Raw genomic sequence first — 53,986 nt, forward strand, 5'->3', positions numbered from 1 at the left:
GTTCTACTTCCGGACCACAGACGTGACCGGTACTGTTGAACTGCCATCCGGCACAGAAATGGTGATGCCAGGCGATAACCTGAAGTTCAACGTTGAACTGATCGCCCCAATCGCTATGGAACAAGGTCTGCGTTTTGCGATCCGCGAAGGCGGCCGTACAGTCGGCTCCGGCGTTGTTTCCAAAATCAACGAGTAATACACCAACCGGTTCGACGAGGGCCGGGCAATAGTGCCCGGTCCTCCTCTCAATCTTGAAAGGCATGAATATGCAAAGCCAAAACATTCGCATTCGGCTGAAAGCGTTTGATTACCGTGTGCTGGACGCGTCCACACAGGAAATCGTAAATACAGCCAAGCGGACTGGTGCGCAGGTACGCGGTCCTATCCCGCTGCCTAACCACATCGAGAAATACACTGTTCTGCGTGGTCCACACGTAAACAAGAAATCTCGTGAGCAGTTTGAAATCCGTACACACAAGCGTTTGCTTGATATTGTTGACCCGACTCCACAAACAGTAGACGCGCTGATGAAGCTCGATCTTGCTGCTGGTGTGGACGTCGAGATCAAGCTTTAAGGGGGCATGAAGATTATGTTGCGCTCTGGAGTTATCGCAAAGAAGCTGGGCATGACCCGCTTGTTCATGGAAGACGGCAAACAGGTTCCTGTAACCGTTCTTCAAATGGAAAACCTGCAAGTTGTTGCACAACGCACCGGCGAAAAAGACGGCTACACCGCTGTTCAGCTGGGTGCCGGTGTTGCAAAGGCAAAACGCACATCCGCAGCGATGCGCGGTCACTTTGCTGCTGCTAAGGTTGAACCAAAACGGAAAATCGCGGAATTCCGCGTGTCCCCTGAAAACCTGATCGAAGTTGGCGAGGAAATCATCGCTGACCACTATTTCGAAGGTCAGTTCGTGGACGTCTCCGGTACATCTATCGGTAAAGGTTTTGCCGGTGCGATGAAACGCTGGAACTTTGGTGGTCTGCGGGCAACACACGGTGTGTCCATCTCCCACCGCTCCCACGGTTCTACAGGTCAGTGTCAGGATCCCGGTCGTGTTTTCAAAGGTAAGAAAATGGCCGGTCACATGGGTGCTGCCCGCGTGACGACCCAAAACCTGCAAGTGGTTAAAACAGACAGCGAACGCGGTCTGCTGATGATCAAGGGCGCCGTTCCCGGGTCCAAAGGCTGCTGGGTCACTGTTAAGGATGCGGTTAAGAAGCCGTTCCCTGAAAGTGCCATTCTGCCTGCCGCACTGCGCTCTGCCGCTGCTGCTGCTGCAAAAGCCGCCGAAGAAGCTGCTGCCGAAGCCGCTGCAGAAGAAGCCGCAGCAGCCGAAGCTGCCGCCGCCGAAGCTGCTGCTGCTGAAGAAGCTGCTCTGAAAGCTGCCGAAGCAGAAATTGCTGCTGAAGCTGAGAAGAAGGAAGGCGAAGAATGAAACTCGACGTGATCAAACTGGACGCTGGTAAAGCGGGCTCGGTCGACCTCGACGAGGCGATCTTTGGCCTGGAGCCACGTAAAGACATTCTGCACCGTGTTGTGCGTTACCAACTGGCGAAACGCCAGCAGGGGACACACAAAGTCAAGACACGGTCCGAAGTCAGCTACTCCACCAAGAAGATCTACCGCCAGAAAGGCACCGGTGGCGCACGCCACGGCGCCCGTTCGGCTCCGATCTTCCGCGGTGGTGGTGTTTACAAAGGCCCGACGCCCCGTAGCCACGCCCACGACCTGACCAAAAAGTTCCGCAAGCTGGGACTGCGTCACGCACTGTCTGCAAAGATGACAGCGGGCGAGCTGGTCATTCTGGACAACGCCGATATGGCAACTGCCAAAACCGGTGATCTGGCGAAGGCTGTAAAAAACCTCGGCTGGAAGCGCGCGCTGATCGTTGACGGTTCGGAAGTGAATGCAAACTTTGCATTGGCTGCCCGTAACATCGACGGTGTAAACGTTCTGCCAAGCCAGGGTGCCAACGTGTATGACATCTTGAAAAGCGACACTCTGGTCCTGACCAAAGCTGGCGTTGAAGCATTGGAGGCTCGTTTGAAATGAGCGATAAAGCTGAACTCTACGACGTGATCCGCAAGCCGATCATCACCGAAAAAGCAACAATGGCTTCCGAGCATAACGCTGTTGTTTTCGAAGTGGCAATCGACGCGAACAAACCGCAAATCAAAGAGGCTGTTGAAAGCCTGTTTAATGTCAAGGTGAAGGCTGTGAACACATCCATCACCAAAGGCAAGGTTAAGCGGTTCCGCGGTCGCCTGGGCCAACGCAAGGACGTTAAAAAAGCCTATGTGACGCTGGAAGAAGGTAACACCATCGACGTGTCTACCGGTCTTTGATCGGATCTTGCGTGTGTCGGGCTGAAGCCCGACCTACGGTTTGAAATTGAGAGAGCCCCTGCTGTAAAGCGGGGGCTTTTTTGTTGGTGGCAATATGAATTTACAATCGCCGAATTGAAAATTACTTTAGATGGCAATGCCAAATCCGTAACGAGACACGAGGTTAATCTTCTTCATGAAAACTGTGCGGGTTTTGTTGAATTCCGAAGATTTCAATTTGAATGTTTATGCACCAGCAGAAATTCTAGGCGATTTTTTGGACAGCTTAAAGGCAATCCAAAAGTACCAAGGCCGGGTTCCCAGAGTGTATCAAGAAATCGTCGCCCTGCTATATTATCACGGACAGGTTTTAAACGGTGGCCATAACCAGTGGGTCGGGAATTTGTGTAACTTGTTGGACGCACAAGCTGACTTAGAGGGGGAGGCATTGAACAGGTTATTGGGGCCTCAGGTCGACGGGTTAATGTATGCCGCTCGGGAGCTAGGTTTGGGTGAGCTACATGAACTCTTAGTTGACGTTCTAAGCTGGTTGGCGATGCCTGGTGACCAACGTGATTGGATGAAGTTAAACGGATTTGATTCTAGATTCTACGGTTTGAAAATGAACCAAGATGCAATGGAGGTATACTGTAAAGCTGGTCCAAGACCTTTTCAAAAATGGTTTGAATTGGTGGGCGGTAAAGCGCACGTTGATGGAGTCCATGTCTACTATTTGGCTGTTGCAAAGTTTTTGCTTTTGGACCCAAACACGGACATCCTCTCGTCAGAGCCTTGGAACAAAGAACGTAGTAAGATCTTCGATGATCCCGAAGCCGTGGTTGCCAAGAAATTGAGTGCTTACGAGCTGGCCAAAAAATATATTCCATCAGATACCTATATAGCCTTGGTCACGGCTTTTTCAAAAATCCAAGATTCTGAAGGTTCGAAAGTTCGTTTTGTGAAGAAAATTCATGCCCTTTCTAATGGTAAGAACGGGTCTACTCGCTTTGTTGCGCAAACAACCAAGAATGTAGTGATTGTTGAAACAGATGAAGATTGCGTGTGTATCTATCAACGTAAATTACCTTGGAGCCGATTATTCAAGTGCGCTTTGGTCGAAGCCGGATTTGCGCTGAGGCTTTCGAGCGTTCAAGCCGTTACCAACGCACGTTGGGTTCGTGGCGAAGCCAAAAGTGGAAAGCTTCTGGCTAAAGCACAAATAAATCCAAAATGGCGAAAAATGTTCTTCGAATTCAAAATTCCGGAAGGGCTCATGCTGTCTGATGGCGGTGTTGAAGCACACAGCGGCATTCGAAACGGAGATCTAATTGCACTGGAGATTTCGTCTGAACAGATTGGATGGCAATATAAAATGTGGAATTCAAATTTAACAATTCGTGCGGATTCGCATACCGTTACGATCGAGCATAAGGAGTTGGGACGGTGCGAGACATTTTCTATGGATCAGCTGGATGAGTTGAGAAATAGCTTGCTGCAAAAATACGGGTCTGCTCAGAGCTAGTTACGCTAAGGTTTTTCCCTTTAACGCTTGACCCAAAGCCGCCTCTTTCCTACAAGCCACCATCTGCACCGTCCCAGATTCGTCTGGGGCGTTGTTGTTTTTGGCGGACAGTTTTTCGCCGACCGCAATTCGGGCACCTTCGGGGGCCTATACCTTGGAACCTTCGGGGTCCTTAACCATAGCAGGCTCCTTTGCCTGCGCTATATACGGAAGACAGTAAGAATGGCACTTAAGTCGTATAAACCAACGACGCCGGGCCAGCGTGGACTGGTACTGATCGACCGTTCGGAATTGTACAAAGGCCGTCCGGTCAAAGCCCTGACACAGGGTTTGACCAAGAACGGCGGACGTAACAACACCGGGCGGATCACGATGCGTCGCAAGGGCGGTGGGGCGAAACGCCTGTACCGTATCGTTGATTTCAAACGCAACAAAATGGATGTACCGGCCACGGTAATTCGGATCGAATATGACCCGAACCGGACCGCGTTCATCGCACTTATCAAATATGAAGACGGCCAGCAGGCCTATATCATCGCACCACAGCGTCTGGCTATTGGTGATCAGGTGATCTCTTCGGCAAAGGCTGACGTGAAGCCGGGCAACACTATGCCGTTCACAGGTCTGCCAATTGGTACAATCATCCACAACATCGAGCTGAAGCCAGGTAAAGGCGGTCAAATCGCCCGTGCTGCCGGGACTTACGCCCAGTTTGTTGGTCGTGACGGTTCCTACGCACAGATCCGCCTGTCCTCGGGCGAGCTGCGTCTGGTACGTCAGGAATGTCTGGCCACTGTTGGCGCGGTTTCCAACCCCGACAACTCCAACCAGAACTTCGGTAAAGCCGGCCGCAACCGTCACAAGGGCATCCGCCCGAGCGTGCGCGGTGTGGTTATGAACCCTGTCGATCACCCGCATGGTGGTGGTGAAGGTCGTACATCCGGTGGTCGTCACCCTGTATCTCCTTGGGGTAAGCCTACAAAGGGTGCGCGCACCCGCAGCAACAAGACCACGGACAAATACATTGTCCGGTCCCGTCACGCCAAGAAGAAGGGTCGTTAACAGATGCCTCGTTCAGTATGGAAGGGCCCTTTTGTCGATGCTTATGTGCTTAAAAAAGCAGAAAAGTCTCGGGAATCCGGCCGCAAAGAAGTTATCAAAATCTGGTCTCGTCGTTCGACGATCCTGCCACAGTTCGTGGGTCTGACTTTTGGCGTTTACAACGGCAAAAAGCACATCCCTGTCAACGTGTCAGAAGACATGATCGGCCAGAAGTTCGGTGAATACTCCCCATCGCGCACCTATTACGGGCACGCTGCGGACAAAAAAGCGAAACGGAAGTAAGCCATGGGAAAGTCTAAGAACCCCCGTCGCGTAGCAGAGAACGAAGCGTTTGCCGTTTCTCGTATGCTGAAAACCAGCCCTCAAAAGCTGAATCTTGTGGCGCAATTGATCCGCAACAAACCAGTTGAAAAAGCTCTGGCCGATTTGACGTTCTCCAAGAAACGCATCGCCGCAGACGTTCGCAAGACGCTGCAATCCGCGATTGCCAACGCAGAGAACAACCACGGTCTGGATGTTGACGAACTGATCGTTGCAGAAGCCTACGTCGGCAAGAACCTTGTCATGAAGCGTGGACGTCCTCGGGCACGTGGTCGCTATGGCCGCATCCTGAAGCCTTTCGCACAAGTCACTATTCTGGTGCGTCAGCCAGCAGAGGAGCAAGCATAATGGGTCAGAAGATCAATCCAATTGGCTTCCGTCTGCAAGTCAACCGCACATGGGACAGCCGCTGGTATGCCAATAAGGCAGAATACGGCGATCTGTTGCACGAAGACCTGAAAATCCGCGAGTTCATTAAGAAAGAATGCGCGCAAGCAGGTATCGCACGTGTGATCATCGAACGTCCGCACAAGAAATGCCGCGTGACAATCCATTCGGCTCGTCCGGGTGTGATCATCGGCAAAAAAGGTGCTGACATCGAAACACTGCGCAAGAAGCTGTCGAACCTGACAGACTCCGAACTGCACCTCAACATTGTTGAAGTTCGCAAGCCGGAGCTGGACGCGCAGCTGGTTGCCGAAAGTGTTGCACAGCAACTGGAACGTCGTGTGTCTTTCCGTCGTGCCATGAAACGCGCTGTTCAAAACGCGATGCGTATGGGTGCCCTTGGTATCCGTATCAACTGTGCCGGCCGTCTGGGTGGTGCTGAAATCGCGCGGACCGAATGGTATCGTGAAGGTCGTGTTCCACTGCACACACTGCGTGCGGACATCGATTACGCACGGGCCGAAGGTCTGACAGCTTATGGTATCATTGGCATCAAAGTGATGATTTTCAAAGGCGAGATCATGGAGCACGATCCATCCGCACGCGAACGTCGTCAGGCTGAAATGCAAGAAGGCGGGCCTTCGCGTCCACCTCGTCGCTAAGGAGACAGAGAGATGCTTTCACCAAAGCGTACCAAATTCCGCAAGGCGTTTAAGGGCCGTATCCACGGTCAAGCCAAAGGCGGTTCCGATCTGAACTTCGGGTCTTATGGCCTGAAAACAATCGAGCCCGAGCGGATCACTGCACGTCAAATCGAAGCGGCTCGCCGCGCGATGACACGTCACATGAAACGTCAGGGCCGTGTTTGGATCCGGATTTTCCCTGATCTGCCAGTGACCAAAAAACCAACCGAAGTCCGGATGGGTAAAGGTAAAGGTTCCGTCGAATTTTGGGCAGCCAAAGTTAAGCCGGGCCGGATCATGTTTGAAATTGACGGTGTGTCCGACGCTGTTGCACGCGAAGCCCTGCGCCTTGCTGCAATGAAGCTGCCGGTTAAAACACGCGTCGTTCAACGCGAAGACTGGTAAGTGGTGTCGGGCTGAAGCCCGACCTACGCTGAGAATTGAAAACCCCTGATCGTATGGTCAGGGGTTTTTTGCGTTTTGGGTTGGCTAATGCAGACGGGCGTGTACCTCATAGCCTTCGATTGTGTCCTCCCCGAGCGCGCGTAGCGCTTCGAGCCGGTGGTATCCCTCAATCAGGACATAGCCGCCGGTTTTGCCCTCGCGCACGCGGATCGGGGTGGTTTGGCCGTTTTCCAGTATATCTTCCGCCAGCGCTTGGACCTTCGCGGGGTCCAGCGTCTTTTTGCGTTTCACCGGAACGCGGATTTCGACTATTGGAAAGGTTTCTTTTATCGGCATGACCGCACTCTGCGCCCGAATTTCCGGTTTGCCCAGCGGTGTTTGCGGCGGGGCTTCACCGTGACGTGACTGGAGCGTGATCAAACAGCCTGCTAGGCGCATAGAAGACCCTTCGGAGAGACCCATGCAGGCTTACACCATTACCGGAATTTTCATTCTGATCGTTATCGCCAGCCTGCTGGCAGCCCCCCGGCGTGTCACGGTCGCCAGCTTCTATGGCGGACAGACGGGCACGGGGGCGCAACCGGCGCTTTGGACGCTGGTGCTTAGTCAGGTCACGACGTGGATATTTGCGCGGTCGCTGATGAATGCGGCGATCCTTGGGTATTATTACGGGATTGCCGGCGTGCTGGCCTATACCGCCTATTACGGATCCTTTCTGACTGGCGCGTTTGTCGTTGGCCGCTTGCGGGAAAGCGGTGCCGGTTCTGTGCAGGACTGGCTGACAGAGGGTTTCGGTCCCACAGGCACGGCCTGTTATAATCTTGTGATCGCCTTGCGTCTGCTGTCCGAAGTTTTCGCCAACCTGCTGGTGGTGGGGCTGATTTTTTCTGCGGTTCTGCCCCATCTGGCAGGGTATCAGGATTATGCGGTGATCGGTGTCGGGTTCATGGCGCTGGCCTATTCCGCCTGGGGCGGGCTGAGCGCTGCTTTGCGCAGTGATGTGGTGCAGATGCTGGTGTTTCTGGTGGTTTTTGGCGCGGCGTTTATCTGTCTTGTCACCAGTGCGTTTTTTAATCCGCTGGCAACACTGACAGCGACAGGTGTTTCCGGCAGTTACAACGGTTGGGTGCTTCTTGCAGTTGCCGGTCTTCAGGTGTTTTCCTATCCCGTCCATGATCCGGTAATGATGGACCGTGGTTTTGTCAGCGATCCGGATACGACGCGCCGCAGTTTTCTCCATGCCTTCTGGATTTCCGCGCTCTGCATTCTGGCTTTCGGGTTGTTCGGTATTCAGGCGGCACTGGAGGGCGCGGCCTATGAGAACCAGTTGCTCGGGACGTGGGCACAGATGCTGCCGTCTTGGGTGTTCTCTGCATTGATGGTGTCGCTGCTGGTGTCGGCTCTCTCTACGCTGGATTCCGCGCTGTCCTCTGCGGCGCGGCTGGTGGTTGAGGAATTGAACCTCGCGCCGCGCACACTGATAAGCGGACGGGTTGCCATGCTGGTGTTTGCTGCACTTGGGGCGGCGCTGACGCTTTGGGGTAATCAAAGCCTGTTTGACGCGGTAGCGGTATCGGGCACGGCTTCTATGTTCCTGACGCCGGTGCTGCTGGTCGGGTTGGTGGGCGGACGCCGTATCGCGCATTGGGCCTATCTGAGCGCATTCGCCGCTGCAATGCTGGGTGCTGCGGCCTATTTCCTGCGGGACAATGATTTGGTGTCACAGGTGCTGGTTGAGGGGCATAAATACGAACAGCTCTTGCAGATTTGTCTGGTGGTGCTGCTGGTCGGCTTTGTGGCGGTTCTGGCGGGATCATCCCGGCAAACGGCGCTGCGCAGCCGATAAAGCGCGTTGGCCCGCGCTTGTCCCTGCGCTATGCACAGAGCATGAGCCAGATTGATTCCCTCTTTGTGACCCGCCTGTACCGCGCCCAACTGACCGAGCTGGGCGCCGCCATTAACCCTGATGAGCTGGAGGCGACCTGTCTGTCCATCGCAGACGACGACGAGGCCGGACAGGACTGGTGCGAGGAGAACGATTTCCCCGGTTACACCAGCTATGCGAGCCTTGACGATCTGCCGTGGCGCTTTCCGATCTTTAAGGATCTGGTCGCGTCACTGGATGCCCATGTGGCCGCTTTTGCCGAAGATCTGGCCTTTGATCTGGAGGGGCGCGCCCTGCGGCTCGACAGTTTGTGGATCAATATTCTGCCGACAGGGGGGATTCATACCTCTCATATCCATCCCCATTCCGCGATCAGTGGTACGACCTATGTGGCGATGCCGTCGGATGCCAGCGCAATCAAATTCGAAGACCCGCGCCTTGCCATGATGATGGCCGCGCCCACCCGTAAGAAAGACGCAGCGGGCGATTTAAAGCCGTTTCATTACGTGGCACCGAAGGTCGGGGATGTGTTGCTATGGGAAAGCTGGCTGCGCCATGAGGTGCCGATGAATATGTCCGACGAAGAGCGGATCTCGGTCAGTTTCAACTATGCGCTGGTAGAGGCAAAGTAACGCTGCCCATTGGCGTTTTTGTGATCTCTGCCGCCCTCGACAGGGGGGCAGTGGATTGCTAGCCTGCGCCGAAACTGATGAAGACCAAAAAGATCAAGACGTGGGGGCAGTTCCATTATTAGCCGTTTCTTTACCGCTTTCGCGCTGGTGTTAACCCTCTTTCTGGCAGCCTGCGGGACACCCCCGCCGGACCGTCTGCCCCCTGTGCAACAGTCTGAAGTTGCCGCGCTGGAGGCCAGTATCCTTGCGCTGGGACCGAATGTTGACCCCGCTGAAGCGGCCCGCGCGGCCTCTATCGCGTTTCACTATCCGCGCAAACTGGCGGTGGAATACGGCGTCACCGACCCACCGCTCATTCACAATACCAAGGTGAATGCGGGCACCCGTCCGCGCGGTCTGTGCTGGCATTGGGCGGAAGATATGGAAAACCGTCTGGCGGCAGAGAATTTTCAAACGCTGGAGCTGCACCGTGCCATTGCCAATTCCGATGTGGCCTTCCGGATTGATCATTCAACAGTTCTGATCGGGCGTGTCGGCAGCACGATGGAAGAATCGATCATCCTTGATCCGTGGCGCTATGGGGGGCCGTTGTATTGGGGGACCGTGGCTGGCGACAGGAAATACAAATGGCTGCGTCAGGAAGATGTGCTGGCCCGCCGCGCGGCTGAACGGGCGGCAGGTTAGGGCAGGGCGCTGCGCCCCGCCGCAGTTCAAAGGTTCACTGTGATGTCCGAAACCGCAGGGAAGGGGCCGCCCTCTAGTGCTACGATCACATCAAAAGGATCGCTACCAGCGTTAACGAAGTTCAGGATGACGGAAGCGGTCGGATCTTCTTCGGTGCCTGTTTCTTCTATCCGCAAGCCGGTGTAGGTGGTGTCCTTACGTTTCCGCGTGTAATCGCGGAGAGATTGGCCGCAAGAAATTCGTCTGTTACCGGCACCGGCGTTGCATTTCGCGGGTGCTGACAGCGGATTGCATAGTGCCGGCGTCTTTGCTAATCATGGGCGAAGGTCCGGTCTTGTGATAAAACCCCTTGCCAGCCTGCCCTATCCAACCTATAGAGCGCGTTCATCATCCACTCCATTGGAATCAGGGTGACGTATGTGCATGCGAAAGTATGCGTCTATGCGGCCTGCCAATGATGTTGAAAAAAGGAAATGGCTATGGATGCCAACGAACTTCGGGGCAAAACCCCGGATGAGCTTCGTACGGAGCTTGTCAATCTTAAGAAAGAAGCGTTCAACCTGCGTTTTCAAGCGGCCACAAGCCAGCTGGAAAACACTTCACGTGTACGCCAGGTTCGCCGCGATGTTGCGCGTGTGAACACAATCTTGAACCAAAAAGCTGCTGAAGCAGCGGCTGAATAAGGAAGTGTGAACAATGCCTAAGCGTATCCTCACCGGCACTGTGACCAGCGACCAGAATGCACAGACTGTAACAGTTTCTGTTGAACGTCGTTTCACACATCCGGTTCTGAAAAAGACCATCCGTAAGTCCAAAAAATACCGGGCTCACGATGCGAACGAGCAATTCAAAGTTGGTGACAAAGTCCGCATTCAGGAATGTGCGCCAGTTTCGAAGACCAAACGCTGGGAAGTTCTGACAGACGCCTCCTGAGGCCCTGCCGAAACCATCAGTTAATCGAAACCCTGGGGCCTAGACTGCATTTAGGTCCTCAAAGGTCGGAGTATCTACCATGATCCAGATGCAGACCAATCTTGACGTAGCTGACAACAGCGGCGCACGCCGTGTTCAGTGCATTAAGGTTCTGGGCGGTTCCAAGCGGAAGTACGCTTCCGTGGGCGACATTATTGTTGTCTCTGTGAAAGAAGCCATTCCACGCGGTCGCGTGAAAAAAGGTGAAGTTCGCAAGGCAGTTGTTGTGCGCACCGCCAAAGAAGTCCGTCGTGAAGACGGCACAGCGATCCGTTTCGACGGAAATGCTGCCGTTCTCTTGAACAACGCTGGTGAGCCTGTTGGCACACGTATTTTCGGGCCGGTGGTTCGTGAGCTGCGTTCCAAGAACTTCATGAAGATCATTTCTCTTGCGCCGGAGGTGCTGTAATGGCTGCTAAACTGCGTAAAGGTGACAAGGTCATCGTGCTGGCCGGTAAGGACAAAGGGAAAGAGGGCGAGATTTCGTCTGTAAACCCGTCCACTGGCAAAGCTATCGTTTCTGGCGTTAACGTGGCGATCCGCCATCAGGCCCAGACACAGAACTCTCAGGGTGGTCGTGTACCAACCGAGATGCCGATCCAACTGAGCAACCTTGCTTTGGTCGATCCTAAAGACGGCGGCCCGACACGGGTTGGTTTCAAAATGGACGGCGACAAGAAAGTCCGTTTTGCCAAGAAATCGGGAGAAGTGATCAATGGCTGATTATACTCCACGCCTGAAGGCTGCGTATAAGGACACGATCCGCGCTGCCATGAAAGAAGAGTTCGGTTACAAGAACGACATGCAAATCCCCAAGCTCGAAAAAATCGTGCTGAACATGGGTGTTGGCGAAGCCGTAAACGACTCTAAGAAAATCCGCTCTGCTGTATCCGATATGGCCGCTATTGCCGGTCAGCAGCCTGTGATTACCAAAGCGAAGAAATCCATCGCTGGTTTCCGCGTTCGTGAAGACATGCCTTTGGGTGTGAAAGTCACGCTGCGTGGCGATCAGATGTATGAATTCCTTGATCGTCTGATCACAGTTGCAATGCCTCGTATCCGCGACTTCCGCGGTGTATCGGGCAAGAGCTTTGACGGCCGTGGCAACTATGCCATGGGTCTGAAAGAGCACATCGTGTTCCCGGAAATCGACTACGATAAAGTTGATGTCATGTGGGGCATGGATATCGCCTTCAACACGAACGCGAACACAGATGCGGAAGCGAAAAGTCTGTTGAAGCACTTTAACGTGCCTTTCACAAACTGATCGCGGACAGGAGAAAACATCATGGCTAAAGCTGCAATGATCCAACGCGAACTGAAGCGTCAACGTCTGGTAGAGAAATATGCTGCCAAACGTGCCGCGCTGAAGGAAATCGCGACAAACATGGATCTTCCTATGGAGGAGCGTTTCAAGGCGCGCCTGAAACTTGCGGAACTTCCCCGCAATTCCTCTGCCACCCGTCTTCACAACCGTTGCCAGGTCTCCGGTCGTCCAAAGGCGTATTATCGTAAACTGAAAATGTCCCGGATCGCGTTGCGCCAATTGGCGTCTGACGGCCAGATCCCTGGCATGGTCAAATCGAGCTGGTAAGGAGAAGTACATATGAACGATCCTATCGGTGATATGCTCACACGTATTCGCAACGCTCAGATGCGCGGCAAATCCACAGTGAAAACACCTGCTTCCAAACTGCGTGGCTGGGTTCTGGACGTGCTCCAGAGCGAAGGTTACATCCGCGGCTATGAGGCTGGTACAGGCGCTAACGGTCACCCCGAGCTGGAGATTTCTCTGAAATACTTCGATGGTGTGCCCGTGATCAAAGAACTGAAGCGGGTATCCACACCTGGCCGTCGCGTTTATGCGAACGTCAAGGATATGCCATCGGTTCGCCAAGGTCTCGGCGTTTCCATCGTATCGACATCCAAGGGTGTCATGTCAGACGCACAAGCACGCGCAGCCAATGTCGGCGGCGAAGTGTTGTGCACAATCTTCTAAGGGGTGACAGATGTCTCGTATTGGTAAAAAACCGGTCGAGCTGCCCAGCGGCGTAACTGCCTCTGTGTCTGGCCAGACCGTAGAAGTAAAAGGCCCAAAGGGTGTGCGCACCTTCAAGGCAACTGACGATGTAACGCTTACCGTTGAAGACAACGGTGTGCTGGTTACTCCTCGTGGCAAGTCCAAACGGGCACGCCAGCAATGGGGTATGAGCCGCACACAGATCGCCAACCTGGTAACAGGCGTGACTGAAGGCTTCAAAAAAGAGCTGGAAATCAACGGTGTTGGTTATCGTGCACAGATGCAGGGCAACACCCTGAAGCTGGCGCTCGGTCTGTCCCACGACGTTGAGTACCAAGTGCCCGATGGCATCACGGTAACAGCGCCCAAGCCGACCGAAATCATTGTTGAAGGTATCGACCAGCAAGTTGTTGGTCAGGTTGCAGCAAACATTCGTCAATACCGGAAACCGGAGCCCTACAAAGGTAAAGGTATCAAGTACAAAGACGAATATATCTTCCGCAAAGAAGGTAAGAAGAAGTAAGGAACGCATAACATGGCTATTAGCAAGAGAACTCTGTTCCTCAAGCGCCGTATGCGCAACCGGAGCAAAATGCGGAAGGTGGCTGCTGGCCGCCCCCGTCTGAGCGTACACCGCTCTTCCAAGAACATCAGCGTCCAGCTGATCGACGATGTGAATGGCGTAACACTGGCGTCTGCTTCCACTATGGAAAAAGATCTCGGTGTTGTGGGTAAGAACAACGTCGAAGCCTCTGCCAAAGTTGGCGCAGCAATCGCAGAACGTGCGAAAAAAGCCGGTGTTGACACCTGCTATTTCGACCGTGGCGGTTTCCTGTTCCACGGCAAGGTAAAAGCGCTCGCAGATGCAGCCCGTGAAGGCGGTCTGAAATTCTAAAGTCTGCAGGTGGGCCTTTCGGCCCACCTCGATGATCCGGGGGACGGTTTCGTCCCACCAGGATTGGAACATTTGGGGGAGACCCCACACTATCCAGGAGGCCAATGATGGCTAGAGATGACAACCGTCGGGGTCGCGATCGCGACGAGAACCCCGAATTTCAAGATCGCCTTGTAGCGATCAACCGCGTATCCAAAACAGTAAAAGGCGGTAAGCGCTTTGGTTTTGCTGCGCTGGTCGTTGTTGGCGACCAAAAAGGCCGCGTCGGCTTTGGCAAAGGTAAAGCCAAAGAGGTGCCCGAAGCAATTCGCAAGGCAACCGAAGCTGCAAAACGCAAAATGATCCGCGTTCCACTGCGTGAGGGTCGTACCCTGCACCACGACATGGAAGGCCGTCACGGCGCTGGTAAAGTTGTGATGCGGACAGCCCCGCAAGGTACTGGTATCATCGCCGGTGGTCCGATGCGTGCTGTGTTCGAAATGTTGGGTGTTCAGGACGTTGTGTCCAAATCCATCGGTTCGGCCAACCCGTACAACATGATCCGCGCAACTATGGACGGTCTGACCAAAGAAACCAGCCCGCGCAATGTTGCACAACGTCGTGGCAAGAAAGTTTCCGACATTCTGCCAAAAACAGACGCCCCTGCCGAAGCACCTGCTGGCGATGTGGCTGAAGAGTTGAAGGTATAAGATCATGGCTAAAACCATTGTTGTAAAACAGATCGGCTCTCCGATCCGTCGCCCTGAAAAACAGCGTCAAACGCTGATCGGTCTGGGCTTGAACAAAATGCACAAAACACGCGAGCTGGAAGACACTCCTGCTGTGCGCGGCATGATCGCCAAGATCCCTCACATGGTCGAGATCATCGAAGAAAAAGGTTAAGCGTTGTGTCGGGCTGAAGCCCGACCTACGGACCAATTGGAACGCCCCTGCATTTGTGGGGGCGTTTTTCGTTTCGGGGTGATGGAACATGGTAAATGGAATTCCAGCCTTGCTTTGTGCGCCTTGCCCCTCTATACGCCACCAATCTGGGAACCTTTCCAGAATCACATCGTAACGCCGTGTTTGCCCCTTTGTCGCTCATCGGGGGTAGTTCCGGCAAAAGGAGATAGCGACAATGAAACTGAATCAGCTTTCAGACAATCCAGGTGCAACTAAAAAGCGCAAGCGCATTGGCCGTGGTCCGGGTTCCGGCACAGGTAAAATGGGTGGCCGTGGTATCAAGGGTCAAAAGTCCCGTTCGGGTGTATCCATCGGCGGTTACGAAGGCGGTCAGATGCCATTGTACCAACGTCTGCCTAAGCGCGGCTTTAACAACATCAACGCAAAAACACATGCTGTTGTGAACCTTGGTCTGCTGCAAAAATTCATCGACGAGAAGAAAATCGACGCTGGCAAGCCGATCACAGAAGAAGTTCTGGTTGAATCCGGTCTGGTGCGTCGCGTGAAGGACGGTGTTCGTATCCTGAACAAGGGCGAAATCACCTCCAAAATCGACCTGACAGTCACTGGCGCGTCCCGCACTGCTGTTGCGGCTGTTGAAGCGGCTGGCGGCAAGCTGACCGTTGCGCAGGCTGCGAAAGCCGACGCTGACGCCTAAAGTGTTCTGGCTGTAATTTGGAAGGCCGGCCCGGTCTGGCGTTTCAAATAAAAGTCAAAACCCTTGAATTGGGCTTGTGAGCGGTGGACCTGCCGCTTACATAACTCACGATCAAGTTTTTCGGCGCCGCGCGACCCAGTTGATTGGTCCCGCGGCGTTTTGTTTTTGACGCATCACCCGGGACGCCGCGTGTGCGACTATATGAAAGGGACGTTCATGGCTTCTGCTGCTGAACAAATGGCCTCCAACCTAAGCTGGGGTGCCTTCGGTAAAGCGAAAGAACTGCAATCTCGTATCCTCTTTGCATTGGGTTTGTTGATTGTATACCGGATCGGGACGTTTATCCCCGTGCCCGGCATCGACGCCGGTGCGCTGCGGGAATTTGTCGAGGGGGCCCAGACTGGTGTGGGCGGTATCCTCAACATGTTCTCGGGCGGTGCGATTGGCCGGATGGCGATCTTTGCGCTGGGGATCATGCCCTATATTTCTGCCTCCATTATCGTCCAGCTTCTGACAGCGATGGTTCCGTCTCTGGAACAGCTGAAGAAAGAGGGCGAGGCCGGACGCAAGAAGATCAACCAATACACCCGCTACGGCACTGTCGCGCTGGCGTTCTTTCAGGCTTACGGCATGTCCCGCGGGCTAGAGGCTGGCGATCTTGCAACCAACCCTGGTTTCCTCAGCTTCCAACTGCCTGCGATTATCACGCTGGTCGGGGGCACCATGTTCCTGATGTGGCTGGGTGAACAGATCACGGCACGGGGCATCGGTAACGGTATCTCCCTGATCATCTTCGTTGGGATTATCGCGGAATTGCCTGCTGCACTGGCACAGTTCTTTGCGTCGGGTCGCTCCGGTGCGCTGTCCCCTGCGGTTATCGTTGGTGTGATGGTCATGGTTGTGGTTGTGATCGCGTTTATCGTGTTCATGGAACGCGCCCTGCGCAAGATCCACATCCAATACCCCAAACGTCAGGTTGGCATGAAGGTTTACGGGGGTGAGTCCTCTCACCTGCCGATCAAGATCAACCCTGCCGGTGTTATCCCGCCGATCTTTGCCTCTGCGCTGTTGTTGTTGCCAACAACGATTTCCACGTTCTCCGGCACGCAAACCAGCCCGTTCATGAACACGCTGCTGGCCTATTTCGGGCCGGGGCAGCCGCTCTATCTGCTGTTCTTCGTCGGCATGATCGTGTTCTTCAGCTATTTCTACACCGCCAATGTGTCGTTCAAGACAGATGACGTTGCAGACAATCTGAAAAAGCAGAACGGTTTTGTTCCGGGTATCCGTCCGGGCAAAAAGACAGAAGAGTATCTTGATTACGTGGTCGCGCGTATCCTTGTGCTTGGCTCGGCCTATCTGGCGGCGATCTGTCTGTTCCCGGAAATCCTGCGCTCGCAACTGGCGATTCCCTTCTACTTTGGCGGGACATCCCTGTTGATTGTTGTGTCGGTGACGATGGACACAATCACGCAAGTGCAGTCCCATCTGCTGGCCCACCAGTATGAAAGTCTGATTGAGAAATCCAAGCTGCGTGGCAAGAACCGCAGCAAAGCACGGGGCGGACGTCGGGGCCGCTAGACCCTCTGGACGTAACGTTTCAGTGACCTTTAGAAAGGCCGTATCGATCCCGACGCGGCCTTTTTTCTTGGTGTGAGGGGGCAGGGTGCCCAGCGGCTGCCTGCGACGTGTATGCGCAAGTATACGTTTCTTGTTTTCGCCCGGCATAAAATGAGGCTATAGCTGTGCGCGTGCTGCGATATGAAGGGAATCTACATGAATATTATTTTGCTTGGCCCACCGGGTGCCGGTAAAGGAACACAGGCTGCAATGCTGGTGGAAGAGCGGAATATGGTGCAGCTCAGCACGGGCGACATGCTGCGTGCGGCACGGACTTCCGGAACTGAAATGGGGAAAACGGTTGCCGGTGTGATGGACCGCGGTGAGCTGGTGACGGATGAGATCGTGATCGGTCTGATCCGCGAGCAGTTGGAAACAGCCAAAGCCGATGGCGGCTTTATCTTTGACGGTTTCCCGCGCACACTGGCACAGGCGGATGCTCTGGGAGAGCTTCTGGACAGTGTTGGCCAGTCTCTGGACACCGTGATCGAAATGCGCGTCGATGACGAAGCGCTCGTCTCCCGCATCACCGGCCGCTACACCTGCGCGAATTGCGGGGCGGGTTATCATGATACAGCCAAGAAACCGGCGAAAGAAGGTGTTTGCGACAAATGCGGCGGCACCGAGTTCAAACGCCGCGCAGACGACAACGAGGAAAGCCTCAAAACCCGTCTGATGGCCTATTACAAAGACACCTCACCGCTGATCGGCTATTACTACGCCAAAGGCCAGTTACAGACCATCGACGGCCTTGCTGCCATTGATGATGTTAAGGCGTCTATCGACGGGGCGCTGTCGAACAGCTGATCCGCGCAGCACATCGGATTTGAATGAACCGCTTGCCCTTGCGAGCGGTTTTTTCTTGGGGCACAGTTGGTCAGGGCACCGGCAGCGCGGGCAGTTTGACGGGCGTGAAAAGACGCTCTGGCAAGGCTCTGCTGTGTCAGAGGGGTTGACCTTATCCGGTACGGCGTGTATCGCACAGCTTCCTTAAGGAATCGGCCCGTTTCTGCTTATGCCAGTGATTCGTCTGATCCTTGTTCGGGAATGGCCCGATGCCGTGGTGGTGTTGGGCTTTTGTTGTGAAAAAAGGTTCTGGAAACACGGAGCCGCAACCATAAGGAAGAGCCCTTGGCACGTATCGCCGGCGTTAACTTGCCGACCCATAAACGGGTCCCAATCGCCCTTACATATATTCACGGCATCGGTAACACGACCGCTGCTAAAATTTGCGAAGAAACCGGTCTGGATGTAACCCGCCGGATCAACGAACTTTCCGATGCGGAAATTCTGAAAATTCGCGAATACATCGACGCTAATCTGGACGTAGAAGGTGATCTGCGTCGTGAAGTTTCCATGAACATCAAACGCCTGATGGATCTGGGTTGCTACCGCGGCCTGCGTCACCGTCGTGGCCTGCCTGTTCGCGGTCAGCGTACACACACAAACGCACGTACTCGCAAGGGTCCAGCCCGCGCGATTGCCGGCAAAAAGAAATAAGGAGGGCTTGAATCATGGCACGTGAAAAACTTCGCGCAAAGAAGAAGGTCCGTAAGAACATCACCACTGGTGTTGCTCACGTTAACTCCTCTTTCAACAACACAAAGATCCTGATTGCAGACGCCCAAGGCAACGCAATTGCATGGTCTTCCGCTGGTACAATGGGCTTCAAAGGCTCGCGCAAATCCACACCTTACGCGGCACAGATGGCTGCGGAAGATGCTGGCAAAAAAGCGCAAGAGCATGGCGTGAAAACGCTGGAAGTCGAAGTGCAGGGTCCGGGTTCGGGCCGTGAAAGCGCATTGCGCGCACTGGCTGCTGTAGGCTTCAACATCACATCCATCCGCGATGTGACACCGATTGCCCACAACGGCTGTCGCCCTCCCAAGCGCCGCCGGGTATAAGCCTAGCGTCAAGGATTATCGGGCCGGTTCAAAGGATCGGCCCGCGTTATTGTTAATACCCTCGGGCGTTCCCGATCAATCGGATCCGATCGGCGAACAGGAATGGAGGACTTATGATCCACAAGAATTGGCAAGAGCTTATCCGCCCAACTCAGTTGGAAATCAAACCGGGTGGCGACCCTCTGCGTCAGGCAACCTGTATTGCCGAACCGCTGGAGCGTGGCTTTGGTTTGACTTTGGGCAACGCGCTGCGGCGTGTCCTGCTGTCGTCCCTGCAAGGTGCTGCGATCACTTCCGTACAGATCGACAACGTTCTGCACGAGTTCTCCAGCGTTGCCGGCGTCCGTGAAGACGTAACCGACATCGTGCTGAACCTCAAAGGTGTGGCCGTTGGCATGGAAGCAGAAGGCACAAAACGTGTGTCGATTGCAGCCAAAGGTCCAGGGGTTGTGACTGCGGGTGACATCTCTGAAACCGCTGACATCCAGATCCTGAACAAAGATCACGTGATCTGTCACCTTGATGACGGCGCGTCCCTGTTCATGGAAATGACCGTTGAAACAGGTAAAGGCTATGTTGCAGCCGACAAGAACCGTCCGGAAGATGCGCCGATTGGCCTGATCCCGATCGACGCGTTGTTCTCGCCTGTGGTGAAAGTGTCTTACGACGTTCAACCGACCCGTGAAGGTCAGGTTCTGGACTATGACAAACTGACACTGAAGCTGGAAACAGACGGTTCGATCACGCCGGAAGACGCTGTGGCCTATGCTGCCCGTATCCTGCAAGACCAACTGTCCGTGTTTGTGAACTTCGACGAACCGGAATCCGCTTCCCGTCAGGAAGAGGAAGACGATCTGGAATTCAACCCGCTGCTGCTCAAGAAAGTGGACGAGTTGGAACTGTCGGTCCGTTCTGCAAACTGCCTGAAGAACGACAATATCGTTTACATTGGCGATCTGATCCAGAAAACCGAAGCAGAAATGCTGCGCACTCCGAACTTCGGCCGGAAATCCTTGAACGAGATCAAGGAAGTTCTGACCGGAATGGGTCTGCACCTTGGTATGGACATCGTGGATTGGCCACCGGACAATATCGAAGATCTGGCCAAGAAGTACGAAGACCAGTTTTAAGAATAACGTGGGTCGGGCGTAAGTCCGACCTACGCAAAATGCCCGCAGATGGCGGGGAATATATCGGGTAATTCTGCCCCAAGGAGTGCGAGACCCACGCAGGCTCGCCGGACAAAGCATAGAGAAGGAAAACTGAAATGCGTCACGCACGTGGTTACCGTCGCCTGAACCGGACTCATGAACACCGCAAAGCGCTGTTCTCGAACATGACAGGCTCGCTCATCGAACATGAGCAAATCAAAACAACTTTGCCAAAAGCAAAAGAACTGCGCCCGATCATGGAAAAACTGATCACATTGGCGAAACGTGGCGATCTGCACGCCCGTCGTCAGGCCGCTTCCAAGCTGAAAGAAGACCAGTACGTTTCCAAACTGTTTGACGTACTTGGCCCGCGCTACAAAGACCGTCAGGGCGGTTACGTGCGCATCATTAAAGCCGGCTTCCGTTACGGCGACATGGCACCTATGGCGATCATCGAATTTGTTGATCGTGACGTAGACGCCAAAGGCGCGGCTGACAAAGCCCGCGTTGCTGCTGAAATGGATGCAGCGGACGAATAAAAACCGATAAAATTCGGGACAGTAGGAACCCCGTCAGACCGTCCCGGTCTGGCGGGGTTTTTCTTTGAGTATTTGGCGAACATTGAAGCGGCGCTACATTGCGTCCGCAGGGTTTGCAGGCCAAACTGGGCATGGATTTACGTGGGGCAGGTGACGCGATGGCGGATCTTTTTGATGCACTGGATGACGGGACGAAGGGGCGGGCGGATGCCCCTGCGAAGAACGCGCCGCTGGCGGACCGACTGCGACCCCGTCGCTTTGTCGATGTGATCGGGCAGCAGCATCTGTTGGGCGAAGATGGCGCGTTGCGGGTGATGCTGGAAAGCGGGCGCCTGTCGTCAATCATTTTCTGGGGCCCGCCGGGAGTGGGGAAAACCACGCTGGCCAAGTTGCTGGCAGATGAAACCGAGATGGAGTTCGTGCAAATCAGCGCGATTTTTTCCGGCGTGGCTGATTTGAAGAAAGTGTTCGAGGCGGCCAAGCTGCGACAGCAGACGGGTCGCGGGACGGTGCTGTTTGTGGACGAGATCCACCGGTTCAACAAGGCGCAGCAGGACGGGTTTCTGCCCCATATGGAAGACGGGACCATCGTGTTGGTTGGTGCGACGACGGAAAACCCGTCGTTTGAGTTGAACGCCGCTGTGATGAGCCGCAGTCAGGTGATGGTGCTGGAGCGGTTGACGCTCGCGGATCTGGAACTGATGGCGCAGCGGGCCGAGCAACTGGTGCAGCGGGCTTTGCCCCTGACAGCGGATGCCCGCGAAGCCGTGCTGGAAATGGCAGACGGGGACGGGCGCGCCCTGATCAATATTCTGGAGCAGTGTTTTGCTTGGGACACCAAAGAGAAAGTCGGTCGTGACGAATTGTCAAAGCGGTTGTCCCGCCGTGCGCCCAAATACGACAAATCCGGTGAAGAACATTATAACCTGATCTCTGCGCTGCATAAATCCGTGCGCGGGTCCGATCCGGATGCTGCGGTTTACTGGTTGTGCCGGATGCTGGAGGGGGGGGAAGATCCGCGTTTTCTCGCCCGTAGAATCACCCGCATGGCGGTGGAGGACATCGGTCTGGCCGATCCGCAGGCGCAGGCTGTGTGTTTGCAATCCTGGCAAACCTATGAACGTCTTGGCAGTCCCGAAGGCGAGCTGGCGCTGGCGCAGGCGGTGATTTACCTCGCGCTCGCGCCGAAATCGAACGGCGCTTACAAAGCCTATAAAGAGGCTCGCAGAGCCGCACGGAAGACCGGATCAGAGTCACCGCCCAAACATATTCGCAACGCGCCGACCAAGCTGATGAAGGACGAAGGCTACGGGGTTGGCTATGAATATGATCACGATGCCGAGGATGGGTTTTCGGGGCAGAATTACTTTCCGGACGGGATGAAGCACGGGGTGTATTACGTCCCTGTGGATCGCGGATTTGAGCGGGAGTTGAAGAAGCGGAGCGAGTATTTCGCCAAGCTGCGCACGAGCCGGAACAGGGACGGCTAGGGGACTCTCTGTAGGGTTTAGTTGGCCTTCAGCGGCGATACAACTCTGGGTAAAAATTGCGTTCCGGTTTGCAGATGTCTCTACCCTATGGTTGAATGAGTGCAGGTAGCGTGTATTCCGAGGGGGCTCGATTCGTTTATGTATTGCCCGTTAGAGATTTGACTTTACAGGTTCTTTTTACTTGCAGATTGCATGCCGGGTTGTCACCCGAACAGGTGGAGCCGCTTCAAAAGGACATATGGAGCCGTTGCGCAGACCGCCGGATCGGGGGCTTTTTCCTGCGGTCCGACAGGCATCTTGTCGGTCTGTTCGAAGGGCCGGAATCCGTCGTTATCGGACAGGTGGACCATCTGATCCGCAAGCATAAGGTCGCATCGGTCTTTGTTGTACGCGAGGCTGTGCTGGATGACCGCGAGTGGACCAAGTGGATCGGGGATGTTTTCTGCCTGAATGACCTGCCCGACAGTGATCGCGACAGGTTCGAAGGCCTTGCGCAGATTGTCGAGATTGCTGTAGAGGCGGACCAGAGAAGCGGTCTGGACGCCTGATCGTCTGATGTGCCGCTTGCGGAATGGACCTGTGGTATACAGGTGCAAAAGCGCAGAGGTCTGGATGAATACTATTCTACAAATCGCTATCGGGGGCGGCCTTGGGGCCGTTATGCGATATGCCACGGTACAGGGCGCGGTGCGCCTGATCGGGTCAGGCTCTCCGGTTGGTGTCTTCGTTGCCAACCTTGTCGGGTCTTTCCTGATGGGGGCAGTAGCCGTGTGGTTTTTACACCGCGCCGGAGATGCGCGGATTGCTCCTTTTGTGATGACAGGGCTTCTGGGCGGATTTACCACATTCTCTTCCTTCTCTCTGGATGCGATACAGCTGTGGGAGCAGGGGCGGGGCAGTTTGGCTGCCCTTTATGTTTTTGGATCGGTGTCGGGCGGCCTTGCTGCCCTTCTGGCCGGAATGGGTTTAATGCGGGCGGTGCTGACATGAGTGGTGTGCAACATATAGCTGTGGCGGAAGATGCTGCGGATCAGAGACTGGACCGCTGGCTGCGCCGGATGTTCCCCCATGTCAGTCAGGGGCGTGTGGAAAAGATGTGCCGCAAGGGCGATCTGCGGGTGGACAAGGGGCGGGTCAAGGCCAACACCCGTCTGCAACCGGGGCAGGTGGTGCGGATACCGCCGCTGCCCGATCCCGGCACCGTTGCAGCCAAACCCGAGCCGGTGATTTCAGAGGCGGATGCGCGTATGTTGCAGGACGCCGTCATCTACCGCGACGATGATATTATCGTGCTGAACAAGCCCGCCGGACTCGCCGTGCAGGGTGGATCTGGGCAGACCCGCCATATTGACGGGCTTGCGGATGCCTTGCGCTTTGGGATGGATACCAAACCAAAGCTGGTGCACCGGCTGGACAAGGACACCAGCGGTGTCTTCGTGATGGCGCGGACAGGTCGTGCGGCCGCCGGACTCGCCAAAAGCTTTCACCTGCGCACGACGCGCAAGATTTACTGGGCGATGGTGGCTGGCAGTCCGTTTCCAAAAATGGGCACTGTGCGCTATGGTCTGGTCAAGGCTGCCGGTCACGGACCCCACGGCGCGGGGGAGCGGATGCACTGTATTCATCCCGACGAGGTGGAACGCACCGAAGGCGCAAAGCGGGCAACCACCGATTACGCGGTGATTGAGGCTGTCGGCCAGCGGGCGGCGTGGGTCGGTCTGGTGCCAATCACCGGACGCACCCATCAGTTGCGCGCCCATATGGCGGAAATCGGGCATCCGATTATCGGAGACGGTAAATACGGCACCAACAGTCAGGTGAACGAAGGCGATGGTTGGGGGGCGCAGCTGGGCGGCTCTGTCAGCCGTAAACTGCATCTGCACGCCCGTTCGCTGGCGCTGCCCCATCCGGTGACAGGGGCCAAGATGAGCTTTACCGCGCCATTGCCCGATCACATGGCGCAGACCTGGGCGTTTTTCGGGTTTGATCCGGCAGAAGCCCCGTCAGACCCTTTTGAAGAACAAGAGTAATTTGCGATGACTTTGGCTAGGAAGAAACGGTTCTGGAACACGGTTGATGTGGCGCAGACGGAGGCAGGATTTGTGATCCAGCTTGACGGGCGCACGGTCAAGACACCGGAAAGGCGCGATCTGCTGTTGCCCACACAACGGGCAGCGGAACTGGTGGCGCGGGAATGGGATGATGCCAGCGGAGAACTCGATCCCGCGCAGATGCCTGCGACCCGCTGGGCGAATGTCTCGGTGGACCGGATGGGCGACCAGATGGCGGCTGTGGTCGACATGCTTGCCGCCTATGGCGAGAACGATCTGCTGTGTTACAGATCCAGCCACCCCCAAGAGCTGATCGCCCGTCAGGCGGCGCTTTGGGATGCCCCTTTGGAATGGGCAAGCCGGACGTTTGACGCGCCGCTTCTGGTCACATCGGGGGTTATTCCGGTGGCGCAGCCGAATCAATCGGTGGCCAATCTGCGGCAGGCGGTTGCGAAGTTGGACCGGTTTGAACTGGCCGCGTTTCACGATCTTGTGCAAATTTCGGGTTCTCTGGTGCTGGCCCTTGCAGTTTCGCACCAACACATGGCGGCAGAGCAGGCTTGGGAGGTCGCGCGGGTTGATGAAATCTGGCAGGTGGACCAATGGGGCGTCGATGACGAAGCGGCCGAGGCTGGCGAAATCAAGCGTCAGGCCTTCCTTCTTGCCGAAGAGTTACTGTTGTCCGTGCGTAAAACGCTGCACTAAGGAAATTTTTAGTCAGCACTGCTGACGTATGGCTCAGCGGGAACTTGAAAGCATACCCTCGTGTTTGCAATATTGTTGGAAAATCAGGGAAATTCCAGTGGTTAAAATGGTCACATATCCTGACCCAATAACTTACCGAGGGTAAACTTTCGCTGCTTTTTCACTGAGATAAATACCTTGACCTGACAGACTCCAACTCACAGTATGGGGGCTACTTTTCCGGCTATGCTGGATCAGTAAGACAAGCTGGGTAAACTCCTAGCAAGCCGCCTTAACTTGGGCGGTTCATCAGGAAGAGGTAAAAATGAAAAAAACAACATTCTTCGGCGCTGTTGCCGCGGCCACAATGACTGCTGGCTTCGCCGCTGCCGGAACGCTCGACGACGTGAAAGCAAAAGGCTTTTTGCAATGTGGTGTTTCCACCGGTCTTGCAGGCTTTTCTGCGGCTGACGCGAATGGCAACTGGGACGGTTTCGACGTTGCCGTATGCCGCGCTGTTGCTGCCGCCGTTCTGGGCGACCCGCAAGCCGTTAAATTCACTCCGACCACCGGCAAAACACGCTTCACTGCGCTGGCCTCCGGCGAGATCGACATTCTGGCCCGTAACACGACTTGGACATTCTCCCGTGACGTTGACCTGAAGTTCACCTTTGTTGGTGTAAACTACTATGACGGTCAGGGCTTCATCGTGCCAAAAGAACTTGGCGTGTCCTCTGCCAAAGATCTGGACGGTGCAACGGTTTGTATCCAGACCGGCACAACAACAGAGCTGAATCTGGCGGATTTCTTCCGCACGAACAACATCTCTTACGAGCCTGTTCCAATCGAAACCAACGCCGAAGCGCTGCAACAGTATCTTGCCGGTGCGTGTGACACATACACAACCGACGCATCCGGTCTGGCTGCATCGCGTGCGACGTTTGAAAATCCCGAAGCACACACGATCCTTCCGGAAATCATCTCCAAAGAGCCTCTCGGCCCGCTTGTCCGTCACGGCGACGACCAATGGGCGGACATTGTGCGCTGGTCCTTGAACGCGCTGATCGCAGCCGAAGAGCTGGGTGTGACATCTGCGAATGTTAAAGAATCCGCGATGCAAGCTGGCAACAACCCAGAGATCAACCGTCTGCTGGGCACCGAGGGCAACCTTGGCGAGCAACTGGGTCTGTCCGCAGACTTCGCCAAAAACGCGATTGCTGCCGGTGGTAACTACGGCGAGATTTTCGCCAAGAACATTGGTGAGTCCACACCAATCGGTCTGGCCCGTGGCCTGAACGCACAGTGGACCGATGGCGGCCTGATCTACTCGCCTCCTTTCCGCTAAGATTTAGGAACGGGCGCGGCACAGGCTGCGCCCGTTTCCCTTCGGTGAGAACCGCAAACACTCCGAACTATACAAAAACAAGGTGCAACCAGTTCGCCACGCGTTTCGTGGAATTGGAAGTTGCTACCTCAATGACAGAACAAGGGAGCGTGGACACATGTCTGCAACCACCGATCCTCCAAAGGACGGCTTCCAACTCAGCCAATTGATATATGACACCCGCTATCGCTCTATGACGATTCAAATCGTGGCGCTGGTGTTGTTTCTTTTGGGCGTTGGATGGCTTTTGAACAATGCTGCGCAGAACCTCGCAGCTTTGGGGAAACCGTTGAGCTTTGGCTTTCTCGGGGAAGCCGCCGGATATGATATTAACCAGAAACTGATCGAATATAACAACCAGATGTCCCACGGTCGCGCGGCGCTGGTCGGGGTATTGAACACACTGCTGGTCGCGGTGCTGGGCTGCATCCTTGCGACGGTGCTGGGTGTGATCATCGGCGTTTTGCGCCTGTCCAGCAACTGGGTTGTTGCACGGCTGATGACGGTCTACATCGAAGCCTTCCGCAATGTTCCGGTGCTGCTGTGGATCGTTCTGACCATGGCAATCTTTATCGAATCCTTTCCCGCACCACGGGCGTTTCGCGGCGACAATGCCTCCGCTTCCATGAGCCTTTGGGATTCGGTCGCGCTGACGAACCGAGGGGTTTATATACCAAAACCGGAAATGTACGCCGGTTCCATGATCGTGGTTGTGGTTTTCCTGCTGTCCATCATCGGCATATTTGTGTTCGGGGCCTGGTCGCGCAAGCGGCAAGAGGAAACCGGACAGATACTGCCGAATTTCTGGATCAAGCTGGCGATCTTCTTTGTACCCGCACTGCTGGCCTATTTCGTTCTGGGCCGCCCCATCGGGTTGGAACTGCCAGAGCTGAAAGGCTTTAACTTTCAGGGCGGCATTTACATGCGCAACTCCCTGATTGCGCTGACCCTTGCGCTTGGGCTGTATACGGCGGCTTTTGTGGCCGAAAACGTCCGCGCGGGGATTATGGCGGTCAGCAAAGGCCAGTCCGAAGCGGCGTTTGCCCTTGGTCTTAGCCCGGGGCGCACCATGAACCTGATCATCCTGCCACAAGCGCTGCGGGTTATTATTCCGCCGCTGATTTCCCAGTATCTGAACCTGACCAAGAACTCCTCACTGGCGATCGCTGTGGGATATATGGACATCACAGGGACGCTGGGCGGCATCACATTGAACCAGACGGGTAAGGAGATGGAATGTCTTTTGATCCTGATGGGGATCTATCTGACGATCAGCCTGATCATCTCTTCCGTGATGAACTGGTACAATGAATCCGTTAAGTTGAGAGAGCGTTGATATGAGCGATACGCATGCACAAACCGTCGCTTATGTGCGCGACACAATGCTGCCCGAACAAGCGCCTCCGTCAACTGCGGCAGGACCGATCAAATGGATGCGGGATAACCTGTTTTCCAGTGTTCTGAACACGGTGCTGACCCTGTTGTCAGTTTACTTCCTCTGGCTTGTTCTGTCCCTTGTCCTGCCTTGGGTCTGGTACGGTTCATGGACCGCGACCTCTCTGAAAGAGTGTCGCGAGGTTGTTGCCGATTTGGGTCTGGCCCACGGCGCGGCCTGCTGGTCCGTCATCGGGGAACGTTATTTGCAGCTGATTTACGGGTTCTATCCGGCAGAGCTGTACTGGCGTGCTAATCTGGCTTTTGTCCTGATGATCGTGGCGCTGGCCCCTGTTCTTTATCCCAACCTGCCGCGCAAGATTCTGTGGTTTTCCGCACTTTATCCCTTTATCGCCTTCTGGCTGCTTTGGGGTGGGACGCTCTGGACTCCTGTCGTGGCGGTTGCCGGTTTCGTGCTTGGCTACTTTGCATTTGAGGCGCTTTACCGCTTGGCCGGTTCGCTGGTCGGCGTGATTGCCGCCATTCTTGTGCCTGTCATCTGGTGGCTGTTGCTGGCCGGACCTGTGGCAAACGGCTTGGCTTCGGTTCTGCCTCTGACCATCGAGACGGTTGAATCCGCGAAATTCGGTGGCTTTATGCTGTCGATCATCATCGGTGTGACCGGCATTGCCTTGTCGCTGCCGCTGGGCATTCTTCTGGCGCTCGGGCGTCAGTCGGACCTGATGATCGTCAAGGCGATCTGCGTCGGCTTTATCGAGTTCATTCGCGGTGTGCCGCTGATCACGCTGTTGTTTGTGGCCTCCACGCTGTTGAACTACTTCCTGCCTCCGGGCACGACGTTCGACATCATCTTGCGGGTGATCATCATGGTGACACTGTTCGCCTCTGCCTATATGGCCGAGGTGGTGCGCGGCGGTCTGGCAGCCTTGCCAACCGGCCAGTACGAAGCGGCAGATGCGCTGGGATTGGACTATTGGAAGGCGACGCGGCTGATCACCATGCCGCAGGCGCTGAAGATTTCCATTCCCGGAATCGTGTCCACCTTTATCGGATTGTTCAAAGATACCACGCTGGTGTCGATCATCGGTCTGCTGGACCCGATCGGACTCACCAATACCATCCGCGCGGATTCAAACTGGAACGGCATCGTATGGGAGCTGTACGGCTTCATTGCGCTGATGTTCTTTATCTTCTGTTTCGGCATGTCCCGTTATTCCATGTATCTGGAGCGCAAGCTCAAGACCGGCCACTAGTTAGGAGCCTTCAATATGTCTCAATTAGCAACTGATCGTGAAATTGATCGTAGCAAGATGGCGGTCTCTGACGAGGTCGCGATCCAGATCAACAAGATGAACAAATGGTACGGTGCGTTCCACGTTCTGCGTGACATCGACATGACCGTGCAACGGGGGGAGCGGATCGTTATTGCCGGTCCGTCCGGCTCGGGGAAATCGACCCTGATCCGCTGTATCAACCGTCTGGAGGAACACCAGAAGGGCGATATTATCGTGGACGGGATCGAACTGACCTCGGATCTCAAGAACATCGACAAGATCCGGCGCGAGGTTGGCATGTGCTTTCAGCACTTCAACCTGTTCCCGCATCTGTCGATCCTTGAGAACTGCACATTGGCGCCGATGTGGGTGCGCAAAACACCCAAGAAGGAAGCCGAGGAAATTGCCATGCATTTCCTTGAAAAGGTCAAAATCCCCGAGCAGGCCGACAAATACCCCGGCCAGCTTTCGGGGGGGCAGCAGCAGCGGGTGGCGATTGCGCGGTCCTTGTGCATGAAACCCCGCATCATGCTGTTCGACGAACCGACCTCCGCGCTTGATCCCGAGATGATCAAAGAGGTGCTGGATACGATGGTGGAACTGGCCGAAGAAGGTATGACCATGCTGTGTGTGACCCACGAAATGGGATTCGCCAAACAGGTCGCTAACCGCGTGATCTTTATGGATGCGGGCCAGATTGTGGAACAGAACGAACCGGAAGAGTTCTTCAACAACCCCAAATCCGAACGCACCAAATTGTTCCTGAGCCAAATTCTGGGCCACTAATCCGAACCTGCCTCAGCGAAAAACAAAACCCCGGCCGATGGTCGGGGTTTTTACGTTTCACGAGGGCTGTATGATCGGGGGGTGTGCGTCCTCGGGGATCGGGCATTCATAGGGGGTTCTGGACAGATGGGCGGCTTGCGCCGCTTTTGCACGGGCCAGCAGATCGGGGTTTTCGATCAGCATCCGTGCGGTGCCTGCCATCACCTTGGCCGCGTGGATCATCCCCTTATGGGCCAGCGGAGTCTTGCCGTGGGCCACCACCTGCCACGTGTGAAACGGTGTGCCGATGGCCCATGTCGCCCCCCAAAGCTGTACGGTCGGAACGGCCCAGCTGACATCTCCGACATCAGTTGAACCGGCGCGAACCTCGCCGTTGCGGTCCAATGGCAGGATGAAGTCGCACAGGGATGTGTCCTGATCGTCAGAGGGGGTGTAATCCATTGAGGCAAGCGTGCTCTCGACCGCGCCTTTGGGCAGGGTTGCCTGAATTTCAGCAGCGAAAGCGCGGTCGTCCGCATTAAACGGGGCCGGCCCGAGCCGTTCCAGAACGGTTTGCATCGCCTCTTCCAGCGGGCGGTTTGGCAGCAGGTTCGATACGCCGGAATAGACCTTCTTTTCCATCCGCGTTTCCGTCATCAGCGCCGCACCTTCTGCGATCTTGTCGACACGGGCGATCAGGTCTTTCAGGCCGGGCAAGTTGGGGTGCCGGATCAACTGGCGCACCCTTGCGCGGGCCTGAACCACATTTGCGGCCTCGCCGCCTGCATCCATATAGGCATAATGTACCCGCGCCGCATCGGGCATGTGTTCGCGCAGGTAGTTCACACCCACATTCATCAGTTCCACCGCATCCAGCGCAGAGCGTCCCATGTCCGGCTCGAAGGCGGCATGGGCGGCGGTTCCGTAAAAGGTGTAATCTATGCGAGCGTTGGCGAGGCTTGGCTCCTGATTGACCGCGAGATAGGGGGCAGGGTGCCAGCTTATCGCGGCATCCACATCGTCAAACAGCCCGTCCCGCACCATATAGGTCTTGGCCGCGCCCCCTTCTTCCGCAGGACACCCGTAGTAGCGCACCCGCGCCTTGATGTTATTCGCCGCAATCCAGTCCTTCAGCGCGGTCGCCGCCAGCAACGCGCCCGCGCCAAAAATATTGTGGCCGCAGCCGTGGCCGTGGGCCCCGTCCACTATCGGGCGCGGTTCGGTTTCACCGGAGTGTTGCGACAGGCCGGGCAGGGCGTCAAATTCCCCGAGGATAGCGATGACCGGACCTTCTTCTCCGGCCTCCCCGATGATGGCTGTCGGCAGGCCGCCAGCGTTATCGGTTATGCGAAAGCCTTGTTCTGCCAGTGCTTTGCGGTGGGCGGCGACGGATTTGAACTCGGTGTAGAGCGTTTCGGGCGTGTCAAAAACAGCGTCGGAGAGTTCGATAAACCGCCCGCTGTGTGCGTCAGCGCGATCCCAGATGTCATCGGTGTTTTTCATGACTGTGCTTCCTTCATCTTCGTCTGCGTTCAGGCGTCAAGCTCTCGGGGGACAACAAAATCGACGACCTGCCCGCTCCCCATAAAGGGCGTGGACCAGTCGGGAATGTCAAAGGACACCACCAGCGTGGCAGCCGTCGGATAAAGCCCGAATTTCGGGTGGTCCGGTATCGCGTTCGGGGCCAGCAGGTCATGGGCGAATTGCGCGATGCCCGGATTATGCCCCAGCATCATGACCCTATCGCCTTTCGCCTGTTTTAGCGCTTCGTATTGCGTGACAGGCGCGGCAAGATAGAGCCTGCGGTGAAAGGAGGGTTCCGGCGTTTCCGGCAGTTCGGCGGATAACAGCGCCCATGTCTCCTTGCAGCGCTGCGCATCAGAGCTGATGATCTGGTCCGGTACATGCCCTTGCTGCGTCAGCCAGCGCCCGATGGTGCCCGCCGCCTGCTGCCCGCGGGTATTGAGTTTACGCTCGTGATCCAGAAGGTTCAAATCGTCCCAACTGGACTTGGCGTGGCGGGTGAGGATAAGGGTTTTCATTAAAATGCTCTTGGTTTGTGAAAATACGTCATGTGATGGGCGGATTGCTCCGGATCGCGGTTGGCCCCCTTGCTGACCGGACAGGCACGGCGCGCGATGCAGCCCTGCGTCAGACAGGTTTCACCGGCGTCGCTGTCCAGATAGCTATGGCATGCGGCGGTATCATAGCCCTTCGCCGCACTTAATGCATCCACCGGACAGGCGGACAGGCAGGGTTTCGCCGTGCATTTGTCACAAGGACGCATTCCGGTCGGCGGCAGCTCCAGTCTTTGACGGAAAGCCAGTGCCCCGCGAAAAGACACCATCAGCCCGGCCGTGTCATGCACCAGCATCCCGACAGGGGAACTCCACGCCCGACCGGACTTGATGGCCCAGCTTAGAAACGGCGCATAGGGTGGCCCGCCAAAGGGCAGAAGATGCACTGCGGAAAGGTCGACTGCAAGCTGCGGAATAATGCGCGCAGACCAACGATCAATCGGATCGGGCATGGCATCGCGAAATTCGGCAGACTGGCGGAAAACGGGCCAGAAATCCGGTGCCGGACCCAATAACAGCAGGCTCTGGCAATCCGGTGGCAGGCCGTCCTCTGTGCCGCCGTGGAATCCGCCCAAAACAGCCAGCCCCTGTGCGGCGGCGGCAGAACAGGCGGCTGTATAGCTCATGTTTTGGTGAACGGCAGTTTCAGGGACCAGCCAAGGCGGTTCGGACGGTCGTCCTGCCACTGCAACCCGATGGTCATTTCGTCATGCCCCGCCTCGGGCTGTGCGATGTAGGTGCGAAACAAACGGTCCCACAACGAGATGGAAAACCCGTAGTTGCTGTCATGCTCAAAGCGCTTGTCGGAATGGTGCACGCGGTGCATGTCCGGTGTGACCAGAAACAGGCGCAGCACTGCGTCCACGCGGCGGGGCAGCTTCAGGTTGGAATGGTTGAACATCGCACAGCCGTTGAGCAGGATTTCAAAGACGATGACCGTCACTGCCGCAGGGCCGAACAGGTAGACCGCGCCGATTTTCAGCAGCATCGACAGGGCGATTTCGACAGGATGAAAGCGGATCGCCGTGGTGACGTCAAAATCCCTGTCCGCGTGGTGGACACGGTGCAGCCGCCACAACAACGGCACTTTGTGGGTGATCAGATGCTGCGCCCAGATCAGAAAGTCGAGGATCAGCAGACCCGCAAGAAACTCTACCCACAAGGGCCAGTCCGTCTGGTTGAACAGCCCGTAGCCCCGCTGCGCAGCGTCAAAGGCGGCGCCCACCGCAAGGGCAGGCACCGCAAAGGCAAGCAGGCGCAGGGTGGCCGTGTCAATCAGAACAATCGCCCAGTTTGTCACCCAGCGCCGTGATTTGCGCACCCGCAACTTGCGACGCGGCAGCAGATGTTCGGCCAGCGCCAGAAGCACGAACAGTCCGATAAATATCGAAAGACGTATGCCGGCCTCATTCTCCATTCAGGCGCGGATCATAGAGCCGGCACCATAGGTGGTGAACAGCTCCAGCAGGCAGGCGTTTTCCTGCTGCCCGTTCATGATGACAACCGCCTTCACACCGCCACGCACTGCATCAAGTGCGGTTTGGGTTTTCGGGATCATGCCCCCGGCGATGACCCCTTCGCGGGTCAGTTTCTCCACATGCTCGGCGCTCAGGCTGGTGATCACATCGCCGTCAGCGTCTTTTACGCCTTCAACATCAGTCAGCAGCAACAGACGGTCCGCTTTCAGTCCAGCCGCAATGGCACCGGCGGCGGTGTCGCCATTCACGTTAAAAGTCTCGCCGTTGGCGCCCGCACCAAGGGGGGCGATGACCGGAATCATGCCGTCATTGATCAGCGAACGCACAACCCGCGCATCCACGGTTTGCGGATCGCCAACCAGACCCAGATCGCCCTCGGCCTGTGTGCAGACCATCAGGTTGGCATCCTTGCCGGAAATCCCGACAGCACGCCCGCCCTGACCATTGATCGCCTGAACGATAGATTTGTTGACCTTGCCCGACAGCACCATTTCGACAACGTCCACCGTGGCCGCATCACTGACCCGCTTGCCGTTGACGAATTCCGACGGGATGTCGAGCTTCATCAGCATCTCGTTAATCATCGGCCCGCCGCCATGCACTATCACCGGATTAACGTTGCACTGGCGCATCAGCACCACGTCACGGGCAAAAGAGGCCATCGCCTCGGGCGAGGACATCGCATGGCCGCCCAGTTTGATCACAATAATAGAGCCGTCATGGCGCTGCATATGGGGCAGGGCGTCGGACAGGATTTTTGCGGTGGTAATACTGTCTCTTTTCACGGCTTTTGATTTCTCCATGGGGGCCTCTAAGTAGTGTCTGATCTGATTTAACCCTTTGCGCCCCGAGCGCCAAGGGGATACCGTCGCGGCAAAGTCACAAGGATGTGGAAATGGAACGCAAAAACCTGTTGTTGACCGGTGCAAGTCGCGGAATAGGCCATGCAACGGTAAAGAAATTCAGCGCCGAAGGGTGGCGGGTGCTGACCTGTTCGCGCCAGCCGTTTTCCGAACATTGCCCTTGGCCCGGTGGAGAGGAAAACCACATTCAGGTGGATCTTTCCAATCCCGAAAGCACGATTGAGGCCGTGGAACGTGTGCGCAAACGTCTGCCATCGGGGAAACTTGATGCGCTGGTGAATAACGCGGGGATTTCTCCGAAGGGACCGGAGGGCGAGCGGCTGAACACCATCGACACCGACCTGCGCACTTGGGGTCACGTGTTTCACGTGAATTTCTTCGCGCCGGTGGTGCTGGCACGCGGGTTGCAGCAGGAACTGGCCGCAGCGAAAGGCTCGGTGGTGAATGTGACTTCTATCGCAGGGTCGCGGGTGCATCCTTTTGCGGGGGCCGCCTATGCGACATCCAAGGCAGCGCTGGCGGCGTTGACGCGGGAGATGGCCCATGATTTCGGACCGCTTGGCGTGCGGGTCAATGCAATCGCACCGGGCGAGGTGGAAACAAGCATCCTGTCACCCGGCACGGAGAAAATCGTTGAGAAACTGCCCATGCGCCGGCTCGGTCAACCGGCAGAAGTGGCGGATGTGATCTATTTCCTCTGCACCGCGCCAAGCGCCTATGTCTCGGGGACAGAGATAGAAGTGAACGGCGGTCAACACGTCTGACCGCTGCGCGGGGGCGCAGGCCAAGGTTCTTGGATATTTTCCCAAAAAGAGCCTGAAGCGCAGGGCAAACTGGCTCTTTTTGGTTCAAATATCCAAATCCCGCGCTTGGCGTTATTCCGGTTGCCAGTTGTCCGGGTGGGCCGCTTGCACCGCATCCAGTTTTTCCAGCGCGGCAAAGGCGGCGCGGGTTTTGGGGAAGGGCGACAGGTCCACACCCCAGCGGTTCGCGTTGTAGATTTGCGGCACGAGGCAGAGATCAGCAAGCGTCACGCGGTCGCCAAAACAATATGTGCCGTCACCCTGCAACATGCCTTCAAAGCCTTTTAGCCCTTTGGGGATGAACTGGCGCATCCAGCTTTCCATCGTGATTTCGCCCCCCGAATGGGTCGCGGCGAATTTGGCGACCGACAGGTTGCAAACCGGATGGATTTCCATTGCGATTGCATAGGACAATGCGCGGACGCGGGCCTTGTCGAGCGCGTCTTCGGGCAGGAAGCTGTAATGTCCTGCATCCCCGAGATATTCGATCACCGCCAGCGACTGGGTTAGTGTATGACCGTCGATTTCAACCGTTGGCACCAGTCCTTGCGGATTGCGGGCGAGATTCTCGGCGCTTTGATGGGCGCCGGTCAGCAGGTCCACCGGCACAGCGTCATAGTCGATACCGGCAATGCCAAACGCGATGCGCAGGCGGTAGGCGGCAGAGGACCGCCAGTAATCGTAAAGAGTCGTGGTCATGAGTCTTCTTTCAGAAGTTTGAGAAGGGTGTCGCGGAAAGCGTCGGTGTCCGCGCCCATCCGCTTGAGCAAGCGCTGTTCAAATTCATCGGCCAGCGGTATGATCTGTTCCATCCGTGCATAGCCCTGTTCGGTCAGCCCCAGCTTGAGAAGGCGGCGGTCCTCGGCGTTGGTCTCTTTGGTCAGAAACCCTGCTTTTTCCAGACGGGAGGCCGCGCGGGAGACTTTGGATTTATCCATATCCACGCGGGCCTGAATTTCACGAATAGAGACCGGGCCGGCATTGTGCAGATGCACCAGCACCCGCCACTCCGGTACGGTCATATCAAAATGTTCCGCATAGATTTGCGAGAACTCGCGGCTGACCCGCGCAGAAACCACGGCGAGTTGGTAGGGCAGAAAATCGTCGAGTGAGAATTGGGACAAATCCGGTCGCCTGATATCGTTGCAAGTGATATGAGTATGCGACGGCGAAGGTTCGGGATCAAGGGGGGGATCGGTTTGGCCGCAGAAGATCGTGGCGGGGGTTCATGGGGCTGGCTGGTTCTGGAGGCGCAACAGGAAGGGGAGAGGAAATCACAACTCGGGAATTGACATCGTTGCATTTGCAACGATACAATAGCCTCAATCGAATCCGCCCATGGGAGAGTTGATATGAACAAGCAGACACAGCCGAAGGGTTTTGTTCAGGCCGCATCCAATATCGGTGTGACCGAAGGGTACATGCCCGGCTTTGGCAATGATTTTGAAACCGAGGCTCTGCCAGGCGCTCTGCCTGTCGGACGCAACAGCCCGCAGCGGGTGGAATACGGTCTTTATGCAGAGCAGTTGAGCGGCTCGCCTTTCACCGCGCCTCACGCCACGCTGGAACGGTCTTGGATGTATCGCATCCGTCCGAGCGTAAAGCACGTCAGCCGGTTCAAAAAAGTAGATATGTCCTACTGGAAGACCGCGCCTCATGTGATCGACGATGTGATCTCTCTGGGTCAGTACCGCTGGGATCCGGTGCCGTTCAACGATGAGAAACTGACCTTTGTCACCGGTATGCGGACCATGACTACCGCAGGGGATGTGGGCACGCAGGTCGGCATGGCAAGCCATGTTTATCTGGCCAATACGGATATGGAAGATGACTATTTCTATTCCGCTGATTCCGAGCTTCTGGTGGTGCCACAAGACGGTCGCCTGAAGATTTTCACCGAGTTTGGCATCATTGATCTGGAGCCGCTGGAAATCTGTGTGCTGCCGCGCGGGATGGTGTTCAAGGTGACGCTGCCGGACGGACAGGCACGGGGGTTTGTCTGTGAAAACTACGGTGCGAAATTCACCCTGCCGCACCGGGGGCCGATCGGGGCGAACTGTCTGGCGAATCCGCGCGACTTCAAAACGCCTGTCGCGGCCTTTGAGGAAAAAGAAACGCCCTGCCGCGTGACCGTGAAATGGTGCGGCCAGTTCCACACCTGCGAAATCGGTCACTCACCGCTGGATGTGGTGGCATGGCACGGTAACTACGCGCCTTACAAATACGATCTGCGCACCTATGCGACTATCGGTTCGATCAGCTTTGATCACCCTGATCCGTCGATCTTTACCGTGTTGACCGCGCCGACCGCCGAAGAAGGCACTGCGAATATCGACTTCGTGATCTTCCCCGAACGCTGGCTGGCCAATGAGAACACCTTCCGTCCGCCGTGGTATCACAAGAACATCATGTCCGAGTTGATGGGCAATGTGTACGGTGTCTATGATGCGAAACCCAAAGGGTTTATCCCGGGCGGGATCAGTCTACATAACTGCATGCTGCCTCACGGGCCGGACAACAACGCGTTTGAACATGCCACCAAGGAAAGCTGGGATCCAGTCAAGCTGACAAATACAATGTCCTTCATGTTTGAAACCCGCTTCCCGCAACAACTGACCCGCTTTGCCGCAGATGAAGCGCCGTTGCAGGATGATTACGTAGACTGTTGGGACGGGCTGGAGAAAAAATTTGACGGCACGCCCGGTCTGAAGGATTGAGCCTGCACCTACAGGGTCTGATCGGTGCTGCCGGTCTGTTGTGCCTTGTGGCAGGCGTCGTCTGGTGTATCGGCTGGATGCAGCAGCGATCAAGAAACGATGCGAAGGGCGGCTCTGACACGGATGCCGCCTCGCAAGACTGAACAAGCGGCCCTCTCAGGCTGCAAAATGGAAGGAAGAGAACCTTGGGTTTGAAGAAAAGTTGGGTAGAGTCTGCGAACTCTGCCGAGAGCCAGTTTCCCCTGAACAACCTGCCTTATGGCGTTTATCTGGATGAGGACGGTGTCGGCAGCCCCTGTGTGGCTATTGGCGACATGATTGTTGATCTGGGCGTTCTGGAAGACGAAGGCGTGATTAATGCAGGTGGTGAAGACCCTGTGTTTGACGTGCCGTTCCTGAATGAATTCATGGATCTTGGCTCTGACGCGTGGAAATCCGTGCGGGCGCGCCTGACGGATCTGCTGGCTGAAGGCGGTGACGATGCGCTGTCGGGCAACGAAGACCTGCGCAACGCGGCCATGATCGCCCAAAGCGATGTGGAAATGGGCATGCCCTTTGTTGTTGGCGAATACACAGACTTTTATGCAGGCCGCAATCACGCCCAGAACGTGGGCGAGATGTTCCGTGGCAAGGAAAATGCCCTGCCGCCGAACTGGTTGCACATCCCGATCGGCTATAACGGTCGCGCCAGCACAGTGGTTGTGTCAGGCACCGATTTTCACCGTCCGAACGGCCAGTTGAAAGGCCCGAATGACACGGTTCCTTCCTTTGGTCCGTGCAAGCGGCTTGATATTGAACTGGAAATGGGCGCGGTTGTGGGATCCGGCAACAAGATGGGCCAGCCTGTCAGCGTGGCCGAAGCCGACGAGATGATCTTTGGCTATGTATTGTTGAACGACTGGTCCGCACGGGACATTCAGGCGTGGGAATACCAGCCGCTCGGCCCGTTTCAGGCCAAGGTTTTCGCCACCACGATCAGCCCTTGGGTTGTGACCAAAGAAGCGCTGGAACCGTTCCGCTGCAACACGCCAGAGCGTGAATTCGAGCTGCTGCCTTACCTGCAAGAGCCCGGCCCGATGCTGTACAACATTGACCTGGAAGTGGCCCTTGCCCCTGAGAACAAGGACGAGACTGTCATTTCGCGCACCAATTACAACGAGATGTATTACTCCTCGGCGCAGCAACTGGCACACCATGCCAGCGGCGGCTGTGAGATGGGTGCAGGTGACTTGCTGGGGTCCGGTACGATTTCAGGTGTGGAAAAGCACCAGCGCGGCGCGTTGCTGGAAATCACTTGGGCGGGCGCTGATCCGATCACGCTCGACAGTGGCGAGACCCGCACCTTCCTTGAGGACGGCGACACAGTGACCCTGCGCGGTGCGGCCAAGGGTGACGGTTTCACCATCGGCTTTGGCGACTGCGCCGGCACCATCCTGCCAGCGGTGAAATTCCCGTAAGGCAGTGCGGCGCCCTGAAAGGGCGCCGTTTTGAGTATTTCAGGAACATTGAAGCCATCAGGCTTCGCGACAGTACACGTAAGGACATAACAATGGCTAAGGCATTCGCATCGCAAGGCGATACGGCAGAAAAGAAGATCAGCTTCACCGAAGTAGGTAAGGATCTTTGGGCGTTCACCGCCGAGGGCGATCCGAACTCCGGTGTGATTATCGGCGACGACTCGGTCATGATCGTAGAGGCGCAGGCCACACCCCGTCTGGCCAATATGGTCATCGACAAGGTGCGTGAGATCACCGACAAGCCGATCTCTCATGTTGTTCTGACCCACTATCACGCGGTACGCGTATTGGGTGCTTCCGCATTTAACGCGGATCAGATCATTATGTCTGACGTGGCCCGTGGTATGGTTATGGAGCGGGGTCAGGAAGACTGGGATTCCGAATTCCAACGTTTCCCGCGCCTGTTTGAAGGCCATGAAAGCATTCCGGGTCTGACCTATCCGACCACGACTTTCAGCGATTCCATGACCGTTTACCTTGGTAACCGTAAGGTAGAGATCAAACAGATCGGCCGTGCGCATACCGCAGGCGACAGCGTTATCTGGGTGCCGGACGAGCAGGTTATGTTCACCGGTGACATCGTGGAAAAACACTCTGCCTGTTATTGTGGCGACGGCTATTTTGGCGACTGGGGCAACACGCTCGACAACGTCAAAGCCTATGATCCGCAGTCTATTGCACCGGGGCGCGGGGACGCGCTGGTTGGCCGTGAAGCCGTGGATGAAGCCATCGAGCTGACCCGCGATTTCGTCAACAGCACCTATAAGCCGGTTGCACAGGTTGCCGCGCGGAACGGTACGCTCAAAGATGCTTGGGATGCCTGCCGCGAGGTTTGCGACCCGAAATTCAAGGACTATGCCATTTACGAGCATTGCCTGCCCTTCAACGTTGCCCGCGCCTATGACGAAGCGCGCGGCATCGCGCATCCGCGCATCTGGACCGCACAACGCGATCTGGAGATGTGGGAGGCGCTGCAAGGCTAATCACAGGAGGACGATATGCCACCACTCAACACTGCAATACTGACCTTGATGGGCATCGTTTTTGCCGTTTGGGTATTCCTGATGTTCCGGATGCTCGGGCGGCTGACACGCCAGTCCGTGCGGGAGCATGATCGCACAGGTGGTGGCTTTTCCGTCTGGATGGGCCATATCTTTCGCGCATTCGGCGGGTTCTTCAGTGACCCGTCGGTCGCAACAGAACGGCGCCAGTTGATCTGGGTGACAATCCTTTTGATGCTGGTGGTTCTGGCCCAACCCTTTGTATTGGTGCCGCGCGGGTGACAGAACATTTCGTAAAGATGGCCCAGAACAACGCATGGGCGAACGGGGTGCTTTACGATGCCTGTTCTGCCCTGTCGGAACCTGCGCTTTGGGCGGCGCGTCCGGGGTTTTTCGGCTCTGTCGGGCGCACGCTCAACCATATTTACGAGGTAGATCTCTATTACCTTGATGCTTTGGAGCAGGGGGGCAAGGGGCGTGCTGTTTATGACCGCGAGGATTTCGTCACCCTGCCACCACTGCAACAGGCGCAGGCCGGCGTGGACGCGCGGTTCATTGCATTTGCGCAAGGGCTTGCATCCGAAGACCTGCTCAGTACGCGGATGACGGAACGCCCCGACGGACCGCAGGAGGAGCGGGTGGACTGGCTGTTCCTGCATCTGGTGCAACATCAGCTGCACCACCGAGGGCAGGTGCATTGCATGCTTAGCGCGGCGGGGATTGCTCCGCCGCAATTGGACGATTTTTATCTGGAGTTTGGTCGCGTGCAGAGTGCCGCGCCCTATTGGGAGTGACCCATGGTTGATGTAAGATATGAAACAGCGTTCACGCTGTACCCTTATGCACGGTCTGCGGATCAGGATGCTGAAAACCCCGCACGCCACCCTGTGGTGATTGTCGGCGGTGGCCCTGTCGGAATGGGAATGGCGCTGGAACTGGGACTGAAAGACGTGCCTTGCGTGGTTCTGGATGACCACGACGGGGTCGGTGTCGGCAGCCGTGCCATCTGCTTTGCCAAACGCACGCTGGAAATTTGTGACCGTATGGGTGCCGCCGATCCGATGGTGGATTTGGGCGTCGTGTGGAACGTGGGCCGTGTCTTTCGTGACGAACGGCAGATTTACGATTTTAACCTGCTGCCCGAAGAAGGCCACAAGCGCCCCGCTTTCATCAACCTGCAACAGCCCTATTTCGAGAAGTTTCTGGTCGAACGCATCCGCGCGGTACAGGCCGAAGGCGCGCCGATCGAAATTCGTGGCAAGAACCGTGTGCTCTCGGTCGAATCCCACGAGGATCATGTGGTGCTGGAGGTGGACACACCGGAAGGCCCGTACCGTATGGAAGCGGACTATATGGTGGCTTGTGACGGTGCGCGTTCCCCCGTGCGCACCATGCTGGGGCATGATTTCACAGGGCGCGTGTTTGAAGACAACTTCCTGATTTGCGATGTGAAAATGACTGCGGATTTCCCCACCGAGCGCTGGTTCTGGTTCGATCCGCCCTTTAACCGCGGCCAGTCTGTGCTGCTGCACAAACAGCCCGACGACATCTGGCGCATCGACTTCCAGCTTGGCTGGGACATTGACCGCAAGGCGGTGGTGCAGCCGGAATATTACATGCCAAAGGTGCAGGCGATGTTGGGCGAGGGTGTAGAGTTTGAACCGGAATGGGTCAGCGTCTACACCTTCCAGTGCATGAGCATGGACGAGTACCGCCACGGCCGCGTCTTCTTTGCCGGAGACAGCGCCCATCAGGTGTCCCCCTTCGGTGCACGGGGCTGTAACGGCGGCATTCAGGACGTGGACAATCTGGGCTGGAAACTGGCCGCAGTGATCAAGGGCGAGGCAGGGGAACGCCTGCTCGACACCTATCAGGAAGAGCGAAAGCACGGGGCGGATGAGAACATCCTGAACTCCAGCCGCACGACTGATTTCATGACGCCCAAGACGGAGATCGCGAAACTGTTCCGCGAAAGCGTGCTGGATCTGGTGGAGCACACCGATGCCATGCGCCCGCTGGTGAATTCCGGTCGTCTGTCGATGCCCTGTGTCTATGACGGATCGTCCCTGAACGGGGCCGATGACGCAAGCCTGCCACAACGGACCCGTGTGGGGGCAACACTGGCGGATGCGCCGACGGATCAGGGCTGGCTGATTGACCGGATTGGCGGACGGTTCCAACTGTTCACCGTAAATTCGGATTTCAAACCCGACGGGCTCGACCTTGATCTAGTGGATGTGATTGTGGCGCCGGACGATTTGATTGCCGAACGTTATCTCGGCAGGGCTGAACAGGCGGTCTATCTGGTCCGGCCCGATCAGGTGATTGCGGCCCGTTGGGTCAATCCGACAACCGCCGATGTATCTGCTGCTTTGAACACCGCAATGGGAGGGTAAACCCGTGGACAAACTCTTTACGCCGAATATCGAAGATGCAGACGGGTTTTACGCCGAACTGCTGGCGGCCCACGAAGGGCTGAGCGAGGCCGAGAGCCATGCGCTGAACGCCCGCCTTGTGCTGCTGCTGAGCAATGTGGTCGGGGACCGCGCGATCCTCAGTCGCGCGTTCGAACTGGCCAAACAAGCCGGATAAACAAAAAAAACGCCCGCCGGATCCTCTCCGGCGGGCGTTTCTGTCTGTGCCTGACTGATCGATTCGGGCTGCGGACCTATCCCTCGCGGTGGACTTCGGCGCGTCCATGCTCGGTCAACTCCCAAACACCGCTGTCATCCAGCACCACCGCCGAGAGCGTGTTGCCATAGGCCGCACCTGTGTCAATATTCAGGCGATTGCCGTAGTGGGTGACGATCTCGACGGGCGTATGACCGTGTACCACCAGCTTTTCAAAGGGGCGGGTGTGGGCGTGGAACGGTGCGCGTATCCAGATCAGGTGATCCTCGATCTGGTCGGGAAGGGGGGTGTTCGGCTCTATCCCTGCATGGGCAAAATAGGCGCGGGGCGTGTCGTGAAACGCCGGCAGGTCGCGCAGATAGTCGCGATGGGCGGCGGGCACTTTGGCACGGGCCTCTGCCAGAATTTCCTTTTCCTGCGTGTGATCAAATCCGCTGACGCCATAGCTTTCCAGCGTGGTCAGCCCGCCAAGACGAGGATGCAGCCACGTCAGGTCTTTGCGCAGGACCGGATCCTGTTCCATATGGTCCAGAAACAGCGTCATCATCCGGTCGTGATTGCCTTTCAGAACCACCCAAGGCTTGCCCTCTTGTTGGCCCGTCATCAGATGGTCGATCACCTGACGGCTGTTGAAACGCCGGTCCACCAGATCCCCGATATGGATCACTTCATGGGGGCCGACGGTGTGGGTTGCGATGTCTTCGGCAATCCGGTCGTGTATCATCAGCATTTGGTCCAGATCGCCGTGAATATCACCGATGGCATAAAGAACTGGATCGGACATGGGCAGGGTTTCCTTAAGAGTAAAGCGCGTGTTAGCTGTTTCATATGCAGAGTTTACGCGAATTTGAACCCCTCCTTCCCGCAGAGCGACGATTGGTTGAAGAAGCCGAGACCGGCGCGCGGGTCATCATCGGTGACGGAGAGCGTCCCGCCCCGCAAGCGGAGGAGGTTGAAATCCGCGCCGGGCTGATCCGCCTGATCCTGCTGGAACTGGACCTGACAGCAGTGCCCCACGCCAAAGGCATCCGGATTCGCGGGGCGCGGATCACCGGCACGCTGGATTTTCAGGGGGTGGATTGCGCCAACGATCTTAGCCTGTCGCGCTGTGTGATGGACAAGACGCTGGTGTTTGTGAACGCACGGATGCACGGCGTTTTCCTGTCGGGTTGTGTGTGTCCGGGGATCGCGGCGGATAATGCCGTGTTTGACGGATCGGTCTATCTGCGCAACGGATTTGTCTGCACCGGAGAAATTGCGCTGCCCGGTGCGCGGATTTCGGGAGATTTGCAAATTTGCGATGCGCAACTGGACGGGGGCGGGCGGGCTGCGCTGTTTGCCAACTCCATGCGGGTGGGAGGATCGGTCTACCTTGGGGATTATCCCTTTGATGCGGATGACACCGAGCTGCACTGCGAAGGGGCCGTGATCCTGTCAAACGGCGACATCGAAGAGGATTTCTACTGCCGCAATGTGGCGATTTCCGCAGCCGGTAACGGCGGAAAGGCGGTGGCGGACGGGGCAGAGGGCAGCAATTCGATTGCCCTGTCCCTGACCCGCTGTGAAATTCGCGGGGTGCTCTATTTCAAGCAGAACCAGATTTCCGGTGGCATCATCAATTTCTCCGGCGCCCAGACCCGCCGCCTGAACGACGAGCCGGGCGGCGCGGGCGGTGGCCATGCGGTGCGGCTGGACGGATTTGAGTATCAGGATTTTGCCCAGCATACGGATATATCGGTGAAAACCCGTCTGGACTGGCTGGCGCGGCGCCCTGCGGGGATAGATTTTCGCGCCCAACCCTATGAGCATCTGGCACGGGTGCTGGAACGGATCGGCCACAGGGAAGACGCAGAGAAGGTCTTGATCGAAAAGGAGCGCCTGCAACGGGCCGCAAACCGCGCTGTGGCAACCGGTGGGATGCGGTTGGTTATGACGGTGCGGGACGGGCTGGGGTGGTTTCTGCTGGCCTATGGCTATCGCCCCTCGCGGGTGGTGCTTTGGGCGGTGCTGCTGATCCTCGGGCTGGGGTTCTATTTCCAGAAAACATGGGAGGCCGGGGATATGACTCCGGCCGCCGCGCCGATCCTGATTTCAGCGGGCTGGGTCTCTGCCACGCAGGAACATCCCCGAAATCCGGGGGCTTTCTGGGCGATGCGGGGGCAGGCTGGGCAGGACTATGAGACGTTTCAGCCCTATGCCTATGCCGCTGATTTGCTGGTGCCGATTGTTAATCTGGGGCAGGAAGAGGCGTGGGGGCCGTCCACTTCGCGCAGCGCTTGGGGCTGGCACGGCTGGTGGATTCGCTGGGTCGCCAAGATCACCGGCTGGGTGATCACAGCGCTGGGCGCAGCGGCTGTAACAGGTGTAATCCGGCGGGGATAAACCCCGCCGTCATCCGGTGAATTGTCTCTTAAACCAGCGATTTCGATCCCATATCCAGATACTTCTTGCGGCGACCCTTGCGCAGCGTATCGGGTTTTTTCTTTTCCAACTGGCCAAGCATTTCGCCCAGAGCCTCTTTTACGTTCTGGATCGTATCCTTGGTGTTGCGCTGTGCGCCGCCGATCGGTTCGGGGATTACAACGTCCGCCACGCCCAGTTCCTTGAGGTCCTGTGCCGTCAGCCGCAGCGCCTCTGCCGCTTCGCGCATCTTGCCAGCGTCCTTCCACAGGATGGACGCACAGCCTTCGGGCGAGATCACGGAATAAACCGAATGTTCCAGCATGGCGAGCCGGTCTGCCGTGGCAAAGGCCACCGCACCGCCGGACCCGCCTTCCCCGATAATGATCGAGATCAGCGGCACGCCAAGCGAGAGACATTTTTCAGTGGATCGGGCGATGGCCTCGGACTGGCCGCGCTCTTCGGCGCCCTTGCCGGGGTAGGCACCCTGCGTGTCCACCAGCGTGATCACCGGCAGGCCAAAACGGTCTGCCATATCCATCAGGCGGATCGCCTTGCGATAACCTTCGGGACGGGCCATGCCGAAATTATGGTGAATACGGGATTTGGTGTCTTTGCCTTTTTCGTGGCCGATCACCATCACCGGTTTGTCATTAAGACGGGCCAGACCGCCCATCACCGCATAGTCATCGGCAAAATTGCGATCACCGGCCAGCGGAGTGTATTCGGTGAAAATTGCCTCGATATAATCGCTGCACTGGGGCCGGTCCGGGTGGCGCGCCACCTGACATTTGCGCCAAGGGGTCAGTTTCTGGTAGAGATCCACCAGAAGATCCTGCGCTTTTTTGTCGAGCGCCTGAGCCTCTTTTTCCACGTCCATTTCGGGATTCTGGCGTGCCATAGCACGCAGTTCTTCGGCTTTGCCTTCGATCTCGGCCAGAGGCTTTTCAAACTCGAGGTAGTTTTGCATTGTCACCCGCGTCAGCGTTGTTTTTAGATTGGCATTATATGGCCGTGCTGGCACAAAATTGCAATGGGGTGCAAAAGCGCAAGCAGCTTGGGCAGGATGTCTCCGGCGGTCATATCGTCAAGGCCACAATGCATAATATTATTTGCTCGGAATGCGTCAGATACAAAAAGTATCTACAATTTTGTCTTACATTTCGCGGTTGAAGAATTGCTTACACATTCCGGCTGGAGATCCATGCACATCGTTTCTCGGTGGCCTCCGTCGTGAATTGGCGGAGACGGTAATTATTTCAGTGCCTTGTCGTGTAGCCGTACCTCAAGGGCGGATTGCGAACATTCGCCGCGTTGCACCCAGCAACTCACTACTTTTTTTACAGCGGACACTCAAGTTTCCCGTGTTGAGAAACCATGAGAAGCAATTGGCGCATTCTATAAGTTGAGGATTGAAAATCCTCGCGTCGGTGGCTCGATTCCGCCCCTGGGCACAATTTAACATACTGATATGTTTGTATTTTTTGCTCATGATTGATCCTCGTTTCGGTCAGGTTTGACGCTTTTCTGCGAAGGTTTGACAATTTTTGCGCGCTTTTCGTTTTCTTTTTCCAGCGTCGCCATGGTTTCGCGGTTCTTTTCGGCAAGGTTGGCCGAGCGGGAATAGTGCCGCGCCTTGGAAGGTGTCTTCGGTCCTAGAAGGTCGGCGATGCGGCGTTCATCGAGCCCTGCTTCGCGCAAAGTCGTGGCGACGGTGTGCCGCAAGCCCTTGAGGGTCAGGCCTTTTTCAATAAGGCCTTCATTCTCAAGGGCGGTTTTGAAGCGGTGCCAAACAGTCGAAAAGCCGTTGTATGTCCATACCTCACCGCGCGAATTGGAAAGCACGGTCTCGGCGTCGTGGTTATGCATGCGTTTAAGCGCGGCCTGAAGGGTCGAGCTGACCGGAATCGCAACCTCTTCGCCTGTCTTGCCGCGTACGCCCCAAATTGTCCCGTCATCGACCTGATCATTCCGTAATCGTAGGGCGTCGGACGGGTCCAGGCCGGTGTACATCATCAAGGCAAGGGCCACGCGCACATGGGGCTTGGCCTTGCCCAAGACGGTATTGCGCTCTTCGATGGCCCAAGGGCGGTTGGCATATGCACGGTCGCGCGGGCGTCGCTTGGGAATGACGTCTTTGGCGAAGTTGGCGGAGATGAGCCCCTTCGGGATGTTGTAGCGAAATACCTCGCTGAGAAGCGTACGGACCATGTTCGCCCGCCGCCAGCCAATTTTCTTTGCGGCCTTGTCGTGGATGCCTGCTATCAAAGGCGTATCAATCACATGGATCGGGGTGTCGCGGATCGGTTCAAGGAAATCGGCGCACTTGCGATAGTCGCGCCGGGTCGCCTCAGCCAGGTTCTGATAGTGCTCAGTCTCAAAGTAGGACTGGATCAAACCGCCAAGCGTTCCAGCCTTTGGTGCCTTCGCTCGCTGTGCCTCGGCGATGGCGCGGATCGTCTCGCATTCGGCGAAGAACTCGGCAGAACCAATCGGTGCGTGGGTCAGGTCAACCTTGTGGCCGGTCTCTCGGTGGTAGCATCGCTGCTTGCCGTGCCGGTCCTTGAAAATCTTGAAACCCTTGACCCGCACCTGTGTCATCAAAGGCGGTCCAGAATGGTGTCGCGGGTGTCGGTCACGGCCCCGGACTTCACATCATCAATCCAGAGATCGAGGTAACGGCGATCCCAAAGCAGCGTGCCTTGCTTCAACTAAACGGGGCGCACGGGACAAGCCGCCTTGAAGTGCTTCACCGGCAACCCGGCATAACTCGCGGCCTCAGACTGCTTCAGCATGCGCTTTTCGTTCACGCTGATATTGAGATTGGTCGTCGCCATAACCAGACACCCCCCGTCAATTCGCCACCGAGCCCTCGGCCCTTTTGACCTTGGTCGCGTTCTTCTGGAATCGCTCCCAGCCGCTCATCGTCAGCATCTTGGTCTTTGATGAAATCTCCACAAATTCCAGTTTGCCGGTGTTCATCAGCGCGCGAATTTGCGCAGGGCAGAGCCCAACGATCTCGCTGAGCTGTTTGGGTGAAAGCAGGCGTTCTTGGGTCAATTTCGGCACCATCGCTGGATATGAATAGAATCGCTTGTTCTGCACCTTATGACATGCTCAGATGGTTCAAGGGCAGGAAATACGTCATTTCGTGCAGTTTCGCTCGTTATGGCGATTTCGCCAATAGGGAACCTTGCATGCGGCAGGACGCAAAATCAGTTTTCATTGCTATGGGCGCGCGCCTTGCTATCGCGCGCAACGAAGTAGGCCTGAAACAAACAGCAATGGCGGAGGCGATTGGCGTCTCACATCGCGCCTATCACAGCTACGAAAAGGGCCAACGGGGTCTTCCTGTGGAGGCGCTTGTCGCGATGTCAGACCGGTTTGAAGTAGATGCTGCGTGGATATTGCTCGGAACGCAGACAGTCCGTGCATCTCATGACTTTGAAGCCTTGAAACAGATTGAGACCTCACTCGATCAGCACCTCAACGAAGAAAACATGAAGATCAAAAGTGAGAAGCGCGGGGCCATCGTCGCGCGCTGGTATCAGTCACATCTTGAGGGGCGGGAAGTCAGAGATGATGACGTTCACACTTGGATCGAACTGGTAAGGGATTAAGCCGATGCAAAAGCCAAGCGACAACTGGAAGAAACTTCGGCGCGCAACACTGGAGCGTGCACGCCGCAACGCAGTCGCGCCGTTGGAACCGCTCAATACGGTACTCTTGGTTGCCAGCGCCCTCTATTTGATCGGTTTCCTAAGGCTGAGTTTCGGGGGGCAGCCTCATGATTTTACGTTGATATCCGGCGCGGCCATCTTTGCGGTTGCACTATCTGGAATTTTGGTGCCCATTCTTTCGGGTTCCGTCATCACGTTGCGGCTTGCAGACCGTCAGCTCAAAAAATTGATTGAAGAATGACACGATGCATTAAAGCCCCTCGCATTGATACCTCTGCGGCCCGCCCTGCGGCGTACGCCAGCGAAATTTGTACATTTGCACGCTCTGAGCGCGCGCCAACTTAGGACTACCAATAGATGCCACTGACACTCGCCCAATTGGAGCGTCACCTTTTTAGCGCTGCAGACATCCTTCGCGGCAAGATGGATGCCTCGGAATTCAAAGAGTACATTTTCGGGATGCTCTTCCTGAAGCGCTGTTCGGACGTGTTCGAACAGGCCCGCTTGGAGGTGGTGCAAAAGCGTATCGCGAGCGGCGTGGCCCCGGAGCAGGCCGCAGAAGAAGCGGAGAACAAGGTTTGGTATGGGCGCAGCGGTACGTTTTGGGTTCCGCCGCAATCGCGCTTTGGTCACCTAGTTGACGAAGCGCACGAGAACATCGGCGACAAACTCAACAAAGCCTTGGGTGGCGTCGAGTCCGAAAACATCGCGCTCGAAGGTGTCCTCGACCACATCGATTTCACCCGCAAAGTTGGCCAAAGCAAGATCAGCGACCAGAAACTGCGCCAACTCATCAATCACTTCGGTGAAATCCGGCTTCGCAACGAAGACTTTGAATTTCCTGACCTTCTAGGCGCAGCATACGAATACCTGATTGGTGAGTTTGCGGACTCCGCCGGCAAAAAAGGCGGCGAGTTCTATACCCCGCGTTCGGTCGTCCGGATGATGGTGCGGCTGCTCAAGCCAACGCTCGAACATGACATCTACGATCCCTGCTGCGGGTCCGGCGGTATGCTCATCGCGGCCAAGGATTACATCGACGAACATGGCCAAGACGGGCGCAGGGCTAACCTTTTCGGTCAGGAAGCTGCTGGCACTGTTTGGTCCATCGCGAAGATGAACATGCTGCTCCATGGCATCAACAGCGCCGACTTGCGGAACGAGGACACCTTGGGCGAACCGCAGCACGTTGAAGACGGCGAGTTGCGCCGCTTTGATCGGATCCTCACGAACCCGCCGTTTTCGATCAACTGGGGTTCCAAGGACAAAGAACGCTCTGGTGAATACACGTGGCAGCCCAAGTTCAGGGAACGCTTCTTCCATGAGGTGCCGCTTGGCTCGAAGAAGGCCGACCTCATGTTCCTCCAGCACATGTTGGCCGTCAGTCGTGACGGCGGCATGATCGCAACTGTTATGCCGCACGGGGTCCTGTTCCGGGGCGGAGACGAAGGTAAAATTCGTCAGAAGATCATCGAGAGCGACCAGATCGAGGCGGTCATCGGCCTCGGCCCGCAGCTCTTCTACGGCACCGGCATCCCGGCTTGCGTGATCGTCCTTCGCCAGCGGGTGCACCATGGCGCGAACCTCGTGTCGGGCAAGCCTGCCGAACGGCAGGGCAAGGTACTCTTCATCAACGCCGACCGCGAATTTTTCGAAGGCCGGGCGCAGAACCACCTGCTGCCGGAGCATATCGAGAAGATCGTCACCACGTTCGAGGAATACCGCGCAATCCCCGGCTTCTCGGCCATCGTCGACATCGACACGCTGCGCAAGAATGACTTCAATCTGAACATCCGCCGCTATGCCGACAACGCCCCGCCGCCCGAACCGCATGACGTGCGCGCGCACCTTGTGGGCGGCATCCCGATTGCAGAGGTTGAGGCCAAGACCGCGCTCTTCCAATCCCACGGGCTTGACCCGATGGACCTGCTGATACCGCGCGATGACAAATACCTCGATTTCGCCGCCAGCCTGACCGCCAAGTCAGACCTCAAACCCGCTATCGAAACCAATGCGGGCCTCACCGCGCGCGAAGCGGAGATCAAGGACAGCTTCAACGCGTGGTGGGACGCGCATCGGGATAGCATCAAATCCCTCGCCGGGGCCGAAGACTCCGCCGCGCTAATCACCCTGCGGGATGAACTGCTCTCCAGCTTTTCCGACACGCTCGAAAGCCTCGCCATGCTCGACCCGTTCACCGTGCGGGGCATCATCGCCCAGTTCTGGAACCAGTCGCGGTTTGACTTCCTGACCCTCATGGCGCGTGACACCAAGGGCGTGGTGGATGCCTGGCGCACCTCTATCGTCACGGCGCTGGAGGATAAGGGAAACAAGGAAAACCCGCTGGATCACAAGCTGGTCGCCTTCCTCATGGGCGGTTTCGTGCGCGAGATTGCCGAGCTTGAGGCGCGCAAGGCGGAACTGGATGCACAGTTAAAGGCGGCGACGGCCAAGCCCGAGGAGGACGAGGAAGAAGACGAGGCCGAACCGGTGGACGAGGCGCAAATCAAGCGCTGGAAGAAGGAGCTGAGCGAGGTCAAGAAGACGCTGAAGGCCAAACAGGCGCAGTTCACAGACGAGATCAACGCAGGCGTTGACGGGCTGTCATCCGAGGAGGCGGCGGAGCTGCTGCTGAAAATCTTGCATGATGACATGCAGAAAATCCTGACCCGCTACATCGGTGCGCAACGCACCCAGATCGTGGCGGCGTTTGAGAACTGGTGGGACAAGTATCGCGTGACCTTGACCGAGATCGAGGGCGCACGGGCAGAGGCGACGGAGAAGCTGGCTGGGTTCTTGAAGGGGTTGGGGTATGTGTGACTCAACCTTTGAAAGGGTGGAACTTGGCGATATCGCGGAACGCTCAGAAGGTAGTTTTGTAGACGGTCCATTCGGATCGAGTCTCAAATCCGACGAATACACTGAAGAAGGTGTGCGCCTGATCCAGCTTCAGAACATTGGGATAAATGAGTGGTTTGACGCTAACCAAAAATTCATTTCTGAGCGCAAATTCCTATCACTCCAGCGCCACGGAACCGTTCCAGGTGACATTGCGATTGCCAAGATGGCCGAACCCGTTGCGAGGGCCTGTATCGTACCGCCCGTTAGCGAGCAGTTCGTAGTGGTCGCGGACTGCATCCGTCTCCGACCAGACACGTCTCGCTTTGTGCCGTCATACATCGCAAAGGCAATCAACAGTCCTTACACGCGACTTGAAGCTGAAAAGAAGGCCATTGGATCGACCCGCGTCCGGATCAATTTGACTACGCTAAAGACCGTTGGCTGCTTGGTTCCTTCGTTCGAAAGACAATCCAAAATCGCCGAGGTGCTGGATACGTTGGATGCGGCGATCCGGGGGACGGAGGCGGTGGTGGCGAAGTTGAAGGCGATGAAGCAGGGGCTGCTGCATGACCTACTGACCCGCGGCATCGACGCAAACGGAGACCTCCGCCCCCCACACACCGAGGCCCCCCACCTTTACAAAGAAACCTCACTCGGCTGGCTCCCGAAGGAGTGGGATTGGGGCAAACTTGAAGACCATTGTTCCCGTATTTGTGTCGGTATCGTTATCAGGCCCGCCGACTACTACGTATCTGAGGGAGTGCCGACATTCAGATCGGCAAACGTCCGGGAAGGCCAACTCACTGGCACTGACCTCGTGTACATTTCTCCGCAGTCGAATGCGATGCTCCACAAAAGCCAAGTTCGCAAAGGTGACATACTGACGGTGAGAACCGGATATCCTGGAACGAGTGCTGTGGTGCCTGATGAATATGACGGCTGTAATTGCGTAGACATATTGATCACTACGCCAGCCGGTTCGATCTCCGCTGATTTCTTGTGTCGATGGATTAATTCGCCGTTTGGAAAAGAGCAGGTCTTGAATGGGCAGGGAGGGCTAGCACAGCAGCACTTCAACGTTGGTGAAATGCGGGAACTGATCGTTGTTGAACCTAGTATCGTTGAGCAAGACGAGATTTCACGAAGGCTTGCTGCCGCAGAGAGTAAACTTGAAGAAGAGCTGAAACTGCTCGACAAACTCCGCCTCCAAAAATCCGGTCTGATGGACGATCTTCTTACCGGGCGGGTCTCCGCTGCGCCTTTGCTTAAAGAGGGGGCTGCACATGGGGCATGAACTCGATGATGTGGAACAGCCCTTCATCGACCAGATTGTCGCCATGGGCTGGCAGGCGCAGACCGGCAATATGGACGATCCCTCCCTGACCGGGCGGAACAGTTTCAAGGATGTCATCGCCGAGGCCACGCTGCGCGAGCGCCTGCGCGCGATCAATCCCGGCCCCGATGGCAAACCCTGGCTCGACGAGGCGCGCCTGTCCGAGGCTGTCAGCGCGCTCACCCGCCACGGCCAGCGCGGGCTGATGGAGGCCAATCAAGCGGTGACCGAATTGCTGCTCAAGGGCCTGACGGTCGAGGGTCTGCCCGGCTGGGACGGCGGGCGCGGCCAAACCATCCGCTACATCGCTTGGGACGATGTGGGGGCGAATAGCTTCACCGTGTCCAACCAGTTCCGCGTCGATTGCCCGCCCGGCCATGACGTGGGCAAGGGTTTCATCATTCCCGATGTGGTGATGCTGGTGAACGGTATCCCGGTGGTGGTGGTCGAGGCCAAAAGCCCCGGCATCCCCGAACCGCTGGCCGAGGCGGTCAAGCAACTGCGCCGCTATCACAACGCCCGCAAGGCCGCGCTGGAGGTTGACGAGAACGAAGGTGCGCCCGCGCTCTTCGCCTCGGTCCAGCTTCTGATCGCCACCAGCTTTGACGAGGCCCGCGTAGGCTGCATCGGTGCGGGGCTGGAGTATTACGGGCAGTGGAAGACGGTCGTGGGGCCGGACGGCAAAGGCTCCGAGGATGAGGTGGCTGCGGCGCTTGGCAAGACGCGCCTGTCCGAACAAGAGCGCATGATCGAGGGCATGCTGCGCCCGGCGCATCTTCTGGATATCCTGCGCCACTACCTGCTGTTCATGAATGTGGGCGGCCAGACCATCAAAACGGTTTGCCGTTATCAGCAATACCGCGCCGTGAACCGCGCTCTGGAACGCCTGCGGACCGGCAAGACGCGGCTGCAAGACGGTGAATATGATCGGCGCGGTGGCATCGTCTGGCACACGCAAGGCTCAGGTAAGAGCCTGACCATGGTCTTCATG

Annotated in this window: 70 protein-coding genes (1 of these 70 cut by a window edge); 56 read left to right on the forward strand and 14 right to left on the reverse strand. The window is 56.6% G+C overall.

Annotation, left to right across the window (positions count from 1 at the left end):
• From BFV97_RS16140 to rplP, 11 genes are all read left to right on the forward strand, one after another.
• Positions 1-196 (forward strand): EF-Tu C-terminal domain-related protein (locus BFV97_RS16140; protein ID WP_483814929.1); only part of this gene is annotated, 196 nt, incomplete at its 5' end.
• 70 nt (positions 197-266) lie between these two features.
• Complete coding sequence (rpsJ, locus tag BFV97_RS16145) at positions 267-575, forward strand: 30S ribosomal protein S10 (RefSeq protein WP_069301434.1); 309 nt, start codon at positions 267-269, stop codon at positions 573-575.
• Positions 576-590: 15 nt separating this feature from the next.
• Positions 591-1,439 (forward strand): 50S ribosomal protein L3, encoded by an 849-nt coding sequence (rplC, locus tag BFV97_RS16150; protein ID WP_083225699.1) that lies wholly within the window; start codon positions 591-593, stop codon positions 1,437-1,439.
• Positions 1,436-2,056 (forward strand): 50S ribosomal protein L4, encoded by a 621-nt coding sequence (rplD, locus tag BFV97_RS16155; RefSeq protein ID WP_069301435.1) that lies wholly within the window; start codon positions 1,436-1,438, stop codon positions 2,054-2,056. The genes rplC and rplD overlap by 4 nt, the downstream gene beginning before the upstream one ends.
• Positions 2,053-2,349, forward strand: a complete 297-nt coding sequence (locus BFV97_RS16160; protein ID WP_069301436.1) for a 50S ribosomal protein L23 — start codon at positions 2,053-2,055, stop codon at positions 2,347-2,349. The genes rplD and BFV97_RS16160 overlap by 4 nt, the downstream gene beginning before the upstream one ends.
• Positions 2,350-2,524: 175 nt before the next feature.
• Positions 2,525-3,850 carry a DMP19 family protein gene (locus tag BFV97_RS16165; RefSeq protein ID WP_069301437.1) on the forward strand — a complete coding sequence of 442 codons (1,326 nt, stop codon included), beginning with the start codon at positions 2,525-2,527 and terminating at the stop codon, positions 3,848-3,850.
• 222 nt (positions 3,851-4,072) lie between these two features.
• Positions 4,073-4,912: a 50S ribosomal protein L2 gene (gene rplB / locus BFV97_RS16170; RefSeq protein ID WP_069301438.1), complete on the forward strand. Its 840-nt coding sequence runs from the start codon at positions 4,073-4,075 to the stop codon at positions 4,910-4,912.
• A gap of 3 nt (positions 4,913-4,915) precedes the next feature.
• On the forward strand, positions 4,916-5,194 hold the full coding sequence (gene rpsS, locus BFV97_RS16175) for a 30S ribosomal protein S19 (protein ID WP_069301439.1): 279 nt from the start codon (positions 4,916-4,918) through the stop codon (positions 5,192-5,194).
• Between the two features lie 3 nt (positions 5,195-5,197).
• Positions 5,198-5,581, forward strand: a complete 384-nt coding sequence (gene rplV / locus BFV97_RS16180; RefSeq protein ID WP_069301440.1) for a 50S ribosomal protein L22 — start codon at positions 5,198-5,200, stop codon at positions 5,579-5,581.
• Complete coding sequence (gene rpsC / locus BFV97_RS16185) at positions 5,581-6,282, forward strand: 30S ribosomal protein S3 (RefSeq protein WP_069301441.1); 702 nt, start codon at positions 5,581-5,583, stop codon at positions 6,280-6,282. Before rplV ends, rpsC begins: the two co-directional genes overlap by 1 nt.
• Positions 6,283-6,294: 12 nt before the next feature.
• Positions 6,295-6,708: a 50S ribosomal protein L16 gene (gene rplP / locus BFV97_RS16190; protein WP_069301442.1), complete on the forward strand. Its 414-nt coding sequence runs from the start codon at positions 6,295-6,297 to the stop codon at positions 6,706-6,708.
• Between the two features lie 84 nt (positions 6,709-6,792).
• Here rplP and BFV97_RS16195 read toward each other — a convergent pair whose 3' ends face one another.
• Complete coding sequence (locus BFV97_RS16195; protein ID WP_245667776.1) at positions 6,793-7,146, reverse strand: ParB N-terminal domain-containing protein; 354 nt, start codon at positions 7,144-7,146, stop codon at positions 6,793-6,795.
• Positions 7,147-7,168: 22 nt separating this feature from the next.
• On the opposite strand from BFV97_RS16195, the gene BFV97_RS16200 reads away from it, so the two are divergent.
• From BFV97_RS16200 to BFV97_RS16210, 3 genes are all read left to right on the forward strand, one after another.
• Entirely contained in the window at positions 7,169-8,554 is a 1,386-nt protein-coding gene (locus BFV97_RS16200; protein ID WP_069301443.1) for an SLC5/6 family protein, read from the forward strand.
• 41 nt (positions 8,555-8,595) lie between these two features.
• Entirely contained in the window at positions 8,596-9,225 is a 630-nt protein-coding gene (locus BFV97_RS16205) for a 2OG-Fe(II) oxygenase family protein (protein WP_069301513.1), read from the forward strand.
• A 204-nt stretch (positions 9,226-9,429) separates the two neighbouring features.
• Positions 9,430-9,909 carry a hypothetical protein gene (locus tag BFV97_RS16210; RefSeq protein WP_245667778.1) on the forward strand — a complete coding sequence of 160 codons (480 nt, stop codon included), beginning with the start codon at positions 9,430-9,432 and terminating at the stop codon, positions 9,907-9,909.
• Between the two features lie 26 nt (positions 9,910-9,935).
• Here the strand turns inward: BFV97_RS16210 and BFV97_RS18955 are convergent, their stop codons facing one another.
• Positions 9,936-10,085 (reverse strand): hypothetical protein, encoded by a 150-nt coding sequence (locus tag BFV97_RS18955; protein WP_216635972.1) that lies wholly within the window; start codon positions 10,083-10,085, stop codon positions 9,936-9,938.
• Positions 10,086-10,388: 303 nt separating this feature from the next.
• Here BFV97_RS18955 and rpmC point away from each other — a divergent pair, with 303 nt between their 5' ends.
• The 27 genes from rpmC to BFV97_RS16345 all read left to right on the forward strand — a co-directional run bounded on the left by rpmC (position 10,389) and on the right by BFV97_RS16345 (position 29,674).
• Positions 10,389-10,592: a 50S ribosomal protein L29 gene (rpmC, locus tag BFV97_RS16215; RefSeq protein ID WP_069301445.1), complete on the forward strand. Its 204-nt coding sequence runs from the start codon at positions 10,389-10,391 to the stop codon at positions 10,590-10,592.
• Between the two features lie 13 nt (positions 10,593-10,605).
• Positions 10,606-10,842 (forward strand): 30S ribosomal protein S17, encoded by a 237-nt coding sequence (gene rpsQ / locus BFV97_RS16220; protein WP_069301446.1) that lies wholly within the window; start codon positions 10,606-10,608, stop codon positions 10,840-10,842.
• 79 nt (positions 10,843-10,921) lie between these two features.
• Positions 10,922-11,290 carry a 50S ribosomal protein L14 gene (rplN, locus tag BFV97_RS16225; protein ID WP_069301447.1) on the forward strand — a complete coding sequence of 123 codons (369 nt, stop codon included), beginning with the start codon at positions 10,922-10,924 and terminating at the stop codon, positions 11,288-11,290.
• A complete protein-coding gene (gene rplX / locus BFV97_RS16230; RefSeq protein WP_069301448.1) occupies positions 11,290-11,604 on the forward strand; it encodes a 50S ribosomal protein L24 in 315 nt (104 codons plus the stop codon). The genes rplN and rplX overlap by 1 nt, the downstream gene beginning before the upstream one ends.
• Positions 11,597-12,148, forward strand: a complete 552-nt coding sequence (gene rplE, locus BFV97_RS16235; RefSeq protein ID WP_069301449.1) for a 50S ribosomal protein L5 — start codon at positions 11,597-11,599, stop codon at positions 12,146-12,148. The genes rplX and rplE overlap by 8 nt, the downstream gene beginning before the upstream one ends.
• Before the next feature lie 21 nt (positions 12,149-12,169).
• Positions 12,170-12,475: a 30S ribosomal protein S14 gene (gene rpsN / locus BFV97_RS16240; RefSeq protein WP_069301450.1), complete on the forward strand. Its 306-nt coding sequence runs from the start codon at positions 12,170-12,172 to the stop codon at positions 12,473-12,475.
• Between the two features lie 12 nt (positions 12,476-12,487).
• Positions 12,488-12,880 (forward strand): 30S ribosomal protein S8, encoded by a 393-nt coding sequence (gene rpsH / locus BFV97_RS16245; RefSeq protein ID WP_069301451.1) that lies wholly within the window; start codon positions 12,488-12,490, stop codon positions 12,878-12,880.
• A 10-nt stretch (positions 12,881-12,890) separates the two neighbouring features.
• Positions 12,891-13,424, forward strand: a complete 534-nt coding sequence (gene rplF, locus BFV97_RS16250; protein ID WP_069301452.1) for a 50S ribosomal protein L6 — start codon at positions 12,891-12,893, stop codon at positions 13,422-13,424.
• 12 nt (positions 13,425-13,436) lie between these two features.
• Entirely contained in the window at positions 13,437-13,796 is a 360-nt protein-coding gene (rplR, locus tag BFV97_RS16255; RefSeq protein WP_069301453.1) for a 50S ribosomal protein L18, read from the forward strand.
• Between the two features lie 107 nt (positions 13,797-13,903).
• The gene (gene rpsE, locus BFV97_RS16260) at positions 13,904-14,485 is read left to right on the forward strand and encodes a 30S ribosomal protein S5 (protein ID WP_069301514.1); all 582 of its coding nucleotides are present in this window, start codon (positions 13,904-13,906) and stop codon (positions 14,483-14,485) included.
• A 4-nt stretch (positions 14,486-14,489) separates the two neighbouring features.
• Entirely contained in the window at positions 14,490-14,678 is a 189-nt protein-coding gene (gene rpmD, locus BFV97_RS16265; protein ID WP_069301454.1) for a 50S ribosomal protein L30, read from the forward strand.
• Between the two features lie 235 nt (positions 14,679-14,913).
• Positions 14,914-15,396 (forward strand): 50S ribosomal protein L15, encoded by a 483-nt coding sequence (gene rplO, locus BFV97_RS16270; RefSeq protein ID WP_069301455.1) that lies wholly within the window; start codon positions 14,914-14,916, stop codon positions 15,394-15,396.
• Between the two features lie 216 nt (positions 15,397-15,612).
• Positions 15,613-16,977 carry a preprotein translocase subunit SecY gene (gene secY, locus BFV97_RS16275; protein ID WP_069301456.1) on the forward strand — a complete coding sequence of 455 codons (1,365 nt, stop codon included), beginning with the start codon at positions 15,613-15,615 and terminating at the stop codon, positions 16,975-16,977.
• Between the two features lie 195 nt (positions 16,978-17,172).
• Positions 17,173-17,823 carry an adenylate kinase gene (locus tag BFV97_RS16280; RefSeq protein WP_069301457.1) on the forward strand — a complete coding sequence of 217 codons (651 nt, stop codon included), beginning with the start codon at positions 17,173-17,175 and terminating at the stop codon, positions 17,821-17,823.
• Between the two features lie 324 nt (positions 17,824-18,147).
• A complete protein-coding gene (gene rpsM, locus BFV97_RS16285; protein ID WP_069301458.1) occupies positions 18,148-18,516 on the forward strand; it encodes a 30S ribosomal protein S13 in 369 nt (122 codons plus the stop codon).
• A gap of 14 nt (positions 18,517-18,530) precedes the next feature.
• A complete protein-coding gene (rpsK, locus tag BFV97_RS16290; RefSeq protein WP_069301459.1) occupies positions 18,531-18,920 on the forward strand; it encodes a 30S ribosomal protein S11 in 390 nt (129 codons plus the stop codon).
• A gap of 113 nt (positions 18,921-19,033) precedes the next feature.
• Positions 19,034-20,050 (forward strand): DNA-directed RNA polymerase subunit alpha, encoded by a 1,017-nt coding sequence (locus BFV97_RS16295; protein ID WP_069301460.1) that lies wholly within the window; start codon positions 19,034-19,036, stop codon positions 20,048-20,050.
• Between the two features lie 137 nt (positions 20,051-20,187).
• Positions 20,188-20,610: a 50S ribosomal protein L17 gene (rplQ, locus tag BFV97_RS16300; RefSeq protein WP_069301461.1), complete on the forward strand. Its 423-nt coding sequence runs from the start codon at positions 20,188-20,190 to the stop codon at positions 20,608-20,610.
• A gap of 158 nt (positions 20,611-20,768) precedes the next feature.
• Entirely contained in the window at positions 20,769-22,100 is a 1,332-nt protein-coding gene (locus tag BFV97_RS16305) for a replication-associated recombination protein A (RefSeq protein WP_069301515.1), read from the forward strand.
• 200 nt (positions 22,101-22,300) lie between these two features.
• Positions 22,301-22,648 carry a hypothetical protein gene (locus BFV97_RS16310; RefSeq protein ID WP_157888351.1) on the forward strand — a complete coding sequence of 116 codons (348 nt, stop codon included), beginning with the start codon at positions 22,301-22,303 and terminating at the stop codon, positions 22,646-22,648.
• 64 nt (positions 22,649-22,712) lie between these two features.
• The gene (gene crcB / locus BFV97_RS16315) at positions 22,713-23,090 is read left to right on the forward strand and encodes a fluoride efflux transporter CrcB (protein WP_069301463.1); all 378 of its coding nucleotides are present in this window, start codon (positions 22,713-22,715) and stop codon (positions 23,088-23,090) included.
• On the forward strand, positions 23,087-24,130 hold the full coding sequence (locus tag BFV97_RS16320; protein ID WP_069301464.1) for an RluA family pseudouridine synthase: 1,044 nt from the start codon (positions 23,087-23,089) through the stop codon (positions 24,128-24,130). Before crcB ends, BFV97_RS16320 begins: the two co-directional genes overlap by 4 nt.
• A gap of 6 nt (positions 24,131-24,136) precedes the next feature.
• Positions 24,137-24,856 carry an ATP12 family chaperone protein gene (locus BFV97_RS16325; protein WP_069301465.1) on the forward strand — a complete coding sequence of 240 codons (720 nt, stop codon included), beginning with the start codon at positions 24,137-24,139 and terminating at the stop codon, positions 24,854-24,856.
• 304 nt (positions 24,857-25,160) lie between these two features.
• Positions 25,161-26,180: an amino acid ABC transporter substrate-binding protein gene (locus tag BFV97_RS16330; protein ID WP_069301466.1), complete on the forward strand. Its 1,020-nt coding sequence runs from the start codon at positions 25,161-25,163 to the stop codon at positions 26,178-26,180.
• Positions 26,181-26,337: 157 nt separating this feature from the next.
• Positions 26,338-27,555: an amino acid ABC transporter permease gene (locus BFV97_RS16335; protein WP_069301467.1), complete on the forward strand. Its 1,218-nt coding sequence runs from the start codon at positions 26,338-26,340 to the stop codon at positions 27,553-27,555.
• Between the two features lies 1 nt (position 27,556).
• Positions 27,557-28,867, forward strand: coding sequence for an amino acid ABC transporter permease (locus tag BFV97_RS16340; RefSeq protein ID WP_069301468.1), 1,311 nt, complete (start codon positions 27,557-27,559; stop codon positions 28,865-28,867).
• A 15-nt stretch (positions 28,868-28,882) separates the two neighbouring features.
• The gene (locus BFV97_RS16345) at positions 28,883-29,674 is read left to right on the forward strand and encodes an amino acid ABC transporter ATP-binding protein (protein WP_069301469.1); all 792 of its coding nucleotides are present in this window, start codon (positions 28,883-28,885) and stop codon (positions 29,672-29,674) included.
• Between the two features lie 57 nt (positions 29,675-29,731).
• Here the strand turns inward: BFV97_RS16345 and BFV97_RS16350 are convergent, their stop codons facing one another.
• From BFV97_RS16350 to argB, 5 genes are read right to left on the reverse strand one after another with little or no spacing between them, the layout of a single operon-like run.
• Positions 29,732-31,156, reverse strand: coding sequence for a M20 family metallopeptidase (locus BFV97_RS16350; protein WP_069301470.1), 1,425 nt, complete (start codon positions 31,154-31,156; stop codon positions 29,732-29,734).
• A 29-nt stretch (positions 31,157-31,185) separates the two neighbouring features.
• Positions 31,186-31,695 carry a SixA phosphatase family protein gene (locus BFV97_RS16355; protein WP_069301471.1) on the reverse strand — a complete coding sequence of 170 codons (510 nt, stop codon included), beginning with the start codon at positions 31,693-31,695 and terminating at the stop codon, positions 31,186-31,188.
• Complete coding sequence (locus tag BFV97_RS16360) at positions 31,695-32,357, reverse strand: ferredoxin (RefSeq protein ID WP_069301472.1); 663 nt, start codon at positions 32,355-32,357, stop codon at positions 31,695-31,697. The genes BFV97_RS16355 and BFV97_RS16360 overlap by 1 nt, the downstream gene beginning before the upstream one ends.
• Complete coding sequence (locus tag BFV97_RS16365) at positions 32,354-33,148, reverse strand: sterol desaturase family protein (protein WP_069301473.1); 795 nt, start codon at positions 33,146-33,148, stop codon at positions 32,354-32,356. The genes BFV97_RS16360 and BFV97_RS16365 overlap by 4 nt, the downstream gene beginning before the upstream one ends.
• Positions 33,149-34,012: an acetylglutamate kinase gene (gene argB, locus BFV97_RS16370; RefSeq protein WP_069301474.1), complete on the reverse strand. Its 864-nt coding sequence runs from the start codon at positions 34,010-34,012 to the stop codon at positions 33,149-33,151. It lies immediately after the preceding gene.
• A gap of 92 nt (positions 34,013-34,104) precedes the next feature.
• On the opposite strand from argB, the gene BFV97_RS16375 reads away from it, so the two are divergent.
• Complete coding sequence (locus tag BFV97_RS16375; RefSeq protein WP_069301475.1) at positions 34,105-34,836, forward strand: SDR family NAD(P)-dependent oxidoreductase; 732 nt, start codon at positions 34,105-34,107, stop codon at positions 34,834-34,836.
• Between the two features lie 111 nt (positions 34,837-34,947).
• On the opposite strand, the gene maiA is transcribed toward BFV97_RS16375, so the two are convergent.
• Both maiA and BFV97_RS16385 read right to left on the reverse strand, forming a co-directional pair.
• The gene (gene maiA, locus BFV97_RS16380; RefSeq protein WP_069301476.1) at positions 34,948-35,574 is read right to left on the reverse strand and encodes a maleylacetoacetate isomerase; all 627 of its coding nucleotides are present in this window, start codon (positions 35,572-35,574) and stop codon (positions 34,948-34,950) included.
• On the reverse strand, positions 35,571-35,999 hold the full coding sequence (locus BFV97_RS16385; protein WP_069301477.1) for a MarR family winged helix-turn-helix transcriptional regulator: 429 nt from the start codon (positions 35,997-35,999) through the stop codon (positions 35,571-35,573). Before BFV97_RS16385 ends, maiA begins: the two co-directional genes overlap by 4 nt.
• 228 nt (positions 36,000-36,227) lie before the next feature.
• On the opposite strand from BFV97_RS16385, the gene hmgA reads away from it, so the two are divergent.
• The 8 genes from hmgA (at position 36,228) to BFV97_RS16420 (ending at position 42,702) form a co-directional block, all read left to right on the forward strand.
• Complete coding sequence (hmgA, locus tag BFV97_RS16390) at positions 36,228-37,592, forward strand: homogentisate 1,2-dioxygenase (RefSeq protein ID WP_069301478.1); 1,365 nt, start codon at positions 36,228-36,230, stop codon at positions 37,590-37,592.
• The gene (locus BFV97_RS18815; RefSeq protein WP_157888352.1) at positions 37,589-37,735 is read left to right on the forward strand and encodes a hypothetical protein; all 147 of its coding nucleotides are present in this window, start codon (positions 37,589-37,591) and stop codon (positions 37,733-37,735) included. The genes hmgA and BFV97_RS18815 overlap by 4 nt, the downstream gene beginning before the upstream one ends.
• 42 nt (positions 37,736-37,777) lie before the next feature.
• Positions 37,778-39,049, forward strand: a complete 1,272-nt coding sequence (gene fahA / locus BFV97_RS16395; RefSeq protein ID WP_069301479.1) for a fumarylacetoacetase — start codon at positions 37,778-37,780, stop codon at positions 39,047-39,049.
• Positions 39,050-39,141: 92 nt separating this feature from the next.
• Complete coding sequence (locus BFV97_RS16400) at positions 39,142-40,092, forward strand: MBL fold metallo-hydrolase (RefSeq protein ID WP_069301480.1); 951 nt, start codon at positions 39,142-39,144, stop codon at positions 40,090-40,092.
• A 15-nt stretch (positions 40,093-40,107) separates the two neighbouring features.
• Positions 40,108-40,392 carry a hypothetical protein gene (locus BFV97_RS16405; protein ID WP_069301481.1) on the forward strand — a complete coding sequence of 95 codons (285 nt, stop codon included), beginning with the start codon at positions 40,108-40,110 and terminating at the stop codon, positions 40,390-40,392.
• Entirely contained in the window at positions 40,389-40,904 is a 516-nt protein-coding gene (locus BFV97_RS16410; RefSeq protein ID WP_245667780.1) for a DinB family protein, read from the forward strand. Before BFV97_RS16405 ends, BFV97_RS16410 begins: the two co-directional genes overlap by 4 nt.
• Positions 40,905-40,907: 3 nt before the next feature.
• On the forward strand, positions 40,908-42,506 hold the full coding sequence (locus tag BFV97_RS16415; RefSeq protein ID WP_069301483.1) for an FAD-dependent oxidoreductase: 1,599 nt from the start codon (positions 40,908-40,910) through the stop codon (positions 42,504-42,506).
• Positions 42,507-42,510: 4 nt separating this feature from the next.
• A complete protein-coding gene (locus tag BFV97_RS16420; RefSeq protein ID WP_069301484.1) occupies positions 42,511-42,702 on the forward strand; it encodes a DUF2783 domain-containing protein in 192 nt (63 codons plus the stop codon).
• Between the two features lie 76 nt (positions 42,703-42,778).
• Here BFV97_RS16420 and BFV97_RS16425 read toward each other — a convergent pair whose 3' ends face one another.
• Positions 42,779-43,525 (reverse strand): metallophosphoesterase, encoded by a 747-nt coding sequence (locus BFV97_RS16425; protein ID WP_069301485.1) that lies wholly within the window; start codon positions 43,523-43,525, stop codon positions 42,779-42,781.
• Between the two features lie 44 nt (positions 43,526-43,569).
• On the opposite strand from BFV97_RS16425, the gene BFV97_RS16430 reads away from it, so the two are divergent.
• Positions 43,570-45,123 (forward strand): hypothetical protein, encoded by a 1,554-nt coding sequence (locus BFV97_RS16430; RefSeq protein ID WP_157888353.1) that lies wholly within the window; start codon positions 43,570-43,572, stop codon positions 45,121-45,123.
• Between the two features lie 28 nt (positions 45,124-45,151).
• On the opposite strand, the gene BFV97_RS16435 is transcribed toward BFV97_RS16430, so the two are convergent.
• The 4 genes from BFV97_RS16435 to BFV97_RS16450 all read right to left on the reverse strand — a co-directional run bounded on the left by BFV97_RS16435 (position 45,152) and on the right by BFV97_RS16450 (position 48,201).
• On the reverse strand, positions 45,152-46,111 hold the full coding sequence (locus BFV97_RS16435) for an acetyl-CoA carboxylase carboxyltransferase subunit alpha (protein ID WP_069301487.1): 960 nt from the start codon (positions 46,109-46,111) through the stop codon (positions 45,152-45,154).
• Positions 46,112-46,629: 518 nt separating this feature from the next.
• A complete protein-coding gene (locus BFV97_RS16440; RefSeq protein WP_069301488.1) occupies positions 46,630-47,742 on the reverse strand; it encodes a tyrosine-type recombinase/integrase in 1,113 nt (370 codons plus the stop codon).
• 110 nt (positions 47,743-47,852) lie between these two features.
• Positions 47,853-47,978: a hypothetical protein gene (locus BFV97_RS19180; RefSeq protein WP_281200960.1), complete on the reverse strand. Its 126-nt coding sequence runs from the start codon at positions 47,976-47,978 to the stop codon at positions 47,853-47,855.
• Positions 47,979-47,994: 16 nt separating this feature from the next.
• Positions 47,995-48,201 carry a hypothetical protein gene (locus tag BFV97_RS16450; protein WP_157888354.1) on the reverse strand — a complete coding sequence of 69 codons (207 nt, stop codon included), beginning with the start codon at positions 48,199-48,201 and terminating at the stop codon, positions 47,995-47,997.
• A gap of 137 nt (positions 48,202-48,338) precedes the next feature.
• Between BFV97_RS16450 and BFV97_RS16455 the strand changes: the two genes are divergently transcribed.
• The 5 genes from BFV97_RS16455 to BFV97_RS16475 form a co-directional block, all read left to right on the forward strand.
• Complete coding sequence (locus BFV97_RS16455) at positions 48,339-48,761, forward strand: helix-turn-helix domain-containing protein (RefSeq protein WP_069301490.1); 423 nt, start codon at positions 48,339-48,341, stop codon at positions 48,759-48,761.
• 4 nt (positions 48,762-48,765) lie between these two features.
• Complete coding sequence (locus tag BFV97_RS16460) at positions 48,766-49,062, forward strand: hypothetical protein (protein ID WP_069301491.1); 297 nt, start codon at positions 48,766-48,768, stop codon at positions 49,060-49,062.
• Positions 49,063-49,178: 116 nt separating this feature from the next.
• Positions 49,179-51,641 carry a type I restriction-modification system subunit M gene (locus BFV97_RS16465; RefSeq protein WP_069301492.1) on the forward strand — a complete coding sequence of 821 codons (2,463 nt, stop codon included), beginning with the start codon at positions 49,179-49,181 and terminating at the stop codon, positions 51,639-51,641.
• Positions 51,634-52,956, forward strand: coding sequence for a restriction endonuclease subunit S (locus tag BFV97_RS16470; protein WP_069301493.1), 1,323 nt, complete (start codon positions 51,634-51,636; stop codon positions 52,954-52,956). Before BFV97_RS16465 ends, BFV97_RS16470 begins: the two co-directional genes overlap by 8 nt.
• On the forward strand, positions 52,946-53,986 hold the beginning of the coding sequence (locus BFV97_RS16475; RefSeq protein ID WP_069301494.1) for a type I restriction endonuclease subunit R. It continues 2,226 nt past the right edge of the window; 1,041 of the gene's 3,267 nt are visible here — the first part of the coding sequence; it begins with the start codon at positions 52,946-52,948; its stop codon lies beyond the right edge, outside the window. Before BFV97_RS16470 ends, BFV97_RS16475 begins: the two co-directional genes overlap by 11 nt.

Source organism: Neptunicoccus sediminis (assembly GCF_001719615.1).
GTDB lineage: Bacteria > Pseudomonadota > Alphaproteobacteria > Rhodobacterales > Rhodobacteraceae > Amylibacter > Amylibacter sediminis.

Coding starts and splice junctions, on each gene's coding strand:
- BFV97_RS16340 (WP_069301468.1), top strand. CDS start 27,557: ATGAGCGATACGCATGCACAAACCGTCGCTTATGTGCGCGACACAATG.
- BFV97_RS16320 (WP_069301464.1), top strand. CDS start 23,087: ATGAGTGGTGTGCAACATATAGCTGTGGCGGAAGATGCTGCGGATCAG.
- secY (WP_069301456.1), top strand. CDS start 15,613: ATGGCTTCTGCTGCTGAACAAATGGCCTCCAACCTAAGCTGGGGTGCC.
- rplC (WP_083225699.1), top strand. CDS start 591: ATGTTGCGCTCTGGAGTTATCGCAAAGAAGCTGGGCATGACCCGCTTG.
- rplP (WP_069301442.1), top strand. CDS start 6,295: ATGCTTTCACCAAAGCGTACCAAATTCCGCAAGGCGTTTAAGGGCCGT.
- rplF (WP_069301452.1), top strand. CDS start 12,891: ATGTCTCGTATTGGTAAAAAACCGGTCGAGCTGCCCAGCGGCGTAACT.
- BFV97_RS16160 (WP_069301436.1), top strand. CDS start 2,053: ATGAGCGATAAAGCTGAACTCTACGACGTGATCCGCAAGCCGATCATC.
- BFV97_RS16405 (WP_069301481.1), top strand. CDS start 40,108: ATGCCACCACTCAACACTGCAATACTGACCTTGATGGGCATCGTTTTT.
- BFV97_RS16460 (WP_069301491.1), top strand. CDS start 48,766: ATGCAAAAGCCAAGCGACAACTGGAAGAAACTTCGGCGCGCAACACTG.
- BFV97_RS16350 (WP_069301470.1), bottom strand. CDS start 31,156: ATGAAAAACACCGATGACATCTGGGATCGCGCTGACGCACACAGCGGG.
- BFV97_RS16465 (WP_069301492.1), top strand. CDS start 49,179: ATGCCACTGACACTCGCCCAATTGGAGCGTCACCTTTTTAGCGCTGCA.
- rpsE (WP_069301514.1), top strand. CDS start 13,904: ATGGCTAGAGATGACAACCGTCGGGGTCGCGATCGCGACGAGAACCCC.
- rplN (WP_069301447.1), top strand. CDS start 10,922: ATGATCCAGATGCAGACCAATCTTGACGTAGCTGACAACAGCGGCGCA.
- BFV97_RS16430 (WP_157888353.1), top strand. CDS start 43,570: ATGCAGAGTTTACGCGAATTTGAACCCCTCCTTCCCGCAGAGCGACGA.
- BFV97_RS16335 (WP_069301467.1), top strand. CDS start 26,338: ATGTCTGCAACCACCGATCCTCCAAAGGACGGCTTCCAACTCAGCCAA.
- BFV97_RS16280 (WP_069301457.1), top strand. CDS start 17,173: ATGAATATTATTTTGCTTGGCCCACCGGGTGCCGGTAAAGGAACACAG.
- rplD (WP_069301435.1), top strand. CDS start 1,436: ATGAAACTCGACGTGATCAAACTGGACGCTGGTAAAGCGGGCTCGGTC.
- BFV97_RS16400 (WP_069301480.1), top strand. CDS start 39,142: ATGGCTAAGGCATTCGCATCGCAAGGCGATACGGCAGAAAAGAAGATC.
- BFV97_RS16305 (WP_069301515.1), top strand. CDS start 20,769: ATGGCGGATCTTTTTGATGCACTGGATGACGGGACGAAGGGGCGGGCG.
- rplE (WP_069301449.1), top strand. CDS start 11,597: ATGGCTGATTATACTCCACGCCTGAAGGCTGCGTATAAGGACACGATC.
- BFV97_RS16205 (WP_069301513.1), top strand. CDS start 8,596: ATGAGCCAGATTGATTCCCTCTTTGTGACCCGCCTGTACCGCGCCCAA.
- rpsS (WP_069301439.1), top strand. CDS start 4,916: ATGCCTCGTTCAGTATGGAAGGGCCCTTTTGTCGATGCTTATGTGCTT.
- rplQ (WP_069301461.1), top strand. CDS start 20,188: ATGCGTCACGCACGTGGTTACCGTCGCCTGAACCGGACTCATGAACAC.
- BFV97_RS16415 (WP_069301483.1), top strand. CDS start 40,908: ATGGTTGATGTAAGATATGAAACAGCGTTCACGCTGTACCCTTATGCA.
- BFV97_RS16165 (WP_069301437.1), top strand. CDS start 2,525: ATGAAAACTGTGCGGGTTTTGTTGAATTCCGAAGATTTCAATTTGAAT.
- rplX (WP_069301448.1), top strand. CDS start 11,290: ATGGCTGCTAAACTGCGTAAAGGTGACAAGGTCATCGTGCTGGCCGGT.
- BFV97_RS16365 (WP_069301473.1), bottom strand. CDS start 33,148: ATGGAGAATGAGGCCGGCATACGTCTTTCGATATTTATCGGACTGTTC.
- rpsH (WP_069301451.1), top strand. CDS start 12,488: ATGAACGATCCTATCGGTGATATGCTCACACGTATTCGCAACGCTCAG.
- rpsN (WP_069301450.1), top strand. CDS start 12,170: ATGGCTAAAGCTGCAATGATCCAACGCGAACTGAAGCGTCAACGTCTG.
- BFV97_RS16375 (WP_069301475.1), top strand. CDS start 34,105: ATGGAACGCAAAAACCTGTTGTTGACCGGTGCAAGTCGCGGAATAGGC.
- BFV97_RS16440 (WP_069301488.1), bottom strand. CDS start 47,742: ATGACACAGGTGCGGGTCAAGGGTTTCAAGATTTTCAAGGACCGGCAC.
- BFV97_RS19180 (WP_281200960.1), bottom strand. CDS start 47,978: ATGGCGACGACCAATCTCAATATCAGCGTGAACGAAAAGCGCATGCTG.
- BFV97_RS16355 (WP_069301471.1), bottom strand. CDS start 31,695: ATGAAAACCCTTATCCTCACCCGCCACGCCAAGTCCAGTTGGGACGAT.
- rpsJ (WP_069301434.1), top strand. CDS start 267: ATGCAAAGCCAAAACATTCGCATTCGGCTGAAAGCGTTTGATTACCGT.
- rplB (WP_069301438.1), top strand. CDS start 4,073: ATGGCACTTAAGTCGTATAAACCAACGACGCCGGGCCAGCGTGGACTG.
- BFV97_RS16345 (WP_069301469.1), top strand. CDS start 28,883: ATGTCTCAATTAGCAACTGATCGTGAAATTGATCGTAGCAAGATGGCG.
- rplV (WP_069301440.1), top strand. CDS start 5,198: ATGGGAAAGTCTAAGAACCCCCGTCGCGTAGCAGAGAACGAAGCGTTT.
- maiA (WP_069301476.1), bottom strand. CDS start 35,574: ATGACCACGACTCTTTACGATTACTGGCGGTCCTCTGCCGCCTACCGC.
- BFV97_RS16360 (WP_069301472.1), bottom strand. CDS start 32,357: ATGAGCTATACAGCCGCCTGTTCTGCCGCCGCCGCACAGGGGCTGGCT.
- rplO (WP_069301455.1), top strand. CDS start 14,914: ATGAAACTGAATCAGCTTTCAGACAATCCAGGTGCAACTAAAAAGCGC.
- rpsK (WP_069301459.1), top strand. CDS start 18,531: ATGGCACGTGAAAAACTTCGCGCAAAGAAGAAGGTCCGTAAGAACATC.
- rpmD (WP_069301454.1), top strand. CDS start 14,490: ATGGCTAAAACCATTGTTGTAAAACAGATCGGCTCTCCGATCCGTCGC.
- rplR (WP_069301453.1), top strand. CDS start 13,437: ATGGCTATTAGCAAGAGAACTCTGTTCCTCAAGCGCCGTATGCGCAAC.
- BFV97_RS16200 (WP_069301443.1), top strand. CDS start 7,169: ATGCAGGCTTACACCATTACCGGAATTTTCATTCTGATCGTTATCGCC.
- BFV97_RS16325 (WP_069301465.1), top strand. CDS start 24,137: ATGACTTTGGCTAGGAAGAAACGGTTCTGGAACACGGTTGATGTGGCG.
- BFV97_RS16195 (WP_245667776.1), bottom strand. CDS start 7,146: ATGCGCCTAGCAGGCTGTTTGATCACGCTCCAGTCACGTCACGGTGAA.
- BFV97_RS16330 (WP_069301466.1), top strand. CDS start 25,161: ATGAAAAAAACAACATTCTTCGGCGCTGTTGCCGCGGCCACAATGACT.
- BFV97_RS16455 (WP_069301490.1), top strand. CDS start 48,339: ATGCGGCAGGACGCAAAATCAGTTTTCATTGCTATGGGCGCGCGCCTT.
- BFV97_RS16470 (WP_069301493.1), top strand. CDS start 51,634: ATGTGTGACTCAACCTTTGAAAGGGTGGAACTTGGCGATATCGCGGAA.
- rpsC (WP_069301441.1), top strand. CDS start 5,581: ATGGGTCAGAAGATCAATCCAATTGGCTTCCGTCTGCAAGTCAACCGC.
- hmgA (WP_069301478.1), top strand. CDS start 36,228: ATGAACAAGCAGACACAGCCGAAGGGTTTTGTTCAGGCCGCATCCAAT.
- BFV97_RS16295 (WP_069301460.1), top strand. CDS start 19,034: ATGATCCACAAGAATTGGCAAGAGCTTATCCGCCCAACTCAGTTGGAA.
- rpmC (WP_069301445.1), top strand. CDS start 10,389: ATGGATGCCAACGAACTTCGGGGCAAAACCCCGGATGAGCTTCGTACG.
- rpsQ (WP_069301446.1), top strand. CDS start 10,606: ATGCCTAAGCGTATCCTCACCGGCACTGTGACCAGCGACCAGAATGCA.
- BFV97_RS16425 (WP_069301485.1), bottom strand. CDS start 43,525: ATGTCCGATCCAGTTCTTTATGCCATCGGTGATATTCACGGCGATCTG.
- argB (WP_069301474.1), bottom strand. CDS start 34,012: ATGGAGAAATCAAAAGCCGTGAAAAGAGACAGTATTACCACCGCAAAA.
- crcB (WP_069301463.1), top strand. CDS start 22,713: ATGAATACTATTCTACAAATCGCTATCGGGGGCGGCCTTGGGGCCGTT.
- BFV97_RS16435 (WP_069301487.1), bottom strand. CDS start 46,111: ATGCAAAACTACCTCGAGTTTGAAAAGCCTCTGGCCGAGATCGAAGGC.